The sequence below is a fragment of the Caballeronia cordobensis genome (assembly GCF_001544575.2).
GTDB classification, from domain to species: Bacteria; Pseudomonadota; Gammaproteobacteria; order Burkholderiales; family Burkholderiaceae; genus Caballeronia; species Caballeronia cordobensis.
In genome coordinates this window covers 1-56,906 of record NZ_FCNY02000012.1, presented here as the reverse complement: position 1 = coordinate 56,906, position 56,906 = coordinate 1, and the positions used below count along the sequence as shown (strand labels likewise).

The following is a 56,906-nucleotide window of genomic DNA, read 5'->3' as shown; positions in this document are numbered from 1 at the left end:
GCATCACCATCTTCGGACGCGAATCGTTGATGGAGAGATAGCCGTCCGTGCCGTAGCGGATCGCGCCGACCACTTCGAGCGCGCGCTTTTTCGCTTCTTCTTCGGTGATCGTCTTGTTCGCCGCGAGCGCCGCGTAATGCGCCGTGATCGCGTGCGCCTCGTTGACGAGGGTCTTCAACTGCTCCTTGCGGTCGTCGATCATCGACGTCCGGTTCTGCCACGCCCCGATGATCCCGATCGCGATCAAGCCGATCCACAGCACGGCGATCAGCGAGCCAAGCTTTTTGTTCAACGTCATTCTGTTCATAGTGCGCCCGTCGCCTTTTGCGTTGTCTATCCCTTGTGCGACGGCGCATGCCGCCGCATGTCCGCTTTACGGCAGGCGGCGCGGCGGGTTGTAGGGCGGGAATTCCCGGATGACCGGGCGGGCGTTTCTTCAGATCAAAGGCGCCGGATCGGGTCCTTGTCCGGCGGCGCGTCGGGATGCTGCGGCTCGTCCGGCCGATGCCCCGGCGACGGCGGCCTGAACGGATCGGATTCCGGGTCGCGGTTCGGGTCCGCGATGGGATCCGGAATGGGCGTGGTCTGCATGTCGAAGTTCATGATGTCCCCCGAAAGGTGATTCGGCGCTATGCGGACTCGTGCGCCGCGGGCATGTGCAGCGTGAACGGCTCGCCCGGATGCGCGTCGCCGGTGTTCGAGAGCGCGGCGCGCGCACGGGCGGCGATCGCGTCGCTGCCGGTGTCGCGCGGAAGCTCGTCGAGCGCGATATGCGGCGTGCCGAGCGCGCGGGCCGCGCCGATGGGCGAGGACGCGGCGGCGTCGTCGGAGACCAGCAGACGCGCGTTGGCGATGAGGCGCGGCAAGGTGCGCGGCGCGACCGCGCCCGCGAGAAAGAGCGCGGCCGTCTGCATCGCGCCGAGGACGCCGGCGGTGCGCTCGGGATCGGGCGCGTCGCCGACGATCGCGATCTGCCAGCCGTCCGCGGCGAGTTGATCGGCGACATCGGCGTAACGCTCGGCGGGCCACGCAGGCGAATCGCGATGACTGCCCGGATGGATCAGCACCAGGCGCTCGCGCTCGATACCGTGGAACGCGGCGAGCGCGTCGTAATCGGCATCGGACGGCGCGCCGGCGTTCGCGCATGGCATGGCGCTCGGCTCGTCCGGGACGAGCGCGGGCGCGAATTCGTCGCTCAAGCTGGAAAGGGAAGTGGCTCGCATCCTGGCTCCTGCAATTGGCGTGGCCTCGTTTCGATGTCCGCGGATTCGCGAAGGGCCAGGCGCTTGGCAAGCACCCGCCGTGCCCGCATGGTTCACGGCCCGTCCGCATGGGGCGGCGCGCGCCCACGGAGACAGAATGCATCCCGGACCGTGACAGTTTGAGCGTCGATGACAGCATCTGTCACGTATTGAAGGAGCCGCGGCGGCGCTCGTCAAGGCGCGGCGATTTTCCGCGCCGATGTAAAAAGCCGCCGCCTCGCGATGCGGGGCGGCGGCTCGGTGCGCGGCTTGCGGGCAGCGCGGCGTTTCAGGTTTCCGCGTTGCCGTCGTCGGCGGGCAGCGTCTTCGGCGTGAACGCTTCGGCGCGGCGGCGGATGCCGTCGACTTCGCCGGTCACGAAGGTGCGCCGGTCGGCGGCGAGCGCTTCCTGATACGACACGCCTTCCGGCACGCGGTGTAGCAGCGCGCGCAATTCGCCCTGCGTGGTCTGCTCGACCGGCTCGTAGTCGTAAAGGCCGAGTTCGAGTTCGGCGCGCTCGTGCAGGATGAACAGGCACGACGCGAACACCGCGACGCCGAGCACTTCCTGCACGCCGAAGCGGAATTCGTGCGGCACCGGCGAGAACGGCAGCCACGCGATCAGCGCCGCGCCCGCGAGCGCCAGGGCGATCGTTGCTTTGAGCAGCAGTTGCAGGCGCGCGACGATGCGCTCGCGTTCGGTCTTCAATTGCCCCGCCGATTTCGGCACGAGCGCAATAAGCGATTGTTGACGACGGAGTTCTTCGAGCGGGAGAGCGGCCATATGGGTGTAGTCGGGACCATCGGTAAGCGCCAAAGCGGCGCGACACCGGTATAACGCGCGGCTTACAGGAACGTTGACGGCGCTTTCGACTTGTTTCGTCCTGTTGCTTCCTGTTTCATTTGGGCGCTTTTTGACGCGCTCGCTTTAGCGCGTGCGGTCCGCAACCGGCGTGCGGATGGTCGCGATGCCGTCCGCGATCTGCTGCGCGAACACGAGCGCCTCGACGATCGTCCCGAAAACTTCCGTGCGCACTTTGTCGTCGGTGAGGCGCATCAGATACGACGGGTGATAGGTCGGCACGATGATGTGCCCCTTGTGCTCGATGGTCTTGCCTAGATACTCGGACAGCGCCGTGCGATGCCCCGTGAGCGCCTTCAACGCCGTTGCGCCGAGCGCGACGACCACCTTCGGCGCGATGCGCTTCAGTTCTTCCTCGAGCCAGAAGCGGCAGGCCTCGCGCTCGCGCTGCGCGGGCGCGAGATGCGCGCGCTCCTCGCCGTGCGCTTCCCATTTGAAGTGCTTTACCGCGTTGGTCAGATAAAGCGATGCGCGGGGCAGCGCGGCCTCGGCGAGCGCCTCGTCGAGCAGCTTGCCCGCCGCGCCGACGAACGGCTTGCCCTCGCGGTCTTCCTGATCGCCCGGCTGCTCGCCGACCAGCATCACGCGCGCATCGGCGGGGCCGACGCCCGGCACGGCCTGCGTCGCGTTGCGCCAGAGCGCGCAGCGCTTGCACGCGTCGAGCGACGGCGGCTCCGTGAGCAGCGTGCCCTTGATCGGCTCCAGATCCGTGTTGATGGCCACTTCCATCTCGGACGGCACGTTGCGCGCATGGCGGTCGCGCCGCGAATATGGATCGGCGCGAGAAATCAGCGCGGGATCGGTGCGCGCGTTCTCCGGGCTTTTCCAGTAGCGCACCGGCATGTGCGACGCCATTTCGGCGGCGTTTTCCTGCGCGGGCGCGAAGGTGCTCTCGTAATAAGCGAGCCAGAGAGCCTCGATGGCGTCGCCGCTCACCGCCTCGCCGCTCATTGCGGTGTCGCCGAAGTCCATCGGCTTTTCCTCCGGCTCGCTCGTGCGGTCCACGCGCAGGAGCGCGCCGTCCCAGAAGGCCGCGCCGTGCGGCGTGGCGATCATCCAGGTGGCGTTGCCCATGCGCGTGGCGAAGTGCATCGCGGCATGCTCCAGCAGGTCGTGCACCGGCTCGAACCAGCTGATGAACTCGGGCGGCCCGAGCGACGCGTCGCGATGACGAAAGCGCAGCACCTTGCGCATTTCGCGCTCCTCGGCCTCGACCGATTCGATCATGCGATGCAGCCGCAGTCCTTCCGCGTCTTGCGGCGATGCGATCGCGCGGTCGCCCTGCGTCCAGCGCCACAGCGCCCTGTAGAGAAACGGCCAGCGGTCCGGCGCGCGATAGCACGCCGCCGTTTCGAGCATGACGAGGAATTCGCGCGCGATCTTGACCGGCTTCTTCGCGTTCGGGTCCACCGAGCCGGGCGCGGGGGGATCGATGGAGCCGAACACCGTTGCCGATGCGTCGGTTTCTCGCCAAAACACGTCTTCCGGCCGCACGCCTTCCATGAGCAGGTTGCGCGCTTCGGTACGCCAGGCAGCAAACGACGGATCGAGGATGACGCTTTTCATCGGCAAGGGGAATCAGAAAAGTACTGTATATCCATACAGTAATTCTAGCGACGTCCGCTGCTTTGTGGCAATTATTTAAAGACGGTCGTGCCCCTATATGCGGCGTTTCGATGTGGCGGCAGATGGGAACGGTCATTGCTGAAATCGATCCATCGCCGCCGGCGATTGCTTTGCCAAGGCGGCCGAACACCATCGAAACGGAGCCGACATGCTTGCCATCGTCATCCCTGCCCACAACGAAGCCGCGCAGATCGGCGCGTGCGTGGCGGCTGCGCGCCGCGCCGCGGATCATCATCAACTGCTGGGGGAAGCGGCGCGCGTGATCGTCGTGCTCGACAGTTGCACCGACGAAACCGGTGCGATCGCGCGAGCGCTGGGCGCGGATGTGACGTGCGTCGACGCGCGCAATGTCGGCATGGCGCGGGCGCATGGGGCGGAAAGAGCACTGGCGCTGGGCGCACGCTGGCTCGCGTTCACCGACGCCGACACGAGCGTCGCCGAAGACTGGCTCGCGCGGCAGCTCGACTGTTGCGCGGACGCGGTGTGCGGCGTGATCGGCGTGCACGACTGGTCGCCGCATATCGGCGCGGTGCGCGAGCATTTCGGGCAGACCTACACCGATGCGGACGGACATCGGCATATTCATGGCGCGAATCTGGGCGTGTCCGCGGCAGCGTATGTGCGGGCGGGCGGATTTCCGCCGCTGGAGTCGAGCGAGGATGTGGCGCTCGTCGAGGCGCTGGTCGCGAGCGGCGCGCGCATCGCGTGGAGTGCGTCGCCGCGTGTGGTGACGAGCGCCCGGACGGATTTTCGCGCCAAGAAGGGATTCGGCGCGACGCTGCTGGAAGTCAGCAAGCGCTATCTGCCGATTGGCGCGGACGCCCCCGATTCCGACGGTGCGGTGGCGATCGCGGCTTGATCAGCTTGCGAGGGTTTCCTTGATCGCGTCGTCTTTTCCGCGGATGACGGTGCCGGTGAGAAATGCGGTCAGGACGCTGACGAGCAGCGTGACGGCGACCGCAATGGCGACGCCATCGTGACCGTTTTCGGCGAGCCGGAAGACGAGCCCAAAGCCGATCAGAACGAGCGAGCCCGCGATGATCTGCGCGCGCAGGTCTTTGCGAATGGACCCGCGCACGCTCATGGATTCGATCTGCCGCGCGTGCTGGCTGTTCATCTGAAACTCCTCGACGATCAGCCGTCCCGCGCCCGGCACGATCCTGTCGTATTGCGCGAGATGGTCGGGCAGCGGCATGGGGCCGCGAAACGAATGCGCCTGCACTGCCACGGTAATCGATGCCTTGCCGGACGCCATGGCCTTGGTCTGCTCCGTGACCTCGGCCCGACTGGATTCGGCGAGGTACCGGACCGTGCTGTCCTTAACGGCTTCGCTTGCGCTGTCCATAGCCTTCGATCGCGCCGTTCAGGTCGGACATGGTTCGCGCCCACGCGCGGTCCATCATTTCTTCGGCGGACCTGCGCGGATACGCCGACCGGTAATCGGTAGGCGGACGGATCGAAAAAACGGATGCCAGCGCGTTCGCAACGCGCCGCATTTCGCTCAGGATTGTCTTCATGTGATGCTCCGGCTGAAAGGTTGGGCAGATGAAATTCATCCTACCATTCACTTATACGTCCGAAGCAACTCGTCCGAACGGCCAGGCGCGCTTTTCAGACTTTCCAACCGAAGACAAGCCAAGCGGTTTCACCCCTGCGCGAGATCGCTCGGCAAATCGATATCGCGCAGCACGTTCGCGTCGTCGACTTCGACGATAAACGGTGCGTGCGTCGAGAAGATGCCGCGCGCGCCCGCATCGCCGTCGAGCGCGGCGAGCGCCTCGCGATGCGCGATGCCGAATCCCGCCGGATGCCCCCGCTTGCCGCGATAAAACGGCGCGACGAGCGATTCGCCGCCGTCGAGCGCGCGCGCCACGGCTTCATACGTCGCGTGCCCGATCCACGGCATGTCGCCCAGTGCGACGAGCCAGCCATCGGCTTCGGCGGTGGCGCGCACGGCGGCGGCGAGCGTTGCACCCATGCCGCGCTCCCCATCGACGCTGAAGATGACCTTGCAGCCGGCTTCGTTGAGCACGTCCGCGAGCTTTTCGGCGCCGGGACGCACGACTGCGATCACCTCCGCGGAAACCGCGAGCAGCCTGCGCGCCGACTGGAACACGACGGGCGTGCCGTCGGGCAACGTGGCGAGCAGTTTGTTGCTGTGCCCGGACGGATCGAAGCGGGTGCCCAGACCCGCCGCCAGCAGGATGCCGGTAGCGTTCGACGCATAGCTCATCGCGGCGTTTCCTGTCGTGATCGAATCGCGATTGTGCGGCGCATCGAAGCACGCCGCAAGCACAATAAGACGCGCGTCACGTCATGGTTGGCGGCAAGACCTTGTCGAGTGTGATCGGCAGGTCGCGCACGCGCACGCCCGTCGCGTGATACACCGCGTTGCCGAGCGCGCCCGCCACGCCGGTAATCCCGATCTCGCCGATCCCGCGCGCCCCGAGCGGATTGATGAGCGGATCGGGCGCTTCGACGAAAGCGATATCGAGCGTGCCGATATCCGCGTTGACCGGCACGTGATACTCCGCGAGGTTCGCGTTGGTGTAGCGGCCGTAGCGCGCGTCCATCTCGCTCTTCTCGAAGAGCGCCGAGCCGACGCCCCAGACGATGCCGCCCATCAACTGGCTATGCGCGGTCTTGGCGTTGAGCAGCGTGCCGACGTCGTACACCCCGACGATGCGCGGCACGCGAATCACGCCGAGATCGGCATCGACATGCACTTCCGCGAACACCGCGCCGAACGAGTGGAACGCGTACTGCTTTTTCTCGTCGCCGGGTTTCGCCGTCGCGATCGTTTCGATGGCGCGGCCGCCGTTGCGCGCGATGATCGCCGCGGCCGGATCGCGCTTGTCCGGATTCGACACGCTCACGACCCAGCCGTTGCTCACGATGACATCGTCGCCGGGCACGCCGAAAAGCGGCGAGCCGCGGTCCGCGAGCGCCATCGATATCAACTGGTCGCGCGCCTGCATGCAGCACGCGCGCACCGCCGGCGACACGCTCGCCGCCGATTGCGAGCCGCCCGACACCGGCGCCTTGGGCAGCGACGAATCGCCGAGCGCGAAGCGCACGTAATCGAGCGGAAAACCGAGCGCGTCGGCGGCGACCTGCGTCATGATCGTGTACGTGCCGGTGCCGAGATCCTGCGTGCCGGAGGCGACCATCGCGGTGCCGTCGGGCAGGATGCGCGCGAGCGCGGAGGCCTCGCTGCGGTTCGCCGGATAAGTCGCCGTGCCCACGCCCCAGCCGACGAACGTATTGCCTTCGCGCATCGAGCGTGGCGCGGCGGGGCGCTTCGACCAGCCGAACGTGTCCGCGCCGCGCCTGTAGCATTCGAGCAGCGCCTTCTCCGACCACGGCTTCTTGTCCTGCGGCTCCATGTTCGCGTGATTCCGGATGCGAAACGCGAGCGGGTCCATCTTCAACTGATACGCCATCTCGTCCATCGCGGTTTCGAGCGCGAACGAGCCGCTCGTTTCGCCGGGCGCGCGCATGAAGGTCGGCGTGCCGATGTCGAGCGCAACCAGCTTGTGCGATGTCGACTGATTCGGCACCGCGTACATCATGCGCGTGACGATCGCCGAGCTTTCGGTCCAGTCCTCGAACGTCGAGGTCGTCGAGATGACGTCGTGACGCATGCCGGTCATGATGCCGTCATCGCGTGCGCTGACCTGGATGCGCTGTTCGGTGTACGGCCGGTTGCCGATCATGCCGAACATCTGCGGACGTTCGAGCACGAGCTTCACGGGCCGTCCGGTCTGCTTCGACGCCATCGCCGCCAGCACGACGTGCGACCACACCGAGCCCTTGCAGCCGAAGCCGCCGCCGACGAACGGGCAGATCACGCGCACGTCGCTCTCGGACATGCCGAAGAACTTCGCGACCGCGCTCTTCGCGCCGGAGACGCCCTGCGTCGCGTCGTAGAGCGTGAGCGTCGGGCCGTCCCAGCGGGCGAGCGTCGCGTGCGGCTCCATCGGATTGTGATGCTCGTAGGGCGTCGTATAGACCGCGTTCAGCCGCGTCGGGCCCTGCCGCAAGCCGGCATCGACGTCGCCGCGCTTCGTCGTGATCGCGCGGCCCATCATCTTTTCCGGCTGATACGCCGAACCCTTCGCGCGCGCGAAATCGGCATTCGGCATCGCGGCTTCGTAGCGCACATCGACATGGCGCGCCGCGTCCTGCGCATGTTCCAGAGAATCGGCGACGACCACCGCGACCGGCTCGTTGCTGTAACGCACCTCGTTGGTCTGCAAGAGCGTGAGCTTGCGCACGGCGGGCGGCTGCGCGTCGGGGATGCCGCCGTTCGGCAGGCGCATCGCGTTCTGGTGCGTCATCACGAGCAGCACGCCGGGCAGCGCTTCTGCGCGGCGCGTGTCGATCGACGCGATGCGGCCTTTCGCGACCGTACTCGTGACGAGCACCGCGTGCGCGAGCTTGGCGTCGGTGTTGTCGGCCGAATAGCGCGCCTGGCCCGTGACTTTGAGCACGCCGTCGGTGCGATCGAGCGGTTTTCCGATGACACTCATGCGACACCTCCGGCCTGTTGAACCGCGCGCACGATCGCGCGCTGGGCGAGCGCCACCTTGAACGCGTTGTCGCGCTGCGCCTGTGCGCCCTGCACGGCGAGCGCGGCGGCGGTTTGCAGCGCGAGCTTGTCGAGCGGCGCGCCGACGAGCGCGCGTTCGGTCGCGCTTGCGCGCCACGGCTTGTGCGCGACGCCGCCAAGCGCGATGCGCGCGCTTTTCACCGTGTTGCCGTCCATCTGCAGCGCGGCCGCGACGGAGACGAGCGCGAACGCGTAGCTCGCGCGGTCGCGCACCTTCAGATACTTCGAATGATCGGCGAAGAGCGGCGGCGGCAGATCGACCGATGTAATCAGCTCGCCCGGCTGCAAGGTCGTATCGAGATCGGGCCGGTCTCCCGGCAGCCGATGAAACTCCGCGAAGGCAATCGCACGCTCGCCGTTCGGGCCGGTGACGCGCACGACGGCGTCGAGCGCCGCGAGCGCGACGCTCATGTCGGACGGGTTCGTCGCGATGCATTGCGGGCTCGCGCCGAGAATCGCGTGCATGCGGTTATTCCCGCCGATGGCCGCGCAGCCGCTGCCCGGCGCGCGCTTGTTGCATTGAGGAAAGCCGGTGTCGTAGAAGTACGGGCAACGCGTGCGCTGCATCAGATTGCCGCCGACGGTCGCCATGTTGCGCAATTGCGCCGATGCGCCCGCGAGCAGCGCTTGCGAAAGCAGCGGATAGCGCTCGCGCACCCACGCGTGATTCGCCGCGTCGCTGTTGCGCACGAGCGCGCCCAGGCGTAGGCCGCCGTCAGGCAGAGCGGTGATGCCGTTCAGCGCATCGATGTGCGTGATGTCGACGAGTTTCATCGGCCGCATCACGCCGCCTTTCATCAGGTCGAGCAGATTCGTGCCGCCGCCGATGAACATCGCGCCCGGCTGGCTCGCCGCCGCAAGCGCCGCGCCGACGTCCGGCGCGCGCTGATAGGAGATCGCGTCCATGTGCGTGTCCTCAGGCGTTGCCCGACGCGACGGCTTTCACCGCCGCGACGATGTTCGGATACGCGCCGCAGCGGCAGATGTTGCCGCTCATGCGCTCGCGGATTTCATCGTCGGACAGTTGCGCCGGGCGAAAACGCACGTCGGCCGTGACCGCGCTCGCGTCGCCCGCGCGGTATTCGGCGATGAGCGCGGTGGCCGAGCACAATTGCCCCGGCGTACAGTAGCCGCACTGAAAGGCGTCCTTTTCGATGAACGCTTGCTGAATCGGCGCGAGCGCGTCGCCGTTGGGCGCGAGGCCTTCGACGGTGGTGACGGACTCGCCTTCGTGCATCACCGCGAGCGTGAGGCACGCGTTGATGCGCCGTCCCGACACGATCACCGTGCACGCGCCGCACTGGCCGCGGTCGCAGCCTTTCTTCGTGCCGGTGAGGCCCGCGTATTCGCGCAAGGCATCGAGCAGCGTCGTGCGCGCCTCGACCTGCAATTCGTACGGATGCCCGTTGATGTTGAGCCTGACGGGCAGCATCGGCACGGCGGCGGGCGGCGGCGCTATCGCGGGTGTCGCGGCGGCCTGCTGCTGCGCATGCGCAAGCGGCGCGGCCGAAACGGCGGCGGCCGCCGCGGCCGACTGAAGGAAACGCCGGCGCGACGGCTTTTGCGCCGCGTCGCTGGTGCCGGCGTCGGCGGAGTGGGTATCGGCTGGGGACATGACGATCGGTTGCTCCTCGCTCGTTGGAAGGGCGCGGCAAAGAGGCTCGAATCTTCGTGGGGCGTTTCGCTCGCGCACCGACTGCGACTTCGGTGGATGCGGGCACCGATGCTCGGGTCCTCTTGCGCGATGCATGAAAGGCGCATGAGACGCGAAAGGGCGCAGACGGCAAACCGTAAGCTGACCGAACGTTCGACCGATCGCGAAGTTGACGTACAGCAAGTCGGATGCCAGGAACGCGCACGCTCGCGGCCTGGGCGCTGTCCCGCACATGCGGTGCGCCGTGCAAGTAAATGCTGCATCCACGGGTAAGTTCGGCGGCGGCCGGATTGTTTCGTCCGGCGCGCGCGTGCGGCGCAAAGTGTGACAGGCCGCTTCACGCGATGTTTCAGACCAGGCCGGAGGCGTGGCAGCCGGCGATCGGCAGGGCGCGCGGCCGGTCAGACGCCGGTCATTTCACGAGCGCGAGCGCTTCCCGAAAGCGCGGATGCCGGTAGCTGCCGAGCCAGCCGAAAATCGCCGTCTCCACGGTCGTGAGCTTCGCGCCGTCCTGCCGCGCGCGTTCCAGCGCGACGTCGCGATCGGCGGCGCGGCGCGAGGCGACCGCATCCGCGACCCATTCCACGCGATAGCCGAGCCGGAGCAATCCGAGCACGGTCAGCAGCACGCACACGTGCGCTTCCGCGCCGGCGACCCAGAGCGTGGCGGGCGCGGGCGGCAGTGCCTCGACGAACGTCGGTTCGAGCGTGGCATCGAAGGTGTGCTTCTGGATCGTGCGCGCGCTTCGGGCGTGCGCGGCGAGCCCATCGGCGGTGCCGCCGAGCCCGTCCGGATTCTGCTCCGTGACGACGACCGGAACGTCGAGCAGGCTCGCCGCGCGCAGCAGCGTGCCGACGCGATCGGCGAGCCTTTCGCCGCCGTCGAGATGCGCGAGCAGGCGCCCCTGCATGTCGATGACGACGAGCACGGCCTCAGGCCTCGCTTTCCATGATCCGGTCGATGAGCCGCGCGTTTTCTCCCGCCGAGCCGATGCCCGCGTGCCTCGCCATCGGGACGAAGAAGTGCGTCGCGATCGGCAGCTTCGAGCGTTCGAGCCAGCTCGCGAGATGCGCGGAAAGACGCCGCGCCGGCGTTCTCAGCTCTTCGCGCAGCGCGCCGGGAAGCTGGTCGAAGTGGCGCATGTCCGTCTGATACGGCTCGGGCGCGACGCACAGCGCATTCGGCCGGCCATCGACATCGACGGGAAGGCGCTCCAGCGCCTGATGCAGCAACGCGACGCCCAGGCCCTGGCCGCGCCACGGCTTGCGCACTTCCCACAAGCTGATATAGATCACGCGATGCGCGTTGAACACCGCGCACAGCTTTTCAGGCCCGAGCGCCTCGGTCGCGGCGAGCGCGAGGGAAAGCATTTCGCCGGAATAGGTGTCGAGCGTATAGACGAGATCGGCGCTGCTCGTGAGCGGCGGCACCTTGACGAGCTGCAGCCGCACCGCTGCCGCGACGATATCGCTTCCCGCTTCGTGGAACACGGCGAACGCGGTGCCGAGACGCTCGTCGTCGACCTGCGGATATTCGTGGCGGTAGGTCATCGTGAAGAGAAACGGCCCGATCTTCTCGCGATAGGCAAGCGGCCGGTCGACGTCGTAATCGTCGACGCCGTCGAGACCGTAAGGATCGTAGTCGCGTTTTTCGCGCCGTTCGCCATTCGTCGCGGCGGCGGCGAGCGCCGCGAGCGGCCGGCGCGATTCGGGCACGAGGTCTTCCGGCAAGCCTTCCCACGTGAGGCGCAGAAACTCGCGCCCGCCGCGATAGTGCGTCTCGAAGAGCGACAGCACTTGCTCGCCCGCGACCGGATCGAGAATGCGCTGGGCGCATTCGTAGGCGCGCTCGAGCAGCTGATCGGCTTCGGCGGGATCGGGCGCGAGGTGCGGCTCGCCGCCCTGCGGCGCGGCGGGCAAGCCTTTTGCGACACGCTCCCTGTGCGCGAGTTCGAGCCATTCATCGGCGGCGCGTTCGGCGATGAAGCCCGCCGCGATCCGGTAGCCCGTCAGCACGATCGACTGGCCGGTGCGGCCGAGCGGAAAGGTGAACTCGTCGGACATGACGTCGTCCACGGTCGCGCCGCGAAAGGTTTCGCGCGGCAGATTGGCGTTCGCCGCCGCGTCGAAGCGGTCGTGCGACAACACGTGGGCGACGAGATCGGACGCGGCGGGACCGAACTCCGATCCGGCGCCGGGCAGCAGCTTCAGGAGCGACAGGTTGCTTGGGGTGTTTTGAGTATTCTCGTTGCCGGTCGTGCTCGATGTGCTCATGAGTGCCATCTCCGATCGTGAAGGGTTATCGTAACAAACCGTCGTATTTACGGGAGAGATCGATGAACGTTCAAAAGGGCGATGAGCAACTGACTACGGTTCATGAAGGCGGCTGCGCGTGCGGCGCGTTCCGCTTTCGCGCGACAGGCAAGCCGATACGCGCCTGCGTGTGCCATTGCATGACGTGCCGGAAGGTGCACGGCTCCGCCTTTGGAGCTTATGCGATTTACACGCGCGGCGACGTGATGATGAGCGGCAGCCTTTCGACCTGGCGCAGTTCCGACGACGGGCGGCGGCACTTCTGCCCGGTATGCGGCTCGGTGGCGTACATGGAATTCACGACGCGCGACGAAGTCGATCTGCCCATCGGCGCATTCGACGAAACCGGCCTCTTCGAGCCGGAATACGAACTGTGGTGCAAGCATCGCGAGCCGTGGCTGCCGCGCGGCGCGCGCCCGGAGTACGACGAAGAACGCGCGCACTAGGGTTTGCGCGCTGGCGCCTTCGTCTACCCGAAAGCAATAGAGACATCCTCGTGAAGACCGGGACAGCTTTTGTCCCGCCGGAACCGCATGCTCTTGTCAACGGTCCGAGCAATTGCATTCGCGCCCGGAAAATAAGACGATAAGCGGCGTGTGCACTGCGTGAAGGAATATGCGCGGGAATATTGCGCGCCGGATGCGCGAAAAGCGGCAGGATCGAGAACCTTTGAACTTCAAGGCCAACGAGGAGCATCGATACCATGACGAAGCAACCGGTCAGCGGCAGCAGCGACAAGATTCATCCCGACGGCGCGAAATGCATCGGCGACTGCGATCCTTCCGAGCAGATCGAAGTCATCGTGATGCTGCGGCGCAAGGACGAAGCGGGCTTCAGGCAGATGATGTCGCGCATCGACGCGGGAGACGCGCCCGGCCAGGCCGTCTCGCGCGAGGAATTCGACAGGCGCTTCACCGCATCCGACGAAGACATCGACAAGGTCAAGGCCTTCGCCAAACAGTACGGCCTGTCGGTCAAGCGCGCCGAGACGGAAACGCGCAGCGTCGTTTTGAAAGGCACCATCGAACAGTTCCAGAAGGCTTTCGACGTCAAGCTGGAACGCTTTCAACATCACAACATCGGCGAGTATCGCGGCCGCACGGGTCCCGTCAACGTGCCCGACGAGATGCACGACGCCGTCACCGCCGTGCTCGGCCTCGACAGCAAGCCGCAGGCGCGTCCGCATTTCCGCTTTCGTCCGCCGTTCAAGCCGTTGCGCGGCGCGGCGCCCGCGTCGTTCTCGCCGGTCGATCTCGCGAAGCTCTATGACTTTCCCGATGGCGACGGCGCCGGCCAGTGCATCGCGATCATCGAACTGGGCGGCGGCTACCGCGACAGCGATCTCTCCGCGTATTTCTCCAAGCTTGGCGTGAAGGCGCCGGCCGTCGTCCCGGTTGGCGTCGATGGCGGCAAGAACGCGCCCACCGGCAACCCGAACGGGCCGGACGGCGAAGTGACGCTCGACATCGAGATCGCGGGCGCGATCGCGCCGGGCGCGCGCATCGCCGTGTATTTCGCGCCGAACAGCGACGCCGGTTTTGTCGATGCCGTGAATCGCGCGCTGCACGATGCCACCAACAAGCCCTCGGTGATATCGATCAGTTGGGGCGGGCCGGAGTCGAACTGGTCGCCGCAGTCGATGAGCGCCTTCAACGACGTGCTGCAAAGCGCGGCCGCGCTGGGCGTGACGGTGTGCGCCGCGTCCGGCGACGGCGGCTCGGCCGATGGCGTCGGCGACGGCGCGGATCACGTCGACTTTCCCGCGTCGAGCCCGTATGTGCTCGGCTGCGGCGGCACGAGCCTCGCGGCGTCGGGTGCGGGCATCGCGAAGGAAGTCGTCTGGAACGACGGCGACCAGGGCGGCGCGGGCGGCGGCGGCGTGTCCGGCACCTTCGCGCTGCCGGTCTGGCAAAAGGGGCTGTCGGTGACGCGAAACGGCAAGCACATCGCGCTCGCGAAGCGCGGCGTGCCCGATGTCGCCGGCGACGCCTCGCCGCAAACCGGCTACGAAGTGCTGATCGACGGCGAGGACACCGTGGTCGGCGGCACGAGCGCGGTGGCGCCGTTGTGGGCCGCGCTGATCGCCCGCATCAACGCGATCGACGCGTCGCCGGCGGGCTTCGTCAATCCGAAGCTCTACAAGGCGAAGACGGCGTTTCGCGACATCACGGAAGGCAACAACGGCAGCTTTTCGGCGGCGGCCGGCTGGGACGCGTGTACCGGCATGGGCAGCCCCGATGGCGGGAAGATCGCGGCGGCGCTCAAGCCCGCGAAGCCGAGCCAAAGCGCAGGGCAACAGTGAACAACAACCACGACGACGATTCTGGAGCGACGACGATGAACTCCGATCCACTGGCAGCGAGCGACAACCCTTCGGGCGCGGGAGAACCGGCAATGGCGGCCGCCGCGAAGAAAACGCCCAAAAAGACGCCAAAGAAGACCACGACGAAGAAGGACCAGCCGTACTTCGATCCGGTCGCCTACGGCAACGGCCCCGACGATTCCGTCGCGGCCACCGAGGCCGATGAAAACGCGGCGGTCACGCATCACAGCGTCACGGTCGGCGGCGCGAAGATCGCCTATACCGCGACGGTGGGGCATCTCGTGACCGTCGATCCGAGCAGTTCGAAGCCGGACGCGAAGATGTTCTATGTCGCGTTCACCAAGGACGGCGCGAAGGAAGAGGCGCGCCCGCTCACGTTCTTCTATAACGGCGGGCCGGGTTCGTCGTCGGTGTTCGTGCTGCTCGGCTCCTTTGCTCCGCGCCGCATCAAGACGGCGATGCCGGGCTTCACGCCGCCCGCGCCGTACGAGATGGAAGACAACCCGGACAGTCTGCTCGACCGCAGCGATCTGATCTTCATCAATCCGGTCGGCACCGGTTACTCGGCCGCGATCGCACCGAACAAGAACCGCGATTTCTGGGGCGTCGATCAGGATGCGGGCTCGATCGCGCAGTTCATCAAGCGCTATCTGACGAAGAACAATCGCTGGAATTCGCCGAAGTTCCTGTTCGGCGAGTCGTACGGCACGGCGCGCAGTTGCGTGCTGGCGTACAAGCTGCACGAGGACGGCATCGATCTGAACGGCGTCACGCTGCAATCGTCGATTCTGGATTACGCGCAAGCGGGCAATCCGGTCGGTGCGTTGCCCACCGCCGCGGCGGACGCGTGGTATCACAAGAAGCTCGGTGTGCATCCGACGCCGACGAGTCTCGTGACGTTCGCGGAGGAAGTGGCCGAGTTCGCGCGCACGGACTATCTGAACGCGCTGCGCAAGTTCCCGCAGACCGACGACGAAGTGGTCGAGAAGCTCTCGGACTATACGGGCATCGACAAGGCGACGCTGCTTGCGTGGAGTCTCGACATCGCCGCCTACGACAGCCGCGGCAACTCGCTCTTTCTGACGACGCTTCTGAAATCGAAGGGCGAATCGCTCGGCGCATACGATGGCCGCGTGACGGCGATATCGACGGGCATCGCGGGCAAGATCGACCCGAACTCGGGCGGCAACGATCCGACGATGACAGCGGTGAGCGGCGTCTATACGACGATGTGGAACAGCTATCTGAACGAGCAGTTGAAGTTCACTTCGACGTCGTCGTTCACGGATCTGAACGATCAGGCGTTCCTGAACTGGGACTTCAAGCATACCGATCCGACGGGCGAGCAGAAGGGCATCGATTCGAAGGGCAATATCATCCTGTACACGGCGGGCGATCTCGCCGCGGTGATGGCGCTGAATATCGATCTGAAAGTGCTGTCCGCGAACGGGATGTATGACTTCGTGACGCCGTTTTATCAGACGATCATCGATTTGCAGCAGATGCCGTTGATCGACAAGACCGTGCGGCTGAATCTTTCCGCTACGTTTTATCCGTCGGGGCATATGGTTTATCTCGATGGCGCATCGAGGACGCAGCTCAAGGCGGATCTCGCGAGGATGTACGACTCGGCGACGTCGAATCATGCGGCGATGGGGCGGATTATTGCTCTGCAGAAGGTTACGGCGGATAAGTTGGGGGCTTTGTCGCCGCAGTGAGGGCCTGCGGGGGTGCGGGTTGGTTTTGGGTTGCTCGTGCCTTCGTGGAATCCTGTTTTCTTGTCGGTCTATTGGCTCTGCCCCTCCCCGGGGCGGGGGTAACTTTCTTTGCTGCTGCAAAGAAAGTCACCAAAGAAAGCAGCCTTCTCACCGCCCGCGGTCACACGCACGTTGGCCAGTTTTCTCCTCCGGGAACGGCCCTCGCCTAAAGAGTGCCCTCATAGGCCCAATCGGGCTTGGATCGCGCACGGTCTGACAAGCCAGTGCGCGAAGCGCGCTGGTTCAGCACAAAATAGCTTCGGCACAGCGCTACGCGCTGCCGCGGGGTATGCGAGGGAAACCAGCGAATACGAGTGCACTCGCATACCCGATTAACCCATCGGCCGCGAAGCGGGCTGGAGCTTGAAATGGCTGTACCCGTTTGTTGAAGGGTGCGATGTGACAGACCGTGCGCGATCCAAGCCCGATTGGGTTTATGAGGGCACTCTTTAGGCGAGGGCCATTCCCCGAGGAGAAAAATGGCCAAACTGCGTGTGACCGCGGGCGGTGACAAAGCTGCTTTCTTTGGTGACTTTCTTTGCAGCAGCAAAGAAAGTTACCCCCGCCCCGGGGAGGGGCAGTGCTAATAAACCAACAACAATCTGGGATCCGGCGAAAAAACGAACCAGGAACACCGCTTGCGACGTGACAAGCAAAGTCACTGAAACAAACCTGGAGCCCCCACAATGGCAACAAAGAAGCAACCCCCGCCGAGCGGCGTCGCCCGCAACAACAACAAAAAAACCGAATCCCTCGAAACCTACCGCTCCGACGCGACCAACCAAGCCCTGACGACAAACCAGGGCGTCAAGATCGCCGATAACCAGAACACCTTGCGCGCCGGCGACCGCGGCCCGTCGCTGCTCGAAGACTTCATCATGCGTGAAAAGATCACGCACTTCGATCACGAGCGCATCCCGGAACGCATCGTGCACGCGCGAGGTTCCGCCGCCCACGGCGTCTTCAAGGTGTACGAATCGCAAGCCGAACTGACCAAGGCCGGATTCCTGCAAGACCCGTCGAAGGAAACGCCCGTCTATGTGCGTTTCTCGACCGTGCAAGGCTCGCGCGGCTCGGCCGACACCGTGCGCGACGTGCGCGGCTTCGCGGTCAAGTTCTACACGGACGAAGGCAACTTCGATCTCGTCGGCAACAACATGCCGGTGTTTTTCATTCAGGACGCGATCAAGTTTCCCGACTTCGTCCACGCCGTGAAACCCGAGCCGCACAACGAAATGCCGCAAGGCGCGTCCGCGCACGACACCTTCTGGGACTTCGTCTCGCTCGTGCCGGAATCCGCGCACATGGTGCTCTGGACCATGTCCGATCGCGCCATCCCCAAGAGCCTGCGTACGATGGAAGGCTTCGGCATCCACACCTTCCGCTTCATCAACGCACAAGGCAAAGGGCGCTTCGTGAAGTTCCACTGGCGGCCGACTATCGGCTCTGCGTCGCTCTTGTGGGACGAGGCGCAAAAGCTTGCCGGCAAGGATTCGGACTACCATCGGCGCGATCTGTGGGAAGCGATCGACAACGGCGACTATCCCGAATGGGAACTCGGCGTGCAGATCGTCGAAGAAGAGGATGAACACAAATTCGACTTCGATCTGCTCGATCCGACCAAGATCATTCCCGAGGAACTCGTGCCGCTCAAGATGATCGGCAAGCTCACGCTGAATCGCAATCCCGACAATTTCTTCGCCGAAACCGAGCAGGTCGCGTTCTGTCCGGGCCATATCGTGCCGGGCATCGACTTCACGAACGATCCGCTGCTGCAAGGCCGGCTTTTCTCCTATACCGATACGCAGATCAGCCGTCTCGGCGGCCCGAACTTCCACGAGATTCCGATCAACCGTCCGATCGCGCCGCTGCATAACGGCCAGCGCGACGCCATGCATCGGCAGACGATCGACAAGGGTCAGGCGTCCTACGAGCCGAATTCGATCGACGGCGGCTGGCCCAAGGAAACCGATCCGGCCGCGGCGGGCGGCGGCTTCGAGAGCTACACGGAGCGCGTCGAAGGCTCGAAGATCCGCGTGCGCAGCCCGTCCTTCGCTGATCACTACTCGCAGGCAACGCTCTTCTGGAACAGCATGACCGAGCCGGAAAAGGAGCACATCGTCGGGGCGTATTCGTTCGAGCTTTCCAAGGTCGAGCGCAAGAATATCCGCGAGCGGCAGCTCGGCATTCTCGCCAATATCGACGAAACGCTCGCCGCGCGCGTCGCCGACAATCTCGGGCTGCCCGTGCCGAAAAAGAACGCGGGCGCGGAAGAACTCGGCAAGTCGTCCGTCACGGACTCGCCCGCGCTGTCGATCGTCGCGAAGGCGAAGCCTTCGGTAAAGACGCGCAAGGTCGCGATTCTCGCCGCGAAGGGCGCGGACGCCGCGAGCATCAAGGCCGTCAAGGACGCGCTCGCCGCCGAGGGCGCGCATGCCAAGGTCATCTCGCCGACGCTCGGTTCGCCCGCGCAAGGCGTCGAAGCCGATGCGACGATTCTCGGCATGCCGTCGATCATGTTCGACGGCGTGATCGTCGCGGGCGGGAAGGAAAGCGCGAAGGCGCTCGCGCAATCCGGCGACGCGCGCCACTTCGTGCTGGAAGCGTTCAAGCATCTGAAAGCGATCGGCGCAATCGGCGACGGTGAAGACGTGCTCGCGGCCGCCCATCTGCCGAGCAGCGAAGAGGGCGTTTCAGTCGGCGGCGACGCGGCGAAGGTGATAAAGAGCTTCATCGAAGCGATGAGCAAGCATCGCGTCTGGTCGCGCGCGCAAAAGGCGGAGTCGGTTCCGGCCTGACGCCCCCCGCGCCGCGTTTCGCGGCGTGCAACGCGGCGCGGTAACGTTTCACGCGCCGCGGATTCCCGCACCGGAATGTTTTTGAGACACTGGCCGCACCGTTCGGAGAAGGTGCGGCTTTGCTCATTCACTCGCTCAATTTGCTGCTGGATCATGCACGACGCCGCATTGGCGGCGCGTGCGGCCTTGTCCTGGTCGTGTGCCTCGCGGCGTCGGACGCGTTTGGCGCACAACGCATCGTGATCGGCGCGGTGCCGGGCATGACGCCGCCGCTCGACATGACCGACAGCGTGACCCGCGGCGCGGCCGGGCAGGGCCTGCCGCGCGGCATCTCCGTCGATTTCGTCGATGCGATCGCCGCGCGGCTCGACATCGATCCGCAGTGGCGCTTCTTTCCGAACCGCGTCGCGATGATCGATGCCCTCGCGCACGGCGAGATCGACATGGCGACGGGGGCGACCGGCGCGGACCCGCAGCCCGCGCTGGCCTTGAGCCGTCCCTACCTGCCGGCGAAGGCGGTCTACGTCGAGGCGATCGCGAAGCAGGCGCCCACGCATCGGCTGGCGTACGTCGACGCGCAGAACTCGCCGGCGCGGCTGAGCGCCGCATATCCCTCGCTGACGCCGGTGGCGTATCCGAATGTGATCGGCGCGCTGCTCGCCGTGTCGCTCGGCGATGCCGACGCGTTCGTCGGCGACATGGTCACCGCGGGTTACGCGCTCTCGCATTTCGATCTGCCGAACCTGACCGCCACGGCGCTTGCTCCCGTCGATGAAGGCGGCTACAGCTTCGCATTCGCCGCGGCCAACCCGCGCGCCGATGCATTGCGCGAGCGCGTGAACGAGGCCCTTGCCGCACTGCCGCCGTCTTTCCCGCTGGTCGAGCACGCGCGCTGGCATCCCGGCGTGAGTGCGGCCACGCGGATGGCGCCGCTGCCGCTCACGCCCGAGGAAGCCGCATGGGTGCGCGCGCATCCTGTCGTGCATTACTCGATGCTCGCGCAAGCCGCGCCCGTGATGTTCCGCGATTCGCGCGGGCAGCCGGCGGGCATCGGCGTCGATATTCTCGGCGCGATCGCGCGTATAACCGGCCTGCGTTTCGAGGCACGAGTGCATACCTCGGAGGCGCGGATGTACGGCGATTTGAAAAGCGGCGCGTCGTCGATCGTGCCTTACAGCTTCGGCGGCCTGTCGCCCGTGCCTGGCGCCGAGGCGACCGTGTCGGTGGGCGAAGGCATCCTCGCGATCGTGACGGCCGCAGGCCATCCGCGCCTGCGCGACACCGCCGCGCTGGCGGGAAAGCGCGTCGCGCTGCCGGAAGGCTCGCCGCTGCGCGATGTCGTGCGCGAGGGCGTCGGGAACGCGGCGGCCGTGCGTTTCGTCGCAACGCGTCCCTTCGACGGCCAATTCAGCGCCGTCGCGAACGGCGAGGCCGATGCGACCGTCGTCGATATGGCGTTCGCGAATTACGCCGCCGGCAATCTCTATCGCGACGTGCTCGTCGTGAGCGGCGTGGTGTCGACGCAGCCGGTTCCGCACGGCATGCTCGTCACGTCGAGTGAGCCGATTCTCCTCGGCATCATGAATCGAGCGATCAGGCGTTTGGGGCCTGCTGAACGGGAGACGATCCGCTCGCGCTGGAAGCTCTCGGAGCATCCCGAAATGCTGTGGGAGCGCCGCCGTCCGCAGGTCGAGATCGGCGCGCTGCTCGGCGTCGCGCTCATGCTCGCGCTGGCGGGCTGGGGGCTGACGCTGCGCGCGCAGATCGCGCGCCGGATCGCCGCCGAAAACGCGATGCGCGCCGCCAAGGAGGAAGCCGAAACGGCGAACCGCGCCAAATCGACCTTTCTCGCGACGATGAGCCACGAAATCCGCACGCCGATGAACGCCGTGCTCGGGCTCATCGAAATGGAGTTGCGCGCGCCCGGCGAGCGCGCCGCGACCGAGCGCTCGCTGTCGACCGCGCACCGCGCCGCGTGCGATCTGCTCGGCATGATCGACGACCTGCTCGATGTCGCGAAAATCGAGGCCGAGCGGCTCGTGCTCACCCCCGCGCCGCTCGACATCGAGCCGTGGGTCGCGGGCGTCGCGGCGATCTACGAGCCCGCCGCGCGCGCAAAGGGCGTCATGCTCGTCGTGAAGCGCGTCGGCGATGGCGGCCACGCCTGGATTCTCGCCGATGGCCAGCGGCTGCGGCAGGTCGTCGGCAATCTGCTCTCGAACGCGATCAAGTTCACCGATCGCGGCTCGGTCACGCTCGAATACGGCGTCGCGCCGCCGCGCGACGGCAAGCGCGCGGTGACGCTCACGGTCTCGGATACGGGCATCGGCATTTCGCCCGACAAGCAGGCGCTGCTGTTCACGCCGTTCGTGCAAGCTCACGACGGACGCGCGCGCAGCGTCGGCGGCACGGGTCTCGGGCTCACGATCAGCAAGCGCCTCGTCACGATGATGGGCGGCGTGATCGAGCTGTCGAGCGAGCCGGGGCGCGGCACGCGTTTCACGGTGCGCATCGAGTTTGCCGAGGCGCAAGCCGAAGCGGGCGCCGAAGCGGACATCGATGCGGACATCGACGCGACCCCGGTCCCGGCTGACGCGCCCGCCGGATCGCTCGCGGGTCTCGCCGTGCTCGTCGTCGACGATCATCCGGCCAACCGCATCGTGCTCGATGGACAGATCAGGCTGCTCGGCGGGCACGTGCAACTGGCCGTCGACGGCAAAAGCGCGCTGGCCCGCTGGCGCGCCGAGCCGCACGCGTTCGACGTGATCCTGACGGATTGCTCCATGCCCGAGATGAGCGGCGAGGAACTGACGCACGCGATCCGCGGCGACGAGGCGACCCTTGCGGCGACAGACCCGACGCGGCGCGCCGTGCCGATCGTCGGCCTGACGGCGAACGCGCAGCCCGACGCGGCGCTGCGCGCGGTCGCATCGGGCATGACGGCGTGTCTCGTGAAGCCGCTCGGCCTCGACGCCTTGCGCGACGCGCTCGTCGCGGCGACGCGCGGCGGCCGCCTGTCGAGCGCTGCGCGTAAGCCGGACGCGGACGCATGCGACGCGGGCGAGCCGGCATTCGACAGCGCATTGCTCGGCGCTTTCGGCGGCCAGGCCGGCGCGCTCGTGGATACGCTCAGGGCCGCCAACGCGCAAGACCTCGCCGACGCCCACGCCGCATTCGACGACTGCGACCACGCGCGGCTGCGCGACATCGGGCATCGCATGAAAGGCGCGGCGGCGGTGATCGGCGCGGCGCCGTTCGTGCGCGCATGCGTCGCGTTGCAGGCGGACTGCGAGCGCGCCGTCGACGAGGATCGCAACGGCGAGGACGACGCGCGCATCGCGGCGTCGTTCGCGTCGTTCGTCGCGGCGGCGCGTGCGCTCGAAGCCGCGCTCGACGCGTCGCTCGCGAGCCGCGTCGCATAGTTTTCCTCCCGATCGGCCGCCGCCTTGTGCATGAAGCGTTTCGCGATTCCCGTATATCGCGCGTTTCGTGTGTTTTAATTGAACCTCCGATCATCTTGAAAACAAGCGGCGATCGACGACCGCAATGGATGGCGAAGAGAGGCATGATTCGACGGAACAGACGGTTCACCGAGGAACCCAAGCCAGGCGCGCAACGCGCCGGCCAGCCCGCGCGCGTGGTGCTGGCGTGTTGCTTTGCGATGCTCGCGTTCATGCCAGGCGCGTCGCGGGCGCAACGCGCCGAATGGCTCGATGCGCGCGTCACGCAGACGACCATCGTCGATACGATCTGCGTGCCGGGTTACGTGGATCGCGTGCTGCCTTCTTTCGAGGTGCAGATGCGCCAGAAAGAGCGGCTGCTCAAGCAGCGCAGCATCGATGCATCGTTCGCGTCGGAATATGCGCTCGATCACCGCATGCCGATTCTGCTCGGCGGCTCGCCCAACTCCGCCGCCAATCTCGATCTGCGCCGCTGGGAAGGCCGCGCCGGACAGCGCCGCAAGGAACGGCTCGCGGTGTATCTCAAACGCTGCGTCTGCACGGGCGACATCACGCTCAAGGCTGCGCAGACGGCGATGGCGGGCGACTGGTCCAATCGTTATCCGAATCTGTCCAGCATGTCATGTAGCGGGTTGTGAGATTGGCGCAATGCATCCGTCCGATTTAGAACATCTATTGAAAAAGGCGGAATGTCGCAGCACGTCCGCGGTCTACCAGATTAGTATGGAGCTATCTCGAAATTAGCCGTGGAGACCTCATGATGCTCGCTTATGTGTCCCTTTTCGTTATCGGTACGCTCGGTGCGCTCGCGGCGCAAAGACTCTTGAAACCGCAGCCCCAACCGGTGCGCGTGCGCGTCAAAAGGTGACGGCGATGAACCTGCTCGTCTGGAACCTTCCTCACCGCTGTGCCGCGCGCGACGTGCGGCGCTTTCTCGAGCACGAGCTCGGGCACTATGCGCGCGACATCGAAATCCACGGCGCGGGCACCGCTCAGGCGTATGCCACCGCCACGCTCGCGACCGATGTGCCTTACATCGGCGAGGCGATTGCGCAGAAGCTGTGTCATCAGCGCTTTCTCGACGAGCCGTTGCGCGCTCGCGCGTCCGCTTCCGGCGACGCCTCCATCCGCCTGCATTGATGCTGCGGGCGCGACGCCCGGAACGAACCTTGCTGTTGCTCTTCTGACGAACGTTACGTGACGGCGCAGCCGGTGCCTCGTGCGCACCGGCTTTTTTATCGGTGCGCGCTTCATGCCGAGGCGCGCGCACGCGTCGATCGAACTGGGCGATCCGGCGGATCGTCCGCTGACAGAAAGCAAAGCGGATCATTCATATCGATGCAGCAGGCAGGAAATTACGAAACGAAAAAGACGCCGTTGGGCGCAAGGTTCCTCTTGAGCGTGGCAGCGGGCGCGCTCCTTTCGATCGCGGCGGCGGCTTACGCGCAGGAACGCGTTACCGCGACGCCGATTGCGCCCGCGGTGCCCGCCATGCCCGTTCCGCCGATGCCGCAAGACTCCGGCATCGCGCACGGCGCGAGCGCACCCGGACGCGCGCTGCCGGGCATGCCCGTGCCGATGCCCGCGTTGCCTGCGTCGGGTGCTTCCGGTGCGTCGACGGCGAGCGAAGCAGCGTCTGCATCGGCGGCAAGCGCGGCGAGTGCTGCCAGTGCCGCCAGCGCGGCTTCCGAAGCACTGGTGCCCGAAGTGCCTCTACCGCCGGAAGCGCCCGAGCCCAATCTCGCTCAGCGCACGGACATGCCGCCCGCGGGCGCTTACGCGATGCGGCAGGTCTTCGCGAAAGAGGTCAACCGGCGGCTGACCGTTCCCGCCGCGGATCAGCAGGCTTACGGCCGTCTCCTGCAACATGCGCTCGACGAAGACGGCCACGGCGATCTTGCCAACGAATTCGTCGTGATGGTCGATCGCAGCGCGAACGTGCAGGCGATCTTCCTCTACTTCCGCGCGAAGCTGGGCGACGCCTGGTCGATGATCGGCGCCTCGCCGGTATCGACGGGCCGTCCGGGCAGCTACGACCATTTCGTCACGCCGGTCGGCGTGTTCCAGCATGTGCCGGGCAACATGGACTTCCGCGCCGAGGGCACGCTGAACGAGTTCGACATCCGCGGCTACGGCGCGCGCGACATGCGCATCTACGATTTCGGCTGGGTCGACGGCGAGCGCGGCTGGGGCAAGGGTGGCAAGTCGCCGATGCGTTTTCAGATGCACGCCACCGATCCCGAGAAGCTGGAGCCGCTGCTCGGCATGCGGCATTCGAAGGGCTGCGTGCGTATTCCGTCGACGCTGAACACCTTCTTCGATCACCACGGCGTGCTCGATGCGCAATACGAAGCGCGTGCGGCCGAAGGTCAGTCGATGTGGGTGCTGAAGGCCACGCGCCAGACGACGCCGTGGGCGGGCCACTATCTCGTCGTCGTGGATAGCGGCACGAAGGTGCGGCCTGTGTGGGCGCCGGGGCCGGGCAAGGCGGTGCGTCAGCATATTCCCGCGGGCGCGGATATGGTCGACTGACTCAAGGCGAGTGCGTTATTCGATCGTCATTCGATTGCGAAGGTATCGAGCGGCTGGTTCGCGCGCGCGCCGTCTGCGAGGCGCCGGGAAAGTTGCGCGTGCAGGCGCTTGGCTTCGTCGAGGGTGAGATCGATCCAGTAGGGATCGCCTGCTGCGTCGTTCAGACGTCCTGGTGGAAACTGAATTTCCATGATCACGCCTTTTTTGTACATCGGAGTGCCTCGTTTCAGTGCTTCGTGCGAAGGGACAGAGTCTAGCCGAGGCGCGTGTTTTGATTGCTTATTCAGCGGAAAGATTGTATTGCGTGCTGTGGCTTGACGGTGATCGTTGGCTGGTTTTTGGGGTTGAGGTGGTGGTTGTTCGGTTTTTTGTTTCTGCTATGGAATCCTGAATTCTTGTTGGTTTATTAGCACTGCCCCTCCCCAGGGGCGGGGGTAACTTTCTTTGCTGCTGCAAAGAAAGTCACCAAAGAAAGCAGCTTTCTCACCGCCCGCGGTCACACGCACGTTGGCCATTTTTCTCCTCCGGGAACGGCCCTCGCCTAAAGAGTGCCCTCGAAGGACCAATCGGGCTTGGATCGCGCGCGGTCTGACTCACCATAACTTCAAGCGCGCTGGTTCAGCACAAATAGCACCGGCACAGCGCTGCGCGCTGCCGTGGGGTTTGCGAGGGAAACCAACGAACACGAATGCACTCGCATACCCGATTAACCCATCGGCCGCGAAGCGGGCTGGAACTTGAAATGGCTGTACCGGTTCGTTAAGCGGCGCGATGTGACGGACCGTGCGCGATCCAAGCCCGATTGGGCCTATGGGGGCACTCTTTAGGCAAGGGCCGTTCCCCGAGGAGAAGAATGGCCAAACTGCGTGTGACCGCGGGCGGTGACAAAGCTGCTTTCTTTGGTGACTTTCTTTGCAGCAGCAAAGAAAGTTACCCCCGCCCCTGGGGAGGGGCAGAGCCAATAGACCGACAAGAAAACAGGATTCCACGAAGCCACGAGCAAACCAAAACAGAAACCCAAACCACCTTCACGCCCATGTCACAGATCCCTGCAATCCTTGCGGGTCGAAGGTCGCAACCGACCTTTCAACACCCCCTCAACGAGAAACCACCATGACCCGCGATTTTCGCTTCGCGCGCACCGTGCTGCCGGCCTTCGCCGCCGCATTCACGCTGCTTGCCGCGATGCCCGTGCACGCCGCCGACGCCGTCGTTCTGTACACCGCCGACGGCCTCGAGAATCTGTACAAGGACGTGCTTCCCGCATTCGAAAAGAAAGAAGGCGTGAAGGTCAATATCGTCACGGCGGGCAGCGGCGAAGTGGTGAACCGCGCGACCGTCGAGAAAGATTCGCCCAAGGCCGATGTGCTCGTCACGCTGCCGCCGTTCATTCAGCAGGCTCAGCAAGGCGGCCTGCTGCAGCCGTATCAGAGCGTGAACTACAAGAACGTGCCCGCCATCGCGAAGGAAAAAGACGGCGCATGGGCCACCTTCGTGAACAACTACTTCTCGTTCGCGATCAATCCCGAAGTCACGAAGAACGCGCCGAAGACCTTCGCCGATCTCCTGCATCCGAACTACTCGGGCAAGATCGCGTATTCGAATCCGGCCACGGCGGGCGACGGCATGGCCGTCATCATCCTCACTTCCGCGCTGATGGGCGAAGACCAGGCCTTCGACTACCTGAAGAATCTCGAACAGCACGCCAAGTTCCACACGAAAGGCACCGGCTATCTCGACGTGCTGCTCTCGCGTAACGAAATCGCATTCGCCAACGGCGACCTGCAAATGGACCTCGACGACGCCGCGAACGGCGGACTGTCGATCAAGCCGCTCTTTCTCTCGCACAAGACCGGCCAGCCGCCGACGACGTTCCAGTTGCCGTATGCGATCGGCCTCATCAAGAGCGGCCCGAATCAGGCGGCGGGCAAGAAGCTGATCGATTATCTGATGTCCTCGGAGGTGCAGGCTAAGGTGCCCGACATCTACGGCATTCCCGGCCGCACCGATGTGCCGCTCGCGGGGAAAAACGGCGAAGCCGTCAAGCAGGCGATTTCCGGCGTGAAGCTGATTCCGGTCGACTGGAACGAAGTCATGCAGAAGAAGGCCGGCTGGACCGAGCGCTGGAAGACGGAAGTCATCGGCAACTCCGGCAAGCAGACTGAAATCGTCAAGCCGAAGTCGTAACGTGAGCGCGCTTCCCAAAGAAGCGCACGGCATCGATGCGGCGCCGGGCGTGCATATCGATCGTCTCACGGTGCGCTTCGGCGCGCGCGCCGTGCTCGACGATCTCTCGCTTCATATCGAACGTGGCGAATTCCTGACCGTGCTCGGCCGAAGCGGCTGCGGCAAGACCACGCTGCTGCGCTTCATCGCGGGCTTCGTGAAAGCCGATGCGCTCGCGGGCAAGCTGACGATCGCCGGCCGCGATCTCACGCACGTCCCGCCGCATCAGCGTAATCTCGGCTTGCTGTTTCAAAGCTATGCGCTCTTTCCGCATCTGTCGGTGTTCGACAACGTTGCGTTCGGGCTGCGCGCGCGCAAGCTGAAGTCGAGCGAAGTCGCGCGCCGCGTCGCCGATGCCCTCAAGCTCGTGCAACTCTCCGATGCCGGTCACGTCATGCCCGCGCAGCTTTCCGGCGGCATGCAGCAGCGCGTCGCGCTGGCGCGCGCGCTCGTCATCGAGCCGGACGTGCTGCTGCTCGACGAACCGCTTTCCGCGCTCGATGCGAACCTGCGCGCGTCGGTGCGCAGCGAACTGAAGGCGCTGCATGAACGCTTGCCGAATCTGACGATCGTGTGCGTGACGCACGATCAGGACGACGCGCTCGTGCTGTCCGATCGCACACTCCTGATGCGCGATGGCCGTATCGCGCAACTGGGCGCGCCGCGCGAGCTCTACGACGCGCCCAACGATGCCTTCGTCGCGCGCTATCTCGGCGCGGCGAACCTGCTGCCGCCGCGCGTGGTGTATCCCGTCGGCGATGCGCGGCACGACGAGCGCGAGCGTCTCGCCTGCATTCGTCCGGAGCGCTTCACGATCCGGCCGCTGGGCGATGGCCCCTTGCATGGCACGATCGCATCCGTCGAGTGGTACGGCGCGGTGCTGTCCATTTCCGTCGCGCTCGACGCCATGCCGGACGAGCCCGTGCTCGTGAGCGCGCAGCGCGGCCACGCACGCATGCCGGAAAAGGGCACGCGCGTTTCACTTCGCTTCGAGGCTGACGATGTCGTCCTTGTTCGTCCCTGATAGCGTCGCACGCACCGAAGCCGGCATCGGCGACGCCGATCTCGCCGCGCAATTCGCCGCGCATGCCGCACAGGCGCGGCGCCGCGAGCGCAAGCAGCAGTGGCATCTGCTCTTCATTCTCGTCGTCGTGCTCGGGCCGCTCGTCGTCTATCCGCTCGCGCGGCTCGTGATGCTGAGCGTGACGGGGCCGCAGGGCTTCACGCTGCACGCCTACACCGCGTTCTTCGGCAATCCCGAAACGCGCGGCATGATCGGCACGACGCTCGGCATTCTGTTCGCGAGCGCGAGCATCGCATCGCTCGTGGGCGTCGCGCTCGCGTCGATGCTGTTCTTCCGGCCGTTCGCGGGCGCGCGCCTGCTCACGCGGTTTCTGGAGTTGTTCGTCGCGTTTCCTTCGTTTCTGGTCGCTTTCACGCTCATCTTTCTGTATGGCTCGCAAGGCTCGGTGAGCATCGGATTGCAGCGGCTCCTGTCGCTCGACGCGCCGCCGCTCGATTTCCTGTTCGGCATCGGCGGCGTGATTCTCGCGGAAGTCGTGTTCTATGCGCCGTTCGTCGTGCGTCCGACGCTCGCTTCGTATGCGACGCTCGACATGCGTCTCGTCGAAGCCGCGCAAAGCCTCGGCGCAAACGGCTGGATGGTCGCGACGAAGCTCGTGTTGCCGCTCGCCTGGCCGGGCATCGCCGCGGGCACGCTCCTGTGCTTTCTGCTCACGCTCAACGAGTTCGGCATTCTGCTCGTGCTCGGCAGCGCGCATCTCGTCACGTTGCCCATCGCGATCTACAGCGCCGCGACCGTCGATCTCGATCTGCCCACCGCCGCCGCGGGATCGGTCGTGATGCTGCTGATGTCGCTGTCGCTTTACGCGCTGTACCGGCGAGTCGATCGACGTTCGGGAGGGCGCTGACATGCAACTCATCGCTGCCGCGCTCAGGCCGCGGGCCTTGCTGCGCCATGCGCTCGCCGCCTTCGTCGCGCTGATCTGCATCTGGCTGTTCGTGTTGCCGGTGGCCGTCGTGGCGTTGTCGAGCGTGGCCTCGCACTGGTCGGGCACGATCTTTCCCGATGGCTTCAGCACGCGCTGGTTCGCACGTCTGTCCTCCAGCGATCTCGATGCCGTCGTGACGAGTCTCGAAGTGGGCCTGGGCGTGGCGTTTCTCGGCACCGCGCTCGGACTGTGGCTCGCGCTCGCGCTGGAAGGACGCGACCGGCGCGGTCTCGGCGCGCTCGTCGATGCCGTCGCGATGATGGGCAGCGGCGTGCCGAGCGTCGTGCTCGGGCTCGCGGTGCTGATCGCGTATCACAAACGTCCGCTCGATTTGTCCGGTTCGGCCGCGATCGTCGTGCTCGTGCAGCTCGCGCTCGTGTTGCCGTTTTGCTATCGCTGCGCGGCGGCGGCGCTGCGCCCCGAAGTCGCGACGCTGCGCGAAGCCGCGGCGAGTCTCGGCGCGCCGCCGCGCATGGTGCTCGTGCGCGTGGTGCTGCCGCAACTCGTGCCGGCGATACGTGCAAGCCTCGCGCTCGGTTTCGCGCTCTCGCTCGGCGAACTCGGTGCGACGCTGACGGTGTATCCGCCCGGCTTCGCGACGGTGCCGATCGTCGTCGTGGGGCAGGTCAATCGCGGCTACTATCTGCCGGCGTCGGCGCTGTCGCTCATCCTGCTCGGCGTTTCGCTCGCGGCGCTTTTATTGATTGCCGCACGCGCGCCGCGGCGCTGAATCGCGCGCGAAACATCGGGATAACGAACTAAACACGAAGGTCCGGCTGTGCGGATTGAGCAATTCGCGGGCCTCGTCCATTTCGGCCTTGTCATACCAAAAAAAATAAAACTGGCGTAACCTGCACTTTCAGGCACGGCCGCACCCGCGCGACCGGAGGGGCGGGCGCGCCAATATGGGGCGTCCGGCGTGAACTTCCGTCATGCTTTCGCGGTCGTTGCATATGTCGCAAAAACCGGAGGTTCCGATGACATCCGTCGACCTGGAGTTCGACCAGCTCAATAGCACCGTCGATGCGCTCAGGCGCTCCATCTCGAACCGCCTGATGTACGGCGTCGGCAAGGATTCGGTCACCGCGCAGCCGCGCGACTGGCTGCATGCCGTCGAACTGGCGGTGCGTGATCGTCTCGTCGCGCGCTGGATGCGCACCACGCGGCTGCAATACGAACAGGACGTGAAACGCGTCTATTACCTGTCGATGGAGTTTCTCATCGGCAGGACCTTTACCAACGCGCTGCTCGCGCTCGGCATCTACGACGAAGTGCGTGACGCGCTCGCGGGTCTCGGTGTCGATCTCGCGACGCTGGAAGACCTCGAACCGGACGCCGCGCTCGGCAACGGCGGCCTCGGGCGTCTCGCGGCCTGTTTCCTCGATTCGATGGCGACGGTCGGCGTGCCCGGCTTCGGCTACGGCATTCGCTACGAATACGGCATGTTCCGGCAGACGATCGTCGACGGCAATCAGGTCGAAATGCCCGATTACTGGCTGCGCGCGGGCAATCCGTGGGAATTTCCGCGGCCCGAGGTCGTGTACACCGTGCATTTCGGCGGCCGCACCGTGCAGCATGAAGACCGCACGGACTGGATCGACACCGAGCACGTCAACGCGATGGCCTACGACACGGTCATCCCCGGCTTCGCGACGACGGCGACCAACACGCTGCGCCTCTGGTCCGCGCGCGCGACCGACGAGTTCGATCTGTCCGCGTTCAATCAGGGCGACTATCGCCGCGCGGTCGAGGCGAAGAACACGTCCGAGCACGTGTCGCGCCTCCTGTATCCCGACGACTCGACGCAAGCCGGGCGCGAACTGCGTCTGCGTCAGGAATACTTCTTCGTCTCCGCGACGATGCAGGATCTGATCCGCCGCTATCAGCGCACGCATACGCACTTCGGGCGGCTCGCGGAAAAGGTCGCGGTGCATCTGAACGACACGCACCCCGTGCTCGCGATTCCCGAACTGATGCGCCTGCTCGTCGATCGCCATCATCTGCCGTGGGACAAGGCGTGGAAGCTCGTGCAGCAGATGTTCTCCTACACGAACCACACGCTGATGCCCGAAGCGCTCGAAACGTGGGACGTCGAGATGCTCGCGCGCTTGCTGCCGCGTCATCTGGAGATCATCTTCGAGATCAACGCGCAGTTCCTCAAGCAGGTGACGGAGAAGTTCGGGCGCGATGTCGATCTGATCCGCCGCATCTCGCTCGTCGACGAATACGGCCAGCGGCGCGTGCGCATGGCGCATCTCGCGATCGTCGCGAGCCACAAGGTCAACGGCGTGTCGAAGCTGCACTCGCAACTGATGGTGCAGAACATCTTCTCGGATTTCGCGCGCATGTATCCCGAGCGCTTCACCAACGTGACGAACGGCATTACGCCGCGCCGCTGGCTCGCGCAGGCGAGTCCGTCGCTGTCATCGCTGATCGACAAGCGGCTCGGGCCGCGCTGGCGCACCGACCTGTTTGAACTCGGCCGTCTGCGTGAATGGCGCGACGACCCCGAGTTCCGCAAGGCGTTTCACGACGCCAAGTTCGCGAACAAGCTGCGGCTCGTGGAGCGCGCGAAACGCGACGCCAATGCGATCATCAATCCCGAAGCGCTGTTCGATCTTCAGGTGAAGCGCATCCACGAATACAAGCGGCAACTGCTCAACATCCTGTATGTGATCGTGCGCTACAACCGCATCCGCGAGAATCCGGAGCAGGACTGGACGCCGCGCGTGGTGATGTTCGCGGGCAAGGCGGCGTCGGCGTACAAGATGGCGAAGAACATCATCAAGCTCATCAACGACGTGTCGAAGAAGATCAACTCCGACCCGCTCGTGGGCGACCGTCTGAAGGTCGGCTTCATTCCGAACTACGGCGTGAGCGTGGCCGAGCTCATCATTCCGGCGGCGGATCTCTCGGAGCAGATTTCGATGGCCGGCACTGAAGCATCAGGCACCGGCAACATGAAGCTCGCGCTGAACGGCGCGCTGACCATCGGCACGCTCGATGGCGCGAACATCGAAATCTGCGATGCCGTGGGGCGCGAGAATATCTTTATCTTCGGCAACACGACGGATGAGATCGAGTCGCTGCGCGCGGCGGGGTATCGGCCGCGGCAGATCTACGAGGAGAACGCGGAACTCAAGCTCGCGCTCGATCAGATTCGCCTCGGGCATTTCTCGCCGGAAGAGCCGCATCGCTTCTACGACATCTTCCACACGCTCGTGGACTGGGGCGATCACTACATGGTGCTCGCCGACTTCGACAGCTTCGACAAGACGCAAACCGAAGTCGATCTGAAGTACCGCGACAAGGAGGCGTGGACGCAAAGCGCGATCGAGAATGTCGCGGGCATGGGCATCTTCTCGTCGGATCGCACGATCGCGGAGTATGCGCGCGATATCTGGCACGTCGAGACCCTGCAGGTGAGCTGACGTCCTCAGCGCCGCGTGATGCGAATCACGCGGCCGAGCGTTGCGTTGGGAAACCACGCCGTGACCTTGCCGATCACGGCGTTCGCGTCTACATCGTCCGTTTCCACATAGAGCGTCGTGCAGTCGTGACGGCGATTCGTCGCGACGACATGCGCGCGCACGTCCGCGCCGAACGCGTGCGCGAGCAACTCGCGCGCGGGCGCGGAGTTCAGGCCGGGAACGGTCAGATCGAAAGCGAGACAGCGACGCGCTTCGCGGCGGCGCGGCGAGCCGCCGCTGAAGGCATGAGGAATAACAGGCAGACCGGATGTGCGAACCATCGATGACAGCCGCCGGCGGCGGCTCGAAGTGGTGAGGCGTCCACTCTAGCGCCGCCCGCCTAAACACCGCGATAAAGTCGCGCGCGGCGGTATCAACGTGCCGTAAAAATCACGCCTGCGGTTTGGGCGCTGCGCTCGCCGCGTGTTTCGCCACGGCATCGCCGACGAGCGCGGCGACTTTGTCGGCGAATGCCTGATCTTTCGTGATGAGCACTTCGCGCTCGCCGTCGGGCGTGGCGACCATCAGTTGGTAGATCACGTCCTGCGTGATCCACGTCAGATAGCCGACGACGACGATCATTACGCCGATGACCAGCGCCGGGCCCGAGCCGGTGACGATGCCCGCGCCGAGCGCCGCCAGTCCGATCAGCGCAATGATGACCGGCAGCGGCTTCTGCCGCGGAATCATCACGACGCGCGCGGCGCGCAGATCGCGCAGCGGAATCATCTGGCCCGATGCCGACAGGCCCGCGCGCGACAACGTGACGCCGCGTTCGTTGAAAGGTGTGTCCATGAGTCTTCGTGACGGCCGGTGAAACCGGGGAGCGTACCAGACCGCGCGAAAGAGGGGCAGGTTCGGGGGCGGGCGCATTGTCGCTGATCGCCTTATCCGACTGTTTTTCTTTCATTCTGCTTGCGTTGTCGCGCCACGGCTTTCTATAGTGAAGCCGATGCGGCCGGCTTTCGCATGTGGACGAAGCGCCGTGCCGCAGACCACAGGGGAAGGCATGCGCATCCGATCATGGCTCTTGGGCATCAGCGTGAGTTTCGTCGCCGTTGGCGCGTGGGCGCATCACGGCTGGAGTTCGTACGATGCCGGCAAGCTGGTGAAGATCGAGGCGCCGCTCGCGGACGTGCGCTATCGAAATCCGCACGCGGAAGTCGGCGTGGACTATCAGGGCGCGCGCTGGAACGTCATCCTCGCGCCGATCAGCCGGATGGAGTCGCGCGGGCTGCCGGCGAGCGCGCTGCCCGCGGGCAAGGTCGTCACGATCGAGGGCTATCCGCGCACGGACGGCGTGCACGAACTGCGCGCCGAACGCATCACGGTGGACGGCAAGACCGTCGAATTGCGCTAGCCGGCGATGGATCTCGCGGGTTTCGCGGGCTGGGCGGCGGCGCTCGCGGCGTCGATCGAGGGTTCGTCGCTCGCGACGTGGGTGCGCGCATCGGCCTGGGCCTATCCGCTCGTCAATCTGGTTCACCTGCTCGGGCTGACGCTGCTGATCGGGCCGATCGGCCTGCTCGATTTGCGTCTGCTCGGCTTGGGCCGCCGATTCGCGCTCGCCGATGTCTCCGACGCCCTGACGCCCTGGGCGGTCGCCGGCCTCGTGCTGCTGATCGCGAGCGGCGTGCTGCTCTTCAGCGCGGACGCGTCGCCGCTGCATCGCAATCCTCTGTTGCAGGTGAAGCTCGCCTGCATTCTGCTCGGGCTCGCGAACGCGCTGGCGTTTCGCCGCATCTGGGCGCGCCGCCTCGCCGACTGGGACCGGCATCCGCCGCTCTCCGGGCGCGTTCAGGCCTTCCTCTCGCTGATGCTGTGGCCGGTGGCCGCCAGTCTCGGCCGTCTTCTTGCCTACAAGTAGCCGCCCCGAACCGCCCCGCACGCCACCTGTTGCATATCGTAAATTTACGATATATACTTCGCCTCAAGACGATTCGGAAAGGTTTCGCTTTCCGCCCGTCAGACGCATGAGCAACGAAATGGACATCGACGCGATTCACAAAGCCCTCGCCAACCCCCTTCGCCGCGAAATTCTCGAGTGGCTGAAGGAGCCGGAACTGCATTTCCCCAATCAGGAATTGCCGTTGCAGCACGGCGTTTGCGCGGGCCAGATCGATGGGCGCTGCGGCATGTCGCAGTCGACCGTTTCCGCGCATCTCGCGACCTTGCACAAGGCGGGGCTCGTCACCACGAAGCGCGTTGGACAATGGGTGTTCTTCAAGCGCGACGAAGCGGTCATTCAGGCGTTCCGCGATTCCATCGGGAATCTCTGAGCGCCCGGCTTTCCGCAAGGTGATGAACCGCTTACAACTTCATTGGGATTCCTTTTCATGTCGACACTTTTCAATCCGCTCAAGGTTGGTGCACTTACGCTCAAGAATCGCATCATCATGGCGCCGCTCACGCGTCAGCGCGCGGGCGTCGAGCGCGTGCCCAACGCGCTCATGGCGCAGTACTACGCGGATCGCGCTGCGGCGGGTCTCATTCTGAGCGAGGCGACGTCGGTGACGCCGCAAGGCGTCGGCTACGCGGATACGCCGGGCATCTGGTCCGACGAGCACGTGGAAGGCTGGAAGCTCGTCACGAAGGCCGTGCACGAGGCGGGCGGCAAGATTTTTCTGCAACTGTGGCACGTGGGCCGCGTGTCCGATCCGGTGTTTCTGAACGGCGAACTGCCGGTTGCGCCGAGCGCCATCGCGGCGGGCGGGCACGTGAGCCTCGTGCGTCCGCAGCGTCCGTTCGTGACGCCGCGCGCGCTCGAACTCGATGAAATCGCCGGTGTCGTCGCCGCATTCCGCAAGGGCGCCGAGAACGCGAAGCGCGCGGGCTTCGACGGCGTCGAAGTGCACGGCGCGAATGGCTATCTGCTCGACCAGTTCCTGCAGGACAGCACCAACAAGCGCGCGGACGCTTACGGCGGCCCGATCGAAAACCGTGCGCGCCTGCTGCTTGATATCGTCGACGAGGTCATCGACGTATGGGGCGCGGATCGTGTCGGCGTGCATCTCGCGCCGCGCGCCGATTCGCACACGATGGGCGACAGCGATCGCGCCGCGACCTTCGGCTATGTGGCGCGCGAACTCGGCCGCCGCAAGATCGCGTTCATCGCGGCGCGCGAGCGTGAAGACGCGGACAGCCTCGGGCCGCAACTGAAGAAGGCGTTCGGCGGCGTGTATATCGCCAACGAAGGGTTCTCAAAGGAAAGCGCCGAAGCGATCATCGCGCGCGGCGATGCCGACGCGGTCGCGTGGGGCAAGCCGTTCATCGCGAATGCGGACCTGGTGCGCCGCTTCGAGCGCGATGCATCGCTCAACGACTGGGACACGTCGACGTTCTATGCGCCGGGTGCGAAGGGCTACACGGATTATCCGTTGCTCGAAACGGCGGAGTAAGGCGTCTCGCAGGTTTGCGGTTTGCATCCCGAGGTGAAAACAGCGGCTTTTCAGCCGCTGTTTTTTTGTGCTTTTTGATTGCGGCGCAAAAACTCTGCGTAAGGCAACGATATACTCAGACGAAATTAATGTAATCGATAACGAAGGATGCTTCGTGTTCGATTACTGCGGCCTCGGCGCGACATAGCCCGCCGACCGCTTCTAGTCAGTCCCGCCTTCGTGCCTAGCGCAATCGCGCTTGTTCAGCATCATGAACTGCGCGGCAGGGAATCCCGTTTAGCCGCCATCGGAGCGCCTATGTCATGGCTCGCATCAACATTACGTAGTTATCCTGAAATTGCCATCTTCCTGTCGCTGGGGATCGGTTACTGGGTCGGGGCAAAGACCTTCCGCGGTTTCAGCCTTGGCGCGGTGACGGCGACCTTGCTCGCGGCCATCGCGATCGGCCAGTTGGACATCACCATTTCGGCGAACGTCAAATCGGTCTTCTTTCTGATGTTCCTGTTCGCCGTAGGGTACGGCGTCGGCCCGCAGTTCGTGCGCGGCATCGCAAAGGACGGGTTGCCGCAGGCCCTCTTTGCAGTCGTCCAGTGCCTTTTATGTCTCGCGGCGCCCTATGCCGTCGCGAAGATCGCGGGCTTCGACGTCGGCTCGGCGGCGGGTTTGTTCGCGGGCTCGCAGACCATCTCGGCATCGATGGGGCTCGCGACCGACGCCATCAACCGGCTCGGGCTGGCGCCCGGGCAGGGCAAGGCGCTGCTCGACGCGATGCCGACCGCCTATGCCGTCACGTACATCTTCGGCACGATCGGTTCCGCGCTGATCCTCGCGATGCTTGGTCCGCGGCTGCTCGGGATCGATCTCGTCGCGGCCTGCAAAGAGTACGAGGCGACGCTTGGCGGCGGCGAACCCGCTGGCGGAAACCGTGCGTGGCATCAGTTCGAATGGCGCGCGTATCGTGTGGCGGAGCACGGGCGAGCGGCCGGCATGTCGGTGGCGCAGGTCGAGGCGCTCGAACCGGCCGGCGCGCGGCTGTTCATCGAACGCATCCGGCGCGCAAACATCATCCAGGAAGCAAAGATCGATGACGTGCTTCAGCCTGGGGACGTCATCGCGGTGTCGGGGCGGCGCGAACTGCTCGTCGATCTCCTGGGCGGTGTCGCGGCCGAAGTCGAGGATGCGGAATTGCTCGCGGTGCCGGTCGAAGGCGTGGATGTCTACGTGACCAGCAAGAACGTTCACGGCAAGACGCTGCAGGAACTCGCGCACGGGCCCGCGGCGCGTGGCGTGTTTCTTCGCAAGATCAAGCGCGGCGCGACCGAGACGCAGATTCCCATCTTGCCGAGCACGAAGCTGTATCGCGGCGACACGCTCACGCTCGTCGGCCGCACGCAGGACACGTCGGCCGCGGCGAAGGCCCTGGGCGTGCTCGATCGTCCGGCCGACGCCGCCGACATGGCGTTTGTCGGCCTGGCGATCACGCTGGGCGCGCTGATCGGTGCGTTCGTGCTGCACGTCGGCGCGATTCCGCTGACGTTGTCCACGGCGGGCGGGGCGCTGATCGCAGGCATCGTATTCGGCTGGCTCCGCGCGATTCATCCGACCTTCGGCCGCATTCCGTCGCCGACTCTCTGGTTCATGAACTCCGTTGGCCTGAACGTATTCATCGCCGTGGTGGGGATATCGGCGGGGCCCGGCTTCGTCGCCGGATTGCAGAACCTCGGCGCGAGCCTCTTTCTGTGGGGCATTGTCGCGTCCGCCGCGCCGCTCATCGTCGGCATGTACATCGCGAAATACGTCTTCAGGTTTCATCCGGCGATCCTGCTCGGTATCTGCGCGGGCGCGCGCACGACGACCGCCGCGCTCGGCATGATCTGCGACGCCGCGAAGAGCCAGGTGCCGGGCCTCGGCTATACGGTCACTTATGCAGTCGGGAACACGCTGTTGACGATCTGGGGAATGGTCATGGTCATGTTGCTCACATGACGCGTGGTTCCTTTTGCGTGTCTGGTTTGGTTTTTTCTGGAGATGGTGGATGGTAAAGTCGACTCAATCAGGTTCTGACGATCGCGCCGGCATGGCGTCGCTCAGTCCGTTCGAACTCAAGGACGAGCTCATCAAGGCGGCGGGCGGCGGTGCGATCGAGCGTCCGGCGAACCTTTCGATGCTCAACGCGGGGCGCGGCAATCCGAACTTCCTCGCCACGATCCCGCGGCATGGTTTCTGGCAATTCGGCCTGTTCGCCATGCGCGAGTCGGAGCGCTCGTTCGCGTACATGCCGGAAGGCATTGGCGGTTTTCCGAAGCGCGAAGGACTGGAAGAGCGCTTCGAGATCTTCGCCCGCGAGAACAAGGGCGTGCCGGGCATTTCGTTCCTCGTGGGCGCTGTGTCGTATGTGCGCGACCAGCTCGGCCTGAACGCCGGCGACTTTCTCTACGAAATGTGCGAAGGCATTCTCGGGTCGAACTATCCCGTGCCCGACCGCATGCTGAAGCTCTCGGAGCAGATCGTCGCACGATATCTGCGGCGCGAGATGATCGGCGAGCATCCGTTCGTCGGTGATTTCGATGTCTTCGCGGTCGAAGGCGGCACGGCGGCGATGACCTACATCTTCAACACGCTGCGCGAGAACTTCCTGATCGGCCCGGGCGACACCATTGCGCTCGGCACGCCGATTTTCACACCGTACATCGAGATTCCCCGCCTGAACGATTACCGGCTGAATGTCGTCAATGTCGAAGCGGATGTCGCCAACGGCTGGCAATACTCGAAGCAGGAACTCGACAAGCTGCGCGATCCGAAGGTGAAGGCGTTCTTCCTCGTGAATCCGAGCAATCCGCCATCGGTGAAGATGAACGCGGAAAGCCTCGCGTACATCGCGGACATCGTGAAGGAGCGGCCCGATCTGATCATCCTGACCGATGACGTCTATGGCACTTTCGCTGACGACTTCGTGTCGCTTTTCGCGCTGTGCCCAAGGAACACGATTCTCGTCTATTCGTATTCGAAGTATTTCGGTTCGACGGGCTGGCGTCTCGGCACGATCGCGACACATCGGGAAAATGTGCTCGACAAGCAACTCGCCGCGCTTTCGAAAGACCAGAAGGCACTGCTTCACGCCCGTTACGAGTCGATCACGACGGAGCCGGCCAAACTCAAATTCATCGATCGCCTCGTGGCGGACAGCCGCACGGTCGCGTTGAATCACACGGCGGGCCTGTCGACGCCGCAGCAAGTGCAAATGGTGCTGTTTTCGCTGTTCTCGCTGATGGACACGCCCGACGTGTACAAGAACGCGTTGAAGCGCCTGATCCGCAGCCGCAAGCAGGCGCTTTATCGCGAGATCGGCATCGAGCCTGAAGCCGCGGATGAAAACGAGGTCGACTATTACACGGTCCTCGACATGGAATATCTTGGCGAGCGCAGGTACGGCCGCGAGCTGGTGGACTGGATCATCGAGAACACCGAGCCGTCCGAGCTTCTGTTCAGGCTCGCGAAGGACGCGCGCGTCGTACTGTTGCCGGGGCGTGGCTTTGGCACGCAGCATCCGTCGGGTCGTGTGTCGCTCGCCAATCTGAACGAGAGCGACTACGTGCAGATCGGCCGCGCGATCCGCAATCTCATGGACGAATACATCGAGCGTTTCGAGCATGCCACCGGGAAGAAATCCGGCAAGCGAAATGAACGCGGCGAAGTAAAACAATCGGGCCGCATTTGCGGCCCGATGTGCGACTGCCGGCTGAAACGCGAGACTTAGAACTTGTGGCGGATGCCCACGCGGAACGCGAGCTGGTTGTTCTCGCCCAGGCCCGAGGTGCCGAAGTAGCTCGACGACGACGAACCGATCGACGCCTGATTCTGCACGCCGTTGTTCGAGCCCGACGCCTTCTGATACACCGCCAGCGCGTACACGTCCGTGCGCTTGCTCAACGCGTAGTCGAAGCTCGCGTCGATCTGGTGCCAGTGGCCCGTGAAGTTGTCGTACAGGTCCATGTACGTGTAGCCGAGGCCTGCCGTCATCGCGGTCGTGATCGCGTACTTGCCGCCGATATCGAACGCGTTGATGCGCGAGCTCGCGCCGACGATCGGCTCGAAGCGCGTGTTCGTCCACAGGCCGAAGATCGTCGCCGCGCCGATCGTGTAGTTCGCGCCGATGCCGAAGCTGCGCAGATCCTTCGCGTTGTTGGTCGTGCCGGTCAGGTTGAGGTTGGCGACCGACGAGCTGAACGCGGGCGTGGCGGCCGTCGGGAAGCGGATGTCCGTGTACGCGGCGCCGATGCCGAGCGGGCCGGCCTTGTAGTTCAGGCCGAAGCTATAGGCGCGCGACGAACCTTGCGTCGTCGTGGTGCCGACCGTCGTGTTCGGCGTGCCCGCGAAGCCGCCAGCCGTGTTCGAGAAGCCGTACATCGCACCGAACGTGAGACCGTAGAAGTTCGCGCTCGTGAACTTCACCGCGTTGTTGATACGGCTCGACGTCAACTGGTCGAAGTCGTTCATGTGATACGCGTAGTTGCCCGCGACCGTTTGTCCGCCGATCGAGTAGTACGAGCCGAGGAAGTCGGTGTTGAAGCTGTACTGGCGGCCGAGCGTCAGCGAGCCGACGTTGTTCTGCGTGAGGCCGACATACGCCTGACGGCCGAATTCCGCGCCGCCCTGGCCGAGCGCGCCCGTGCCGCTGTTGAAGCCGTTTTCCAACGTGAAGATCGCCTTCAGGCCGCCGCCGAGGTCTTCGACGCCTTTGATGCCCCAGCGGCTGCCTTGCGCGACGCCGTCGTCGTACTTGACGAGCGAGTCGCCTGCGCGCGTCGGGCTCGTGGAACTGTTGTTCACGTAGCTGATACCGGCATCAATGATGCCGTACAGCGTGACGCTGCTTTGCGCGTGGGCGGAAGTGGCTGCGAGAGCGGCGAATGCGGCGAGTGCTGCGGTCGCCAAGAGATTCTTCTTCAAAACAAACTCCGTGAGTTGGTTCGCGGTGTGGTGTTGACGGTGTCTGCGTCTTCGCGCTCTGACGGCGCGTGGTGCGACGGGCGCAAATGTAGCGAGTGCCGAAGAAAGAAATGTGACAGTGCTTTCGACCGGCTTGCGCTGTATCGCGCCAACAACAGCGCTGGCTCGACCACGGTATCTGTGCATGGCTGCGCGGCATGACGCGCGCACGGTATGCTTGCGGTTCCACGACACGCGAGCGAGATCATGGACGAACAGGGAATCCGCGAACTGGAGGAACGCCTGAAGAAGGCGATGCTGACATCCGATGTCGACGCGCTCGATGCGCTACTGGCCGACGACCTGAGCTTCGTGGATGCAACGGGCAAGGTCTGGACGAAAGCCGACGATCTGAACGGCCATCGCTACGGCATGCAGCGCATCGAGAAGCTGGACGTGGAAGAGCAGAGCGTGCGCGTGTATGGCGCTTTCGCCGTGACGGTCACGCGCGTGGCGCTTTCGGGGACCTTCGCGGGCGCCCCGTTCGCGGGCAGCCTGCGCTACACGCGAACCTGGGGCGACACGGGTGACACGGACGGCAAGTGGCGCGTCGTGGCCGCGCAATGCGGCCTCGCGCCTTTCTAGCAGAGCGTGCTCACGCCGAGAGCAACGACCCCGTGCGGTACGCCGTAGCGCCCGCGATGCGCGCCACTTCGAGACCGGCGGTCGCGAAGCGCGTGATGTGCCGCGCGTACATCACGCCCGAGGTCGTGCATTTGAGCGTGGTGACGACGTCGGTGAGCGGATCGACGATATCGGCGATCGGCGTGCCCGCTTCGATGTACGCGCCCACGTCCGCGCGAAACACCAGCACGCCGGAGGCCGGAGCGACGATCGGCTCGGCGCCCGCGAGCGGCGTCGCGGGATGCGCGAGCGGCGGCTGCTCGGGCACGGGCGCGTCGATCACGCCGCGGTGGATCAGATAGTTGACGATCGCCTGCGCGTCCTTGTCCGCGAGTTCGTAGGACACGTCGTGCTGGCTGCGCAACTCGACCGTGACCGAGATGCCGCCGTTCCGAATCGGGAAGCGTTCGCCGTAACGCTGGCGCAGGTCGGACCAGCAGAAGCTGTGAATCTCGTCGAACGGATTGCCCACCGAATTGAGCGCGAGCAGCGAGGCCTTTGCGTCGAGATAGCGCGCGAGCGGCTCCACTTCGTCCCAGATATCCGGATTCGTGTAGAGATGCAGCGCGGCGTCGAGATCGCAGTGCAGGTCGAGCACGACATCGGCGTCGAAGGAGAGTTTCTGCAGCGCGAGGCGTTGCGATTCGAGCTCCGTGCGCGGCGTCTGCTCGTCGAGCGCTTCCTTCATCGCGGCGCGCACGGCGAGCGTGTTGGCTTCCGAATCCTTGCTGAGGCGCGCTTCGATGCGTGGCGCGATCAGCGCGGCGAGATCGTAGAAATTGCGGTTGAAATTGTGGCCGCTGTTGGTCTCGAAGCGGCCCATGAGCGTGCCGTGCAGATGCTGCGACAGGCCGATCGGATTGGGCACCGGCACGATCACCACTTCGCCGCGCAGCTTGCCCGCCGCCTCGAATTCGGCGAGCTGACGCTTCAGACGCCACGCGACGAGCATGCCGGGCAGTTCGTCCGCGTGCAGCGAGGACTGGATATAAATTTTCTGGCCGCCGCCGGGGCCGTAGTGGAAGCTGGTGATGTTGCGGGAAGTGCCGAGCGTCGGCGAGATCAGGGGATGAGTTCTGGTTTGCATAGTGGTCGCGCGCAGGCGAGTGCGCGGGTCTTGCCTCGAAAAAATGATCCGCGCCGCGGTGTCTCCTTCCGTCGGCGCCGTCTCGGACGTTCGATCTTAGCGGAAATCGGCCGTCGAAACCGCTGTCCGAAAAGGAAACGGGCTCCGCGCCGTAAAAGCGCGGAGCCCGTTTCGGGACAAACCGTGTGGCTTAGCCGCCGTACACGTCGAAGTCGAAGTACTTCTTCTCGATCTTCTTGTAGGTGCCGTCCTTGATGATATCGGCGATCGCCTTGTCGATCTTCGCCTTCAGATCGGTGTCTTCCTTGCGCAGACCGATGCCCGCGCCGTTGCCGAGCGTCTTCGGATCGTCGAGGTTCTGGCCGGCGAAATCGAAGCCCGCGCCGCGCGGCGTCTTCAGGAAGCCGAGTTCGGCCTGCACCGCGTCTTGCAGCGTCGCGTCGAGACGGCCCGAGATCAGGTCGGCGTAGACCTGGTCCTGGTTCTGATACGGCGTGACCGTCACGCCCTTCGCCGCCCAGTAGGTCTTCGCGTAGGTTTCCTGGATCGTGCCTTGTTCGACGCCCACGTTCTTGCCCTTCAGGCTTTCAGCCGTCGGCAGAATGTTGCTGCCTTTCTTCGCGACGAGGCGCGTCGGCGTGTTGAAGAGCTTGCTCGAGAAGGCGATCTGCTCGGCGCGTTGCGGTGTCATGGACATCGACGAGAGCACGCCGTCGAACTTCTTCGCCTTGAGCGCGGGGATCATGCCGTCGAAGTCGTTTTCCACCCACACGCACTTGGCCTTCAGGCGCGCGCAGATTTCGTTGCCGAGATCGATGTCGAAGCCGACCAGCTTGCCGTCGGAACCTTTCGATTCGAAGGGCGGATAGCTTGCATCGACGCCGAAGCGGATCGTCGAATAGTCCTTCGCCTGCGCAGCCGTGACGGCCGTGAGCGACGTGGCGGCGAGAAGGGACATCGTCAGTGCCGCGAGCAGTTTCTTCACTGTTTTAACTCCAAAGGGTGGTCGGTTCAGCCCGGAAGGTCTCGTGCCGGGCGTCCGGCGCGTCGTTGGGCGCCGGAGCATGATATTCGGCGGATCGTGTCCGCGCGGAATCGGCAGAAGGTTATCAAGCCAAAATGTTTCGGGAGCTAGTAAAAGCCCCGATAGCAGCGGCATTAGAAGCTTTCCTCGCATCCGCCGCCGGTTTCAGCGCTTCTTCAACGGATGATCCTTCAGAAACCACGACAGCCCGAACGCGATGAACGCGACGCAGGCCGCGACGAGATAGACGGTGTGCATCGAGCCCGCGAATGCGTGCAGATAGTCGTCGTGCAGCGCGGGCGGCAGTTGCGCGACCGCTTGCGGCCCGAGCGAGCGCGGCATCTCCGTGCCCGGCGGCACGAGTGCTTCGAGACGCGCATGCAAGCTATTCGAAAAGATCGCGCCGAAGGCCGCCACGCCGACCGAGCCGCCGATCGAGCGGAACAGCGTCGCGCTGGAGGTCGCCACGCCCATCATCCGGAATTCGACGACGTTCTGCACCGCCAGCACGAGCACCTGCATCACCATGCCGAGCCCGAGGCCGAGCAGCGCCATATAAATGTTCATCGTGGCAAGCGGCGTGTCGAGCGTCAGGGTCGAGAGCAGCAGCATCGCGACGGCGACGAGCGCCGTGCCCGCGATCGGGAAGAAGCGATACTTGCCGATCTTGCTGATGACGCGCCCGCTCACGATCGACGAAAGCAGCACGCCGCCCATCATCGGCGTGATCTGCAGGCCGGCCGCGGAAGGCGTCGACCCCTTCACGACCTGGAGATAGAGCGGCAGGAACGTGACCGCGCCGAACAGCGCGCACCCGACGATAAAGCCGATCAGCCCGGCGAGCACGAAGGTGCGTTCTTTGAAGAGCGAGAGCGGCATGATCGGCTCGGCGGCGAGGCGTTCCTCGTAGACGAAACCGCCGACGCACACGAGGCCGAGCAGCAGCGTGCACCAGAGCTGCGGCGAGGTCCACGGCAGCAGCGTGCCGCCTTCGCTGGTGAACAGGATGATGCAGGTCAGCGCGGCCGCGAGGAAGCCCGCGCCCATATAGTCGACGCGATGATCGACGTGCGCGGTATGCGGCTTGAAGACGAGCTGGATCACGGCGAGCGCGATCAGGCCGAGCGGCAGATTGATATAGAAGATCCAGCGCCATGAAAGATGCTCGACGAGAAAGCCGCCGGCGAGCGGCCCGACCACGGTCGCGAGGCCATACACGCCACCGAAGAGGCCCTGGAAGCGGCCGCGTTCGGCGGGCGGGATGACGTCGGCGATGGCGGCCATCGTGATGACCATCAGCCCGCCGCCGCCGAGGCCCTGCAGCGCGCGCAGGAGAATCAACTGCGTCATGTTCTGCGCGACGCCGCAAAGAACCGACCCGGCGAGAAAGATCAGGATCGACGCCTGAAGCACGACCTTGCGGCCGAACTGGTCGCCGAACTTGCCGTAAAGCGGAACGACGATGGTCGAGCTGAGCAGGTAGGACGTGACGACCCACGAGAGGTTCTCGAGGCCGCCGAGATCGCCGACGATGGTCGGCAGCGCGGTCGATACGATGGTCTGATCGAGCGCGCCGAGCAGCATCACGAGCAGGAGCGCCGTGAACAGCAGTCTGACCGGCGGTTTCGATTCGATGCCTGTGGCGTCGGACGGCTCCGCGCCCGCGACGGCGGTTTGATGCAAAGATGTCATGTTGGCTGGCTTACAAATCCACGACGGGCGGTTGCCCGCTGAGTGCCGCGGATTGTAATTAATTAACGTAAAAGTTAATATAGCGGGCGAGGAAAATTTCGTCAAATCGAACTATGACTAACCATTCAGCGGACGGCGGCGGGGCTGCCGCGTCAGGCAACAAGGCAGGCCGCCGGCCCGGCAGGCCGAGCGGGGCGCACGGCGAGCAGGCGCGGGCGCACTTGCTGGATATCGCGCTCGACTTGTTCGCGCGGCAGGGCATCGGCGAAACGACGCTCGGCGCGATCGCGCGCGAGGCGGGCGTCACCCCGGCGATGGTTCATTACTACTTCAAGACGCGCGATCAGCTGCTCGACATGCTGATCGACGAACGGCTCGTGCCGCTGCGCATCGAGCTTGCGCGCGTGTTCAACGATCCGCACGCCGAGCCGGTCGATACCTTGCGCGCGTTCGTCGAAACGCTGGTCGCGACGGTCGAGAAATGCCCATGGTTCGCGGCGTTGTGGGTGCGCGAGATGATCAGCGAGGGCGGCCTCTTGCGGCAGCGCATGGCCGAGCGTTTCGGCGACGAGCACAAGGACCGCGCGATCGAGCGCATCGCCGGCTGGCAGAAGGCGGGCAAGCTGAATCCGGCGCTGGAGCCGTCGCTCGTGTTCGCGTCGCTGTTCGGACTGACCGTGTTTCCCCTCGCGACGCCACGCTGGCGCGGCGAAGGCGACCGGTCTGCGAGCACGGAGCAGCACGCCCGCCACGTCGTCGCGCTGCTGATGAACGGCATCCGGCCGTATTGAAGGCGGCCGACGGGCTCGTTCCATTCTCATCGGTTTCAAGCGAGATCAAGCGGGACGGGGCGATAACAGGCAAGATGACGGGTTCCGGCGGCGCCGGCAGCACGCGGCGCCGGCGCCCCGATCACGCAATCGATTTTTCTCGGAGGTCGTACATGGCAAGTGCAGGATACTCGGACACACGTCTTTTCATCGATGGCGAATGGTGCGACGCCTCGTCCGGCGAAACGATCAACGTGGTGAGCCCCGCGACGGGCGATGTCATCGGCACGGTCGCCAAGGCGGGCACGACCGATCTGGAGCGCGCGGTCGCGGCATCGCGGCGCGGCTTCGCGACGTGGCGCAGAATGACCGCGCTCGAACGCGCCAACCTGATGCGCAAGGCTGCCGGGCTGATCCGCGAGCGCGCGGACGCCATCGCGCGCCTCATGACGCAGGAGCAGGGCAAGCCGCTCGCCGAGGCGCGCATCGAGGTCAATTCGGCCGCGGACATCATCGAATGGTTCGCGGACGAAGCGCGGCGCGTGTATGGCCGCATCGTGCCGCCGCGCAACATCAACGCGCAGCAGACGGTCGTCAAGGAGCCGGTCGGACCGGTCGCCGCTTTCACGCCGTGGAATTTCCCGGTGAATCAGGTGGTGCGCAAGCTGTGCGCGTCGCTGGCGACGGGGTGTTCGTTCATCGTGAAGGCGCCGGAAGAAACGCCGGCTTCGCCCGCCGAACTCATTCGCGCGTTTGCCGACGCGGGCGTGCCGAAGGGCGTCGTTCAGCTCGTGTATGGCGATCCGCCGCAGATCTCGCAATTCCTGATCGCGCATCCGGATATCCGCAAGGTGACGTTCACCGGCTCGACGCCGGTCGGCAAGCAACTCGCGGCGCTCGCCGGCCAGCACATGAAGCGCGCGACGATGGAACTCGGCGGTCATGCGCCCGTGATCGTCGCGGAAGACGCGGACGTCGAACTGGCGGTGAAGGCGTCGGGCGCGGCCAAGTTCCGCAACGCCGGCCAGGTCTGCATCTCGCCGACGCGCTTTCTGGTGCATAACAGCGTGAAGCAGGACTTCATCGCGGCGCTCGTGAAGCACGCCGAAAGCCTGAAAGTGGGCGACGGCCTCGCGGACGGCACCACGCTCGGGCCGCTCGCCAACGCGCGCCGCATCACGGCGATGAACAGCGTCGTCGAGAACGCGCGCAAGACGGGCGCGACCATCGCGACGGGCGGCGAACGCATCGGCACGGCGGGCAACTTCTTCGCGCCGACGGTCATCACCGATGTCTCGCTCGAAGCCGACGTGTTCAACGCGGAGCCGTTCGGACCGGTTGCCGCGGTGCGCGGCTTCGATTCGCTCGAAGACGCGATCGCCGAAGCGAACCGTCTGCCGTACGGTCTCGCGGGCTACGCCTTCACGCGTTCGTTCAAGAACGTGCATCTGCTCACGAATCAGATGGAAGTGGGCATGCTGTGGATCAACCAGCCGGCCACGCCCTGGCCCGAAATGCCGTTCGGCGGCGTGAAGGATTCGGGTTACGGTTCGGAAGGCGGACCGGAAGCGCTCGAACCGTATCTTGTGACGAAGTCCGTCACCGTGATGGCGGTCTGACGCGGCAGCCCCGGCTTCGACCGGGGCTTTTTTTTCCGCAGGCGTATCCGTGATGGCGCTCGTCACGCAAAAAACGGCGCGCGCTGCTGCGAGTCGGCGTTCTGTATGCCAGAATCCGCAGAACGTACCCAATCGGCGGCCAATATTCGAATATGTCCGATACGCTCAACACGGTAGAAGCAGATCATGCGATGCGCAACTGGACGTACCGGTCGACGGGGACGATTCCGATCGGTTCGGACCTCCACAAGCGCATGTTCTGCGAGATGCTGCTGACGACGCACAATCCGTATAAGCCCGCCGTCATCGACTGGCCGAGGCTCGATCCGGCGGCGTTGAAGCGTGTGACGTCGCTGCCGATCTGGGATATCGCCGTGCAGACGGAAGGGCGCGCGTCGATTCGCGTCGCGACCTACGCCGCGAGCGTGCCCGATCCGCATCTGCGCGAAGCGCTGCGCATGAACGGCGGCGAAGAGGCGCGCCACAAGCTGGTGCTGTCGAAGCTCGTCGAGGCGTATGGCATCGAGCTCGCGCCGGAACCGCCGTATCCCGCGCCGGCCGATCCGCTGCGCGCGTGGATGCTCACGGGCTACAGCGAGTGCATCGACAGTTTCTTCGCGTTCGGGTTGTTCGAGGCGGCGCGGCAATCCGGCTATTTTCCCGAGGAACTGGTCGAAACCTTCGAGCCGGTCATTCAGGAAGAAGCGCGGCACATTCTCTTTTTCGCGAACTGGGTCGCGTGGTACCGGCACAGTCTGCCGTGGTATCGCAAGCCCTGGTTCTTCGCTAAGACGGCGAGCGTCTGGATCTCGCTGATCCGCGACCGCATTTCGCTCGCGCGCGGTTTCGACAAGAGCGGCGCGGCGCAGGACGCGAATTTCCCCGCGAACGTGGGCGATTCCGTGGCGGGCGATGTCTCGGTGCGCGCCTTGATCGAACTCTGTCTCACCGAAAACGACCGCCGCATGAGCGGCTACGACGCGCGTCTGCTCCGTCCCGTCACCGTGCCCAAGCTCGCGCGGCTCGCGCTGCGCTTTATCAAGAAGTAGGCTTCTCGCGCGCTTCGTAGCGGCGCGACGCTTCTTCGACGTCTTGCCGGAATTGCGCGAGCGCCGCCAGTTTCGCATCGGGCGGCTGCAACGCCGCCCACAACACTTCCACCAGCTCGTTCGCCGTCGTCTCGATCTGAGCCTGACTCAGCCGGCGCTTCGCGAGCGTCGCGTCCCACAGCACGTGCTCCATCGGACCGAAGACGAGCGAGCGCAGCAATCGCAGCGGCATATCGGTGCGCACGTGGCCAAGCGTCTGGCCGCGCGCGAGCACGTCCATGAGCGGCGCGGTGTAGCGGCGTTGATATTCCGTGAGCGTGTCGGAGAGATCGTGCTGCTTCGTGCGGCCTTCCGACAACACCAGCGCGCACAGCCCCGTGCCGTTCATCAGCATGAGCCGCATGTGCGTTCTGACGATGAACGCGAACTGCTGGCGCGCCGAGCCGTCGCGCGGCAGGCCGGTCTCGAACGCATCAATGATTTCGTCATACCAGTCGGCGATCACGCGGGCGCACAACTCGCGCTTGCCGCTGAAATAACTGAACACCGTCGCTTCCGAAATGCCCGCGCGCTGCGCGATCTCGGCGCTCGTCGCGGCGTCGTAGCCTTTTTCGGCGAAAACGTCGCGGCCAGCCTGCAGGATATCTTTCACGCGCTGCTGCGATTTGACCCCGGTGGGCGTGCGTCGGCTGGTGGCGGTCTGCGTGGACATGATGGAAAGCGCGGGAAATAAATGTGAGCGTAGCTCAAAAACCTATTGACGGCTAGCCGATTTGAGCGTGAAATTGCCCCATTCCGTGGTTTGCTGCCCTGTGTGAGTAACGCTCAGTTTGCAGGGCTTGCCGAAAAACATCGTATCTGGAGGAGACGACCCCATGAGCACCGTACCCGGCCTGAATTTCGCGTTGGGCGAAGACATCGACATGCTGCGCGATTCGCTCGCCAACTTCGCGTCGAAGGAAATCGCGCCGCGCGCCGGCGAAATCGATCACACCGACCAGTTCCCGATGGACCTGTGGAAGAAGCTCGGCGACTTAGGCGTGCTCGGCATGACCGTCTCCGAGGAATACGGCGGCGCGAACATGGGCTACACCGCGCACATGGTCGCGATGGAAGAGATTTCGCGCGCATCGGCTTCGGTGGGTTTGTCGTATGGCGCGCATTCGAATCTGTGCGTGAATCAGATCCATCGCAACGGCACGGAGCAGCAGAAGCAGAAGTATCTGCCGAAGCTCGTGTCCGGCGAACACATCGGCGCGCTCGCGATGAGCGAGCCGAACGCCGGGTCGGACGTGGTCAGCATGAAGCTGCGCGCCGACGAAAAGGGCGATCACTACGTGCTCAACGGCACGAAGATGTGGATCACCAACGGCCCGGACTGCGACACGCTCGTCGTGTATGCGAAGACGGATATCGAAGCCGGTCCGCGCGGCATCACCGCGTTCATCGTCGAGAAGGGCATGAAGGGCTTCAGCGTCGCGCAGAAGCTCGACAAGCTCGGCATGCGCGGCTCGCATACCGGCGAGCTCGTGTTCGAAAACGTCGAAGTGCCGAAGGAAAACATTCTCGGCCAGTTGAATGGCGGCACGAAAGTGCTGATGAGCGGCCTCGACTATGAACGCGCCGTGCTCGCGGGCGGCCCGACCGGCATCATGCTCGCGTGCATGGATTCAGTCGTGCCGTATATCCACGATCGCAAGCAGTTCGGTCAGGCGATCGGCGAATTCCAGCTCATTCAGGGCAAGGTCGCCGACATGTATTCGACGCTGCAGGCGTGCCGCGCGTATCTCTACGCGGTGGGCCGCCAGCTCGATACGCTCGGCGCCGGCCACGTGCGGCAAGTGCGCAAGGACTGCGCGGGCGTCATTCTCTACACCGCCGAAAAAGCCACGTGGATGGCCGGCGAAGCGATCCAGATTCTCGGCGGCAACGGCTATATCAACGAGTATCCGGTCGGCCGCCTGTGGCGCGATGCGAAGCTCTACGAGATCGGCGCGGGCACGAGCGAAATCCGCCGCATGCTGATCGGCCGCGAACTCTTCGCCGAAACGGCTTGAGGGCGCGCGTCATGGCGATCATCGAATCGAAACTGAATCCGCGCGGCGAAGAATTTCGCACCAACGCGCAGGCGCTCGAAGCGCTCGTCGCAGACTTGAAAGAGAAGGTCGCGAAGATCGCGGAAGGCGGCGGACAGGCCGCGCGCGACAAGCACGTCTCGCGTAACAAGCTGCTGCCGCGCGACCGCATCGCGCAACTGCTCGATCCGGGCACGCCGTTTCTCGAGTTGTCGCAACTCGCGGCGTACGGCATGTACAACGACGACGCGCCGGGCGCGGGCATCATCACCGGCATCGGGCGCATCGCGGGGCAGGAATGCGTGGTCGTCTGCAACGACGCGACCGTGAAGGGCGGCACGTACTATCCCGTCACGGTGAAGAAGCACTTGCGCGCGCAGGAAATCGCCGAGCAGAACCGCCTGCCGTGTGTGTATCTCGTCGATTCGGGCGGCGCGAACCTGCCGAATCAGGACGATGTGTTTCCCGACCGAGATCACTTCGGCCGCATCTTCTACAACCAGGCGAACATGTCGGCGCAGGGCATCGCGCAGATCGCCGTGGTGATGGGTTCGTGCACCGCGGGCGGCGCCTATGTGCCCGCGATGAGCGATGAATCGATCATCGTGAAGAACCAGGGCACGATTTTCCTCGGCGGCCCGCCGCTGGTGAAAGCCGCGACGGGCGAGGAAGTCAGCGCCGAAGACTTGGGCGGCGGCGACGTGCATACGCGTCTTTCCGGCGTCGCGGATCATCTGGCGCAGAACGATGCCCATGCGCTCGGCATCGCGCGCAGCATCGTCGGCAATCTGAATCGCGTGAAAACGCCTTCGCTCGCGCTCAAAGAGCCGCTGCCGCCGCGTCACGATCCGCAAAGCGTCTACGGCGTGATTCCCGTCGATACGCGCAAGCCCTTCGACGTACGCGAAGTGATCGCACGCATCGTCGACGATTCCGCGTTCGACGAATTCAAGGCGCGCTACGGCACGACGCTCGTCTGCGGCTTCGCGCATATCTGGGGGCATCCGGTCGGCATCGTCGCGAACAACGGCATTCTGTTTTCCGAGTCGGCGCTCAAAGGCGCGCACTTCATCGAGCTGTGCGCGCAACGCAAGATTCCGCTCGTGTTCCTGCAGAACATCACGGGCTTCATGGTCGGACGCAAGTACGAGAACGAAGGCATCGCGCGCAACGGCGCGAAGATGGTGACGGCGGTGGCCACGGCGAAAGTGCCGAAGTTCACGGTGATCATCGGCGGTTCGTTCGGCGCGGGCAACTACGGCATGTGCGGCCGCGCGTATTCGCCGCGCTTCCTGTGGATGTGGCCGAACGCGCGCATCTCGGTGATGGGCGGCGAGCAGGCCGCGTCCGTGCTCGCCACGGTGCGGCGCGACGGCATCGAGAAAAAGGGCGGTTCGTGGAGCGCGGAAGAAGAGGAAGCGTTCAAGGCGCCGATTCGCGACCAGTACGAAGCACAGGGCCATCCTTATTACGCGAGCGCGCGCCTGTGGGACGACGGTGTGATCGATCCCGCCCAGACGCGCGACGTTTTGGGCCTTGGATTGGCCGCGACGATGAACGCTCCGATTGAAGAAACGCGCTTCGGCGTGTTCAGGATGTAACGCCATCATGTTCAACAAAATACTCATAGCGAACCGCGGCGAAATCGCCTGCCGCGTGGCGGCGACGGCGAAGCGCCTGAACGTCGGCAGCGTCGCCATCTATTCGGATGCGGATGCCAAGGCCAAGCACGTCGATGTCTGCGACGAAGCGGTGCATGTCGGCGGCTCGGCGGCGTCGGAAAGTTATCTGCGTATCGAGCGCATCGTCGAGGCGGCGAAACGCACCGGCGCGCAGGCGATCCATCCCGGCTACGGCTTTTTGTCGGAGAACGAAGATTTCGCCAACGCGTGCGGGAAAGCGGGCATCACGTTCATCGGGCCGCCGGTCGAAGCGATCAGCGCGATGGGCTCGAAAGCCGCCGCGAAGGCGCTCATGCAATCGGCGTCCGTGCCGCTCGTGCCGGGCTATCACGGCGACGATCAGGACGCTTCGCTGCTTCAGCGCGAAGCGGACCGCATCGGCTATCCCGTGCTCTTGAAGGCGAGCGCGGGCGGCGGCGGCAAGGGTATGCGCGTGGTCGAGAAGAGCGAGGATTTCGCGGCGGCGCTCGCGTCGTGCAAGCGCGAGGCGGCGTCGAGCTTCGGCAACGATCGCGTGCTGATCGAAAAGTATCTGCTGCGTCCGCGTCACGTCGAAGTGCAGGTATTCGCCGACAAGCACGGCAACGCGGTGTATCTCTTCGACCGCGATTGTTCCGTGCAGCGCCGCCATCAGAAGGTGCTGGAAGAAGCGCCCGCACCGGGTCTCGCCGATGAAACGCGCCGCGCGATGGGCGAAGCCGCGGTCGCGGCGGCGCGCGCGGTGAACTACGTGGGCGCGGGCACGGTCGAGTTCATCATGACGCAGGACGGCCAGTTCTACTTCATGGAGATGAACACGCGTCTGCAGGTCGAGCATCCGGTCACGGAGATGGTCACGGGCCTCGATCTCGTCGAATGGCAACTGCGCGTGGCGGCGGGCGAGCCTTTGCCTTTGAATCAGGATCAGTTGAAGGTGCACGGCCACGCGATCGAAGCGCGCATCTACGCCGAGAATCCGTCGCGCGGCTTTCTGCCATCGACGGGCACGCTCAAGCATCTGCGTGTGCCGCACGCGGTGGAGTTTTCGATCGATGGCGATGTGCGCGTCGACAGCGGTGTGCGTCAGGGCGATTCGATCACGCCGTTCTACGATCCGATGATCGCGAAGCTGATCGTGCATGGCCGCGACCGTCGCGATGCCTTGTCGCGCATGGCGCGTGCGCTGGCGGAATGCGAGATCGTCGGCTTGTCGACGAACGTGGAGTTTCTCCAGCGCATCGTGAAGAGCGAGCCGTTTTCATCGGGCGATCTCGACACGGGCCTGATCGAGCGTCATCACGATGCGCTTTTCGCGCCGTCGACCGTTTCGCGCAAGAGCGCGCTCGCGCTCGCGTGCGCGGCGTTGCTGACGCGCGAAGGCGGCGAAGCGCATGGGCATTCGCCGTGGGACGCGCTGAGCCACTGGCGCATGTCGGGCGGCTACAGCCAGGACCTGAACTGGCGCGCGCTCGACACGGACGAAACGCTGAAGGTCGTGTTCACGAAGAACGGCGAGAAACGCCTCACGCTGAACGACGCGAGCGCACGCTTCGACTGGTCGCACAGCGGCGCGACATCGTTCGCCGTTCAGCTCGACGATGCGCTGATCAAAGGCCACGTCTTCACCGATGGCGACGTGTTCCATGTCTTCCACGAAGGCGCGGCGTTCCAGTTCGAGTGGCAGAACCTGATGGCGCACGCGGGCGACGCCGAACACGAAGGGCGTCTCACCGCGCCGATGCCCGGCAAGGTGATCGCGGTGCTCGTCGAGACGGGCGCGTCGGTCGAAAAGGGCGCGCCGCTGATGGTGATGGAAGCGATGAAGATGGAGCACACGATACTGGCGCCGTCCGCGGGCAGAATCGGCGAGATTCTGTTCGAAGTCGGCGATCAGGTCGCCGACGGCTCGCAATTGCTGGTGCTGGAGGCCGCGCAGGCGGCCTAGCGCCCGCCCTTGGCAGGCGTGCCGAGCAGCGTGGTTTCGCTCTCGGCGCGCACCAGGATTTCCACGCGCCGGTTCGCTGCGCGGCCGGCGCGCGTGCTGTTGCTGGCGATAGGCCGCTGATACGCCATGCCCTGCGTCGTGATGCGCGCGGCCGGCACGCCGCGCGCGATCAGCGCCTTCGCGACGGCGTCCGCACGCGCCGCGGACAGCGCGCGGTTATAGGCGAGCGAGCCCTGGTCGTCGGTATGGCCTTCGATCAGGATGGGCCGCATGCTGCGCTTCAATACTTCGGCGGCGCGATCGAGCATGGGCGAGTTGCCAGCGCGCAGCGTCGATTCGTCGATGTCGAAAAGCGGCGCTTCGGGCAGACGCATTTCCACGCCGCCCTTGACCGGCAGCATCGTGATGCCGTGTTGCGCGTTCAACTGATCTTCCTTCGCGCGGTTCAGACCCGCCGAACATCCCGCGAGCAGCAGGACCATCAGGCAGGTTCCGGCCGCCGCCCGTGAAGCTTCTTCCCTCATTGCATATTCCCGCGTCGATACGATTCTCGATTATAGGGAGCGCGAAACGAGTCGTTTTGTAATAATGGTTTCTTGACTGCGCGCATCGAGTGGAATGATTCGTGCGTGATTACAATGCTGGCGGACGTCTCGCCGTCCTCCGGTCATCGACCGTCACGAACTCGGACTCACGCCTTCATGCAGATCCAGCCGCGCAACGACACCGCCCCCGACTCATCCGACCGCACCCGCAAGATGCAGCGCACGGCATCCGCCGCGCTTTATGGGGTGCTCGTGCTCGTCGCGCTCTACACGGCGCGCGCGTTCATTCCGGCGGTGGTGTGGGCGGGCGTGATCGCAATCGCGCTATGGCCGGCTTTCGGCTGGCTCGAACGGCGGCCCGTGTTCAAACGCCATCACAGCCTGCTCGCGGTCTTGCTGACGGTGGCGATCGGCCTGCTCTTCGTCGTGCCGTTTTTCATCGTCGCGGCGCAGGCGGTGCAGGAAGCGCACGACATGCTTCACTGGTTCCACGAAGTGCTGCGCAGCGGCATTCCGATGCCCGCGCTCATCGATCATTTGCCGATGGGCTCGCAGCAGGTCGCGCGCTGGTGGCAGGAAAATCTCGCGACGCCGCTCGAATCGTCGCCCGCGGTCAAGAATCTGCATAGCGCCACGGTCGTCGCGATGACGCGGCATTTCGGCGGACGCGTCGCGCATGCGCTCGTGATTTTCGGCTTCATGCTGATGACGCTCTTCTTCGTCTTTCTGGCGGGCTCGCGTCTCGGCGATCAATTGCTCGCGGGCTCGCGCCGCGCATTCGGCGCGGACGGCGCCGCGCTCGTGCGACGCATGTCCGAGTCGGTGCGCAGCACGGTGGTCGGTCTCGTGGTCGTGGGACTGGGCGAAGGCGCGCTGCTCGGCATCGCCTACGCGATCACGGGCGTGCCGCACGCGACCTTGCTCGGCATGCTGACGGCGGTCGCGGCGATGCTGCCGTTCTGCGCGCCGCTCGTGTTCCTCGGCGCGGCGCTGTGGCTCTTCGCACAAGGCTCGATGATCGCGGCGGCGTGCGTCGCCGCATTCGGGCTGATCGTCGTGTTCGTGGCCGAGCACTTCGTGAGGCCCGTGCTGATCGGCGGATCGGCGCGCCTGCCGTTCCTGCTCGTGCTGTTCGGCATTCTGGGCGGCGCGGAGACGTTCGGGCTCATCGGCCTCTTCATCGGCCCGGCGCTGATGACGATTCTCGTCGTGCTGTGGACGGATTACGTGGTGGACCGGAGCTGACGGCGGCGCGTCGGCTCCGGGTGCGGCGCGTCAGATCACATACAGATCGACATATTCATTGACCGGCATTGCTTCGAGCTTTGCCTGATCGAGCGAGACCGCGAGGATCGCCTGCTGTTGCTTCTGCGGAAAGCGCCGTGCGAGGTTCGTCTTGAACTTCTCGACGAGCAACGGAATGCCGTCAGCGCGCCGGCGCTTGTGACCGATCGGATATTCGACCGCGATTTCATCGAGCTTCGTGCCGTCATTGAACTCGACGGTGAGCGCGTTGGCGATCGAACGCTTGTCCGGGTCGTG

The 56,906-nt window shown here is 65.0% G+C and carries 51 protein-coding genes and 1 pseudogene (1 of these 52 running past the window's edge); 28 read left to right on the top strand and 24 right to left on the bottom strand.

Translation table 11 applies throughout. The features are described 5' to 3' along the window. From AWB70_RS23075 to AWB70_RS23060, 5 genes are all read right to left on the bottom strand, one after another. Nucleotides 1-298, bottom strand: partial view of a methyl-accepting chemotaxis protein gene (locus AWB70_RS23075; RefSeq protein ID WP_053569325.1) — the 5' end (the start) only. The gene continues 1,244 nt to the left of window position 1, outside the view; 298 of the gene's 1,542 nt are visible here — the first part of the coding sequence; it begins with the start codon at nt 296-298; its stop codon lies beyond the left edge, outside the window. A gap of 143 nt (nt 299-441) precedes the next feature. Then, nucleotides 442-603, bottom strand: a complete 162-nt coding sequence (locus AWB70_RS39065) for a hypothetical protein (protein WP_167350998.1) — start codon at nt 601-603, stop codon at nt 442-444. A gap of 26 nt (nt 604-629) precedes the next feature. Next, nucleotides 630-1,223, bottom strand: coding sequence for a glycosyltransferase family 9 protein (locus AWB70_RS23070; protein WP_053569324.1), 594 nt, complete (start codon nt 1,221-1,223; stop codon nt 630-632). A 307-nt stretch (nt 1,224-1,530) separates the two neighbouring features. Continuing rightward, the gene (locus tag AWB70_RS23065) at nt 1,531-2,025 is read right to left on the bottom strand and encodes a hypothetical protein (RefSeq protein ID WP_053569323.1); all 495 of its coding nucleotides are present in this window, start codon (nt 2,023-2,025) and stop codon (nt 1,531-1,533) included. 144 nt (nt 2,026-2,169) lie between these two features. Beyond that, on the bottom strand, nt 2,170-3,669 hold the full coding sequence (locus tag AWB70_RS23060) for a UdgX family uracil-DNA binding protein (RefSeq protein WP_053569322.1): 1,500 nt from the start codon (nt 3,667-3,669) through the stop codon (nt 2,170-2,172). Between the two features lie 208 nt (nt 3,670-3,877). On the opposite strand from AWB70_RS23060, the gene AWB70_RS23055 reads away from it, so the two are divergent. Beyond that, nucleotides 3,878-4,588 carry a glycosyltransferase family 2 protein gene (locus tag AWB70_RS23055; protein WP_053569321.1) on the top strand — a complete coding sequence of 237 codons (711 nt, stop codon included), beginning with the start codon at nt 3,878-3,880 and terminating at the stop codon, nt 4,586-4,588. Here the strand turns inward: AWB70_RS23055 and AWB70_RS23050 are convergent, their stop codons facing one another. The 8 genes from AWB70_RS23050 to AWB70_RS23015 form a co-directional block, all read right to left on the bottom strand. After that, a complete protein-coding gene (locus tag AWB70_RS23050; protein ID WP_231927774.1) occupies nt 4,589-5,074 on the bottom strand; it encodes a DUF2335 domain-containing protein in 486 nt (161 codons plus the stop codon). Continuing rightward, a complete protein-coding gene (locus tag AWB70_RS23045; protein WP_053569320.1) occupies nt 5,049-5,246 on the bottom strand; it encodes a hypothetical protein in 198 nt (65 codons plus the stop codon). The genes AWB70_RS23050 and AWB70_RS23045 overlap by 26 nt, the downstream gene beginning before the upstream one ends. Before the next feature lie 128 nt (nt 5,247-5,374). Next, entirely contained in the window at nt 5,375-5,962 is a 588-nt protein-coding gene (locus AWB70_RS23040; protein ID WP_053569417.1) for a nucleotidyltransferase family protein, read from the bottom strand. A gap of 76 nt (nt 5,963-6,038) precedes the next feature. Further along, entirely contained in the window at nt 6,039-8,261 is a 2,223-nt protein-coding gene (locus AWB70_RS23035) for a xanthine dehydrogenase family protein molybdopterin-binding subunit (protein ID WP_053569319.1), read from the bottom strand. Beyond that, on the bottom strand, nt 8,258-9,247 hold the full coding sequence (locus AWB70_RS23030; RefSeq protein WP_053569318.1) for an FAD binding domain-containing protein: 990 nt from the start codon (nt 9,245-9,247) through the stop codon (nt 8,258-8,260). The genes AWB70_RS23035 and AWB70_RS23030 overlap by 4 nt, the downstream gene beginning before the upstream one ends. 10 nt (nt 9,248-9,257) lie before the next feature. Continuing rightward, complete coding sequence (locus AWB70_RS23025) at nt 9,258-9,956, bottom strand: (2Fe-2S)-binding protein (protein ID WP_053569317.1); 699 nt, start codon at nt 9,954-9,956, stop codon at nt 9,258-9,260. 451 nt (nt 9,957-10,407) lie between these two features. Continuing rightward, the gene (locus AWB70_RS23020; RefSeq protein ID WP_053569316.1) at nt 10,408-10,923 is read right to left on the bottom strand and encodes an isochorismatase family protein; all 516 of its coding nucleotides are present in this window, start codon (nt 10,921-10,923) and stop codon (nt 10,408-10,410) included. 4 nt (nt 10,924-10,927) lie between these two features. Further along, on the bottom strand, nt 10,928-12,268 hold the full coding sequence (locus AWB70_RS23015) for a hypothetical protein (RefSeq protein WP_053569315.1): 1,341 nt from the start codon (nt 12,266-12,268) through the stop codon (nt 10,928-10,930). A 62-nt stretch (nt 12,269-12,330) separates the two neighbouring features. On the opposite strand from AWB70_RS23015, the gene AWB70_RS23010 reads away from it, so the two are divergent. The 3 genes from AWB70_RS23010 to AWB70_RS23000 all read left to right on the top strand — a co-directional run bounded on the left by AWB70_RS23010 (nt 12,331) and on the right by AWB70_RS23000 (nt 16,348). Continuing rightward, on the top strand, nt 12,331-12,753 hold the full coding sequence (locus AWB70_RS23010) for a GFA family protein (protein WP_053569314.1): 423 nt from the start codon (nt 12,331-12,333) through the stop codon (nt 12,751-12,753). Nucleotides 12,754-13,010: 257 nt separating this feature from the next. Then, on the top strand, nt 13,011-14,609 hold the full coding sequence (locus AWB70_RS23005) for a S53 family peptidase (RefSeq protein WP_053569313.1): 1,599 nt from the start codon (nt 13,011-13,013) through the stop codon (nt 14,607-14,609). Nucleotides 14,610-14,701: 92 nt separating this feature from the next. Continuing rightward, a complete protein-coding gene (locus AWB70_RS23000; RefSeq protein WP_053569312.1) occupies nt 14,702-16,348 on the top strand; it encodes a S10 family peptidase in 1,647 nt (548 codons plus the stop codon). A 488-nt stretch (nt 16,349-16,836) separates the two neighbouring features. Here AWB70_RS23000 and AWB70_RS22990 read toward each other — a convergent pair whose 3' ends face one another. Next, complete coding sequence (locus AWB70_RS22990) at nt 16,837-17,049, bottom strand: hypothetical protein (RefSeq protein WP_087086321.1); 213 nt, start codon at nt 17,047-17,049, stop codon at nt 16,837-16,839. 24 nt (nt 17,050-17,073) lie between these two features. Here AWB70_RS22990 and katE point away from each other — a divergent pair, with 24 nt between their 5' ends. The 5 genes from katE to AWB70_RS22965 all read left to right on the top strand — a co-directional run bounded on the left by katE (nt 17,074) and on the right by AWB70_RS22965 (nt 25,178). Beyond that, the gene (katE, locus tag AWB70_RS22985) at nt 17,074-19,185 is read left to right on the top strand and encodes a catalase HPII (RefSeq protein ID WP_053569311.1); all 2,112 of its coding nucleotides are present in this window, start codon (nt 17,074-17,076) and stop codon (nt 19,183-19,185) included. Nucleotides 19,186-19,304: 119 nt separating this feature from the next. Beyond that, complete coding sequence (locus tag AWB70_RS22980; RefSeq protein ID WP_235024330.1) at nt 19,305-22,607, top strand: ATP-binding protein; 3,303 nt, start codon at nt 19,305-19,307, stop codon at nt 22,605-22,607. A 143-nt stretch (nt 22,608-22,750) separates the two neighbouring features. Then, nucleotides 22,751-23,284: a hypothetical protein gene (locus AWB70_RS22975; protein WP_143281687.1), complete on the top strand. Its 534-nt coding sequence runs from the start codon at nt 22,751-22,753 to the stop codon at nt 23,282-23,284. Between the two features lie 235 nt (nt 23,285-23,519). Continuing rightward, nucleotides 23,520-23,786, top strand: a complete 267-nt coding sequence (locus AWB70_RS22970) for a hypothetical protein (RefSeq protein ID WP_014251219.1) — start codon at nt 23,520-23,522, stop codon at nt 23,784-23,786. Between the two features lie 198 nt (nt 23,787-23,984). Continuing rightward, a complete protein-coding gene (locus AWB70_RS22965; RefSeq protein ID WP_053569310.1) occupies nt 23,985-25,178 on the top strand; it encodes a L,D-transpeptidase in 1,194 nt (397 codons plus the stop codon). 26 nt (nt 25,179-25,204) lie between these two features. On the opposite strand, the gene AWB70_RS22960 is transcribed toward AWB70_RS22965, so the two are convergent. Further along, nucleotides 25,205-25,390, bottom strand: a complete 186-nt coding sequence (locus AWB70_RS22960) for a hypothetical protein (RefSeq protein ID WP_014251217.1) — start codon at nt 25,388-25,390, stop codon at nt 25,205-25,207. Between the two features lie 901 nt (nt 25,391-26,291). On the opposite strand from AWB70_RS22960, the gene phnS reads away from it, so the two are divergent. From phnS to AWB70_RS22935, 5 genes are all read left to right on the top strand, one after another. Next, nucleotides 26,292-27,365, top strand: coding sequence for a 2-aminoethylphosphonate ABC transporter substrate-binding protein (phnS, locus tag AWB70_RS22955; RefSeq protein WP_014251216.1), 1,074 nt, complete (start codon nt 26,292-26,294; stop codon nt 27,363-27,365). Between the two features lies 1 nt (nt 27,366). Then, nucleotides 27,367-28,428: a 2-aminoethylphosphonate ABC transport system ATP-binding subunit PhnT gene (phnT, locus tag AWB70_RS22950; protein ID WP_053569309.1), complete on the top strand. Its 1,062-nt coding sequence runs from the start codon at nt 27,367-27,369 to the stop codon at nt 28,426-28,428. Beyond that, nucleotides 28,406-29,335, top strand: a complete 930-nt coding sequence (gene phnU, locus AWB70_RS22945; RefSeq protein ID WP_045454912.1) for a 2-aminoethylphosphonate ABC transporter permease subunit — start codon at nt 28,406-28,408, stop codon at nt 29,333-29,335. The genes phnT and phnU overlap by 23 nt, the downstream gene beginning before the upstream one ends. 1 nt (nt 29,336) lies before the next feature. After that, entirely contained in the window at nt 29,337-30,146 is an 810-nt protein-coding gene (phnV, locus tag AWB70_RS22940) for a 2-aminoethylphosphonate ABC transport system, membrane component PhnV (RefSeq protein WP_053569308.1), read from the top strand. A 247-nt stretch (nt 30,147-30,393) separates the two neighbouring features. Next, nucleotides 30,394-32,847: a glycogen/starch/alpha-glucan phosphorylase gene (locus AWB70_RS22935; RefSeq protein WP_014251212.1), complete on the top strand. Its 2,454-nt coding sequence runs from the start codon at nt 30,394-30,396 to the stop codon at nt 32,845-32,847. 5 nt (nt 32,848-32,852) lie between these two features. On the opposite strand, the gene AWB70_RS22930 is transcribed toward AWB70_RS22935, so the two are convergent. Continuing rightward, the gene (locus AWB70_RS22930; protein WP_041731821.1) at nt 32,853-33,167 is read right to left on the bottom strand and encodes a hypothetical protein; all 315 of its coding nucleotides are present in this window, start codon (nt 33,165-33,167) and stop codon (nt 32,853-32,855) included. Nucleotides 33,168-33,276: 109 nt separating this feature from the next. Further along, nucleotides 33,277-33,681, bottom strand: a complete 405-nt coding sequence (locus AWB70_RS22925; RefSeq protein WP_014251210.1) for a DUF6232 family protein — start codon at nt 33,679-33,681, stop codon at nt 33,277-33,279. Nucleotides 33,682-33,895: 214 nt separating this feature from the next. On the opposite strand from AWB70_RS22925, the gene AWB70_RS22920 reads away from it, so the two are divergent. The 6 genes from AWB70_RS22920 (at nt 33,896) to AWB70_RS22895 (ending at nt 40,041) form a co-directional block, all read left to right on the top strand. Then, complete coding sequence (locus AWB70_RS22920; RefSeq protein WP_014251209.1) at nt 33,896-34,246, top strand: DUF6152 family protein; 351 nt, start codon at nt 33,896-33,898, stop codon at nt 34,244-34,246. A gap of 6 nt (nt 34,247-34,252) precedes the next feature. Next, complete coding sequence (locus AWB70_RS22915; protein WP_053569307.1) at nt 34,253-34,753, top strand: DUF6644 family protein; 501 nt, start codon at nt 34,253-34,255, stop codon at nt 34,751-34,753. A gap of 106 nt (nt 34,754-34,859) precedes the next feature. After that, the gene (locus AWB70_RS22910; RefSeq protein ID WP_014251207.1) at nt 34,860-35,165 is read left to right on the top strand and encodes an ArsR/SmtB family transcription factor; all 306 of its coding nucleotides are present in this window, start codon (nt 34,860-34,862) and stop codon (nt 35,163-35,165) included. A gap of 57 nt (nt 35,166-35,222) precedes the next feature. Then, nucleotides 35,223-36,284 (top strand): alkene reductase, encoded by a 1,062-nt coding sequence (locus tag AWB70_RS22905; RefSeq protein WP_053569306.1) that lies wholly within the window; start codon nt 35,223-35,225, stop codon nt 36,282-36,284. A gap of 297 nt (nt 36,285-36,581) precedes the next feature. Next, a complete protein-coding gene (gene aspT / locus AWB70_RS22900) occupies nt 36,582-38,270 on the top strand; it encodes an aspartate-alanine antiporter (protein ID WP_053569305.1) in 1,689 nt (562 codons plus the stop codon). A 49-nt stretch (nt 38,271-38,319) separates the two neighbouring features. Then, on the top strand, nt 38,320-40,041 hold the full coding sequence (locus tag AWB70_RS22895; RefSeq protein WP_053569304.1) for a bifunctional aspartate transaminase/aspartate 4-decarboxylase: 1,722 nt from the start codon (nt 38,320-38,322) through the stop codon (nt 40,039-40,041). On the opposite strand, the gene AWB70_RS22890 is transcribed toward AWB70_RS22895, so the two are convergent. Then, nucleotides 40,038-41,234: a porin gene (locus AWB70_RS22890; protein ID WP_053569303.1), complete on the bottom strand. Its 1,197-nt coding sequence runs from the start codon at nt 41,232-41,234 to the stop codon at nt 40,038-40,040. The two genes, AWB70_RS22895 and AWB70_RS22890, sit on opposite strands and share 4 nt — an antisense overlap. A 246-nt stretch (nt 41,235-41,480) precedes the next feature. Between AWB70_RS22890 and AWB70_RS22885 the strand changes: the two genes are divergently transcribed. Beyond that, nucleotides 41,481-41,858, top strand: a complete 378-nt coding sequence (locus AWB70_RS22885) for a nuclear transport factor 2 family protein (protein WP_053569302.1) — start codon at nt 41,481-41,483, stop codon at nt 41,856-41,858. Nucleotides 41,859-41,868: 10 nt separating this feature from the next. Here the strand turns inward: AWB70_RS22885 and AWB70_RS22880 are convergent, their stop codons facing one another. The 3 genes from AWB70_RS22880 to AWB70_RS22870 form a co-directional block, all read right to left on the bottom strand. Further along, on the bottom strand, nt 41,869-42,984 hold the full coding sequence (locus AWB70_RS22880; protein WP_053569301.1) for a succinylglutamate desuccinylase/aspartoacylase family protein: 1,116 nt from the start codon (nt 42,982-42,984) through the stop codon (nt 41,869-41,871). A gap of 190 nt (nt 42,985-43,174) precedes the next feature. Further along, nucleotides 43,175-43,969, bottom strand: coding sequence for an ABC transporter substrate-binding protein (locus tag AWB70_RS22875; protein WP_053569300.1), 795 nt, complete (start codon nt 43,967-43,969; stop codon nt 43,175-43,177). Nucleotides 43,970-44,173: 204 nt separating this feature from the next. Continuing rightward, complete coding sequence (locus AWB70_RS22870) at nt 44,174-45,700, bottom strand: MDR family MFS transporter (RefSeq protein WP_053569299.1); 1,527 nt, start codon at nt 45,698-45,700, stop codon at nt 44,174-44,176. A 113-nt stretch (nt 45,701-45,813) separates the two neighbouring features. Between AWB70_RS22870 and AWB70_RS22865 the strand changes: the two genes are divergently transcribed. The 3 genes from AWB70_RS22865 (at nt 45,814) to AWB70_RS22855 (ending at nt 49,138) form a co-directional block, all read left to right on the top strand. Then, entirely contained in the window at nt 45,814-46,491 is a 678-nt protein-coding gene (locus tag AWB70_RS22865; protein ID WP_053569298.1) for a TetR/AcrR family transcriptional regulator, read from the top strand. A 152-nt stretch (nt 46,492-46,643) separates the two neighbouring features. Continuing rightward, a complete protein-coding gene (locus AWB70_RS22860; protein WP_014251197.1) occupies nt 46,644-48,089 on the top strand; it encodes an NAD-dependent succinate-semialdehyde dehydrogenase in 1,446 nt (481 codons plus the stop codon). A 152-nt stretch (nt 48,090-48,241) separates the two neighbouring features. After that, the gene (locus AWB70_RS22855) at nt 48,242-49,138 is read left to right on the top strand and encodes a ferritin-like domain-containing protein (RefSeq protein ID WP_053569297.1); all 897 of its coding nucleotides are present in this window, start codon (nt 48,242-48,244) and stop codon (nt 49,136-49,138) included. Here the strand turns inward: AWB70_RS22855 and AWB70_RS22850 are convergent. Further along, nucleotides 49,128-49,850: a TetR/AcrR family transcriptional regulator gene (locus tag AWB70_RS22850; protein WP_053569296.1), complete on the bottom strand. Its 723-nt coding sequence runs from the start codon at nt 49,848-49,850 to the stop codon at nt 49,128-49,130. The two genes, AWB70_RS22855 and AWB70_RS22850, sit on opposite strands and share 11 nt — an antisense overlap. A gap of 163 nt (nt 49,851-50,013) precedes the next feature. Between AWB70_RS22850 and AWB70_RS22845 the strand changes: the two genes are divergently transcribed. Genes AWB70_RS22845 through AWB70_RS22835 form a run of 3 tightly spaced genes read left to right on the top strand, consistent with a single transcriptional unit; the run spans nt 50,014 to nt 54,819 of the window. Then, entirely contained in the window at nt 50,014-51,195 is a 1,182-nt protein-coding gene (locus AWB70_RS22845) for an isovaleryl-CoA dehydrogenase (RefSeq protein ID WP_045454871.1), read from the top strand. An 11-nt stretch (nt 51,196-51,206) separates the two neighbouring features. Continuing rightward, a complete protein-coding gene (locus tag AWB70_RS22840; protein WP_053569295.1) occupies nt 51,207-52,814 on the top strand; it encodes a carboxyl transferase domain-containing protein in 1,608 nt (535 codons plus the stop codon). A 7-nt stretch (nt 52,815-52,821) separates the two neighbouring features. Further along, on the top strand, nt 52,822-54,819 hold the full coding sequence (locus tag AWB70_RS22835) for an acetyl/propionyl/methylcrotonyl-CoA carboxylase subunit alpha (RefSeq protein WP_053569294.1): 1,998 nt from the start codon (nt 52,822-52,824) through the stop codon (nt 54,817-54,819). On the opposite strand, the gene AWB70_RS22830 is transcribed toward AWB70_RS22835, so the two are convergent. Then, complete coding sequence (locus AWB70_RS22830) at nt 54,816-55,343, bottom strand: OmpA family protein (protein ID WP_053569293.1); 528 nt, start codon at nt 55,341-55,343, stop codon at nt 54,816-54,818. The two genes, AWB70_RS22835 and AWB70_RS22830, sit on opposite strands and share 4 nt — an antisense overlap. A 177-nt stretch (nt 55,344-55,520) precedes the next feature. Here AWB70_RS22830 and AWB70_RS22825 point away from each other — a divergent pair, with 177 nt between their 5' ends. Then, complete coding sequence (locus tag AWB70_RS22825) at nt 55,521-56,609, top strand: AI-2E family transporter (protein WP_053569292.1); 1,089 nt, start codon at nt 55,521-55,523, stop codon at nt 56,607-56,609. 30 nt (nt 56,610-56,639) lie between these two features. Here the strand turns inward: AWB70_RS22825 and prpD are convergent. Further along, nucleotides 56,640-56,906: pseudogene (prpD, locus tag AWB70_RS22820) on the bottom strand (2-methylcitrate dehydratase); the annotation flags it as partial.

Excerpts from the sequence above, each read along its gene's own strand:
- AWB70_RS39065 (WP_167350998.1), bottom strand. The coding sequence starts at position 603 with ATGAACTTCGACATGCAGACCACGCCCATTCCGGATCCCATCGCGGAC.
- AWB70_RS23070 (WP_053569324.1), bottom strand. The coding sequence starts at position 1,223 with ATGCGAGCCACTTCCCTTTCCAGCTTGAGCGACGAATTCGCGCCCGCG.
- AWB70_RS23065 (WP_053569323.1), bottom strand. The coding sequence starts at position 2,025 with ATGGCCGCTCTCCCGCTCGAAGAACTCCGTCGTCAACAATCGCTTATT.
- AWB70_RS23060 (WP_053569322.1), bottom strand. The coding sequence starts at position 3,669 with ATGAAAAGCGTCATCCTCGATCCGTCGTTTGCTGCCTGGCGTACCGAA.
- AWB70_RS23055 (WP_053569321.1), top strand. The coding sequence starts at position 3,878 with ATGCTTGCCATCGTCATCCCTGCCCACAACGAAGCCGCGCAGATCGGC.
- AWB70_RS23050 (WP_231927774.1), bottom strand. The coding sequence starts at position 5,074 with ATGGACAGCGCAAGCGAAGCCGTTAAGGACAGCACGGTCCGGTACCTC.
- AWB70_RS23045 (WP_053569320.1), bottom strand. The coding sequence starts at position 5,246 with ATGAAGACAATCCTGAGCGAAATGCGGCGCGTTGCGAACGCGCTGGCA.
- AWB70_RS23040 (WP_053569417.1), bottom strand. The coding sequence starts at position 5,962 with ATGAGCTATGCGTCGAACGCTACCGGCATCCTGCTGGCGGCGGGTCTG.
- AWB70_RS23035 (WP_053569319.1), bottom strand. The coding sequence starts at position 8,261 with ATGAGTGTCATCGGAAAACCGCTCGATCGCACCGACGGCGTGCTCAAA.
- AWB70_RS23030 (WP_053569318.1), bottom strand. The coding sequence starts at position 9,247 with ATGGACGCGATCTCCTATCAGCGCGCGCCGGACGTCGGCGCGGCGCTT.
- AWB70_RS23025 (WP_053569317.1), bottom strand. The coding sequence starts at position 9,956 with ATGTCCCCAGCCGATACCCACTCCGCCGACGCCGGCACCAGCGACGCG.
- AWB70_RS23015 (WP_053569315.1), bottom strand. The coding sequence starts at position 12,268 with ATGAGCACATCGAGCACGACCGGCAACGAGAATACTCAAAACACCCCA.
- AWB70_RS23010 (WP_053569314.1), top strand. The coding sequence starts at position 12,331 with ATGAACGTTCAAAAGGGCGATGAGCAACTGACTACGGTTCATGAAGGC.
- AWB70_RS23005 (WP_053569313.1), top strand. The coding sequence starts at position 13,011 with ATGACGAAGCAACCGGTCAGCGGCAGCAGCGACAAGATTCATCCCGAC.
- AWB70_RS23000 (WP_053569312.1), top strand. The coding sequence starts at position 14,702 with ATGGCGGCCGCCGCGAAGAAAACGCCCAAAAAGACGCCAAAGAAGACC.
- katE (WP_053569311.1), top strand. The coding sequence starts at position 17,074 with ATGGCAACAAAGAAGCAACCCCCGCCGAGCGGCGTCGCCCGCAACAAC.
- AWB70_RS22975 (WP_143281687.1), top strand. The coding sequence starts at position 22,751 with ATGATTCGACGGAACAGACGGTTCACCGAGGAACCCAAGCCAGGCGCG.
- AWB70_RS22970 (WP_014251219.1), top strand. The coding sequence starts at position 23,520 with ATGAACCTGCTCGTCTGGAACCTTCCTCACCGCTGTGCCGCGCGCGAC.
- AWB70_RS22965 (WP_053569310.1), top strand. The coding sequence starts at position 23,985 with ATGCAGCAGGCAGGAAATTACGAAACGAAAAAGACGCCGTTGGGCGCA.
- AWB70_RS22960 (WP_014251217.1), bottom strand. The coding sequence starts at position 25,390 with ATGTACAAAAAAGGCGTGATCATGGAAATTCAGTTTCCACCAGGACGT.
- phnS (WP_014251216.1), top strand. The coding sequence starts at position 26,292 with ATGACCCGCGATTTTCGCTTCGCGCGCACCGTGCTGCCGGCCTTCGCC.
- phnU (WP_045454912.1), top strand. The coding sequence starts at position 28,406 with ATGTCGTCCTTGTTCGTCCCTGATAGCGTCGCACGCACCGAAGCCGGC.
- phnV (WP_053569308.1), top strand. The coding sequence starts at position 29,337 with ATGCAACTCATCGCTGCCGCGCTCAGGCCGCGGGCCTTGCTGCGCCAT.
- AWB70_RS22935 (WP_014251212.1), top strand. The coding sequence starts at position 30,394 with ATGACATCCGTCGACCTGGAGTTCGACCAGCTCAATAGCACCGTCGAT.
- AWB70_RS22930 (WP_041731821.1), bottom strand. The coding sequence starts at position 33,167 with ATGGTTCGCACATCCGGTCTGCCTGTTATTCCTCATGCCTTCAGCGGC.
- AWB70_RS22925 (WP_014251210.1), bottom strand. The coding sequence starts at position 33,681 with ATGGACACACCTTTCAACGAACGCGGCGTCACGTTGTCGCGCGCGGGC.
- AWB70_RS22920 (WP_014251209.1), top strand. The coding sequence starts at position 33,896 with ATGCGCATCCGATCATGGCTCTTGGGCATCAGCGTGAGTTTCGTCGCC.
- AWB70_RS22915 (WP_053569307.1), top strand. The coding sequence starts at position 34,253 with ATGGATCTCGCGGGTTTCGCGGGCTGGGCGGCGGCGCTCGCGGCGTCG.
- AWB70_RS22910 (WP_014251207.1), top strand. The coding sequence starts at position 34,860 with ATGAGCAACGAAATGGACATCGACGCGATTCACAAAGCCCTCGCCAAC.
- AWB70_RS22905 (WP_053569306.1), top strand. The coding sequence starts at position 35,223 with ATGTCGACACTTTTCAATCCGCTCAAGGTTGGTGCACTTACGCTCAAG.
- aspT (WP_053569305.1), top strand. The coding sequence starts at position 36,582 with ATGTCATGGCTCGCATCAACATTACGTAGTTATCCTGAAATTGCCATC.
- AWB70_RS22895 (WP_053569304.1), top strand. The coding sequence starts at position 38,320 with ATGGTAAAGTCGACTCAATCAGGTTCTGACGATCGCGCCGGCATGGCG.
- AWB70_RS22885 (WP_053569302.1), top strand. The coding sequence starts at position 41,481 with ATGGACGAACAGGGAATCCGCGAACTGGAGGAACGCCTGAAGAAGGCG.
- AWB70_RS22880 (WP_053569301.1), bottom strand. The coding sequence starts at position 42,984 with ATGCAAACCAGAACTCATCCCCTGATCTCGCCGACGCTCGGCACTTCC.
- AWB70_RS22870 (WP_053569299.1), bottom strand. The coding sequence starts at position 45,700 with ATGACATCTTTGCATCAAACCGCCGTCGCGGGCGCGGAGCCGTCCGAC.
- AWB70_RS22865 (WP_053569298.1), top strand. The coding sequence starts at position 45,814 with ATGACTAACCATTCAGCGGACGGCGGCGGGGCTGCCGCGTCAGGCAAC.
- AWB70_RS22860 (WP_014251197.1), top strand. The coding sequence starts at position 46,644 with ATGGCAAGTGCAGGATACTCGGACACACGTCTTTTCATCGATGGCGAA.
- AWB70_RS22855 (WP_053569297.1), top strand. The coding sequence starts at position 48,242 with ATGTCCGATACGCTCAACACGGTAGAAGCAGATCATGCGATGCGCAAC.
- AWB70_RS22850 (WP_053569296.1), bottom strand. The coding sequence starts at position 49,850 with ATGTCCACGCAGACCGCCACCAGCCGACGCACGCCCACCGGGGTCAAA.
- AWB70_RS22845 (WP_045454871.1), top strand. The coding sequence starts at position 50,014 with ATGAGCACCGTACCCGGCCTGAATTTCGCGTTGGGCGAAGACATCGAC.
- AWB70_RS22840 (WP_053569295.1), top strand. The coding sequence starts at position 51,207 with ATGGCGATCATCGAATCGAAACTGAATCCGCGCGGCGAAGAATTTCGC.
- AWB70_RS22835 (WP_053569294.1), top strand. The coding sequence starts at position 52,822 with ATGTTCAACAAAATACTCATAGCGAACCGCGGCGAAATCGCCTGCCGC.
- AWB70_RS22830 (WP_053569293.1), bottom strand. The coding sequence starts at position 55,343 with ATGAGGGAAGAAGCTTCACGGGCGGCGGCCGGAACCTGCCTGATGGTC.
- AWB70_RS22825 (WP_053569292.1), top strand. The coding sequence starts at position 55,521 with ATGCAGATCCAGCCGCGCAACGACACCGCCCCCGACTCATCCGACCGC.